We start from the raw sequence: 57,313 nt of genomic DNA on the forward strand, positions 1-57,313 counted from the left end.
CCGCGCACGAGGCCACGATCATCGGCGACACGGTCGGCGACCCGTTCAAGGACACCGCCGGACCGGCGATCAACCCGCTGCTCAAGGTGATGAACCTGGTGTCGCTGCTGATCGCGCCGGCCGTGGTCAAGCTGAGCATCGGCGCGGACGAGAACGGCGCGCTGCGGGCCCTCGCGGCGGCCTTCTCGGTCGTGGTGATCGTGGGCGCGGTCTGGTACAGCAAGCGCAAGTCGGTGGTCGTCGGCGAGGACGAGGACGACCACGAGGAGCGGACGACCAAGGCGGCCGCCTGATCCGATCCGAGGTGAGCACGGGCGCGGAACCGGGGGAATCCGGTACCGCGCCCGTGCCGCGTCCGAGGTGCGCGTTTGGCCGAACACCTTTGCGCTGTGCGAGTCTGCGTCCGGCTCCGAGCAAAGGTGGAAAGCGTGTCGAGGAAGTTCCTGGTGGTCTCCGCGCTGGTCCTGGCATCGGCCTTGACCGCGTGTGGTGGCGGCGACGACGACAAGAACGACGAGAAAAAGAAGAAGCAGGCCGAACTGCGGGCGTGGGCCGCGAAGGTCTGCGCGGTGGAGGTGACGGCGCGCATCGACGAGGCGCGGGTGGCGCTGGCCGACGTGGGCAAGGTGATCCCCAACGAGCAGCCCGCGACCCTGCGCACCCGGCTGGCCGCCGACATCTCCCGACTCGCCGACGCGGACAACGCGCTGGCCGACGCGATCGACCGGGCGGGCATACCCGCCGTCGCGGACGGCGCCACGCTGCGCACGTCGGTGGTCGCGGAACTGCGCAACGCGGCCAAGGGCTGGGCCGGGATCCAGGCCAAGATGGAGAGCCTGGCCACCGACAAGCAGAACGTGTTCGCCGACGGACTGCGCTCGCTGAATCCGGAGATCGAGGGGCTGCGCGCGTCCGCGCACACGGCGCTGGACAAGCTGCACCGCGGCGAGCCGGGCAAGGCGCTCGCGGCGGTGCCCGGATGCGCGGCGGGCAAGCCGGACGCGCTCCCCACCGCGCCGGTCACCTCGGCGCCGACGAGCGCCGCGCCGGGCGGTACTCCGAGTGCCGGTGCCTCGGGCGCCGCGCCGAGCGCGTCCGGGTCGCCGAGCGCCTCCGCGAGCGCGTCCACCACGTCGAGCGGCCCGCCGCCGAGCGGCGGCACGTCGTCCTCCTCGGCGCCGCCGACCGGCACGGCGCCCACCGGCTGACCCGCCAGGGGGCGCGCACGAGGCAGGATGGTGCGCGTGACCATGAACGACACCTCCCAGGTGGCCCGACTTCGCGAGGCCCTGATCGCGGCCGGCTACACCGTCGACGGCTGCCTCGACGCCCTCGGTCCGCAGGCGTACGCGGCGCTGTCGCGCGGTGAGACCGTGCCGGCGCTGCGTGCCCTGCGGGCGGACGCGGCGAGCCCGCTGGCCGTGCTGATCCGGCTGTTCCTGCTGCAGACCTCGGCGCCCGAGGCGCACGTGCGACGGGCCCTGCCGCTGGCCGAGGCGCTGGCCGGCGGGCTGCTGGAGCAGGACGGCGAGGACGTGCGCCCGCTCGTGGACATCCGGCCCTACGGCGAGGCGGACACCGACTGGTGGGTGGTGTCCGACCTGGGCGCGGGCATCGGCGGCGTCAACGGCCCGGTCCGGGCGGACCACGTGCTCGGCATCGGCGGGGCGTCCACCACGCTCGCCGGGATCACCGTGCGTGAGCGGGTGGGCCGCGCGCTGGACCTGGGCACCGGATGCGGCGTGCAGGCGCTGCACGCGTCGCGACACGCCGACTCGGTGCTGGCGACCGACGTCAACAAGCGGGCGCTGGACCTGACCCGGCTGACCATGGCGCTGTCCGGGGTGGGCAACGTCGGCTTGGCCGAGGGCAGCCTGTTCGAGCCGGTCGAGGGCGAGCGGTTCGACCTGATCGTGTCCAACCCGCCGTTCGTGATCACTCCGGTGGGTGAACGGTTCACCTACCGCGACGCGGGCCTGCCCGGCGACGAGGTGTGCCGACTCCTGGTGGCGCAGGCGCCGCGCTTCCTGAACGACGGCGGCTACTGCCAGCTACTGGCCAATTGGCAGCACCTGCGCGGGCAGGACTGGCAGGACCGGCTGGCCGCCTGGCTCGCGCCCACCGGCTGCGACGCGTGGGTGGTCCAGCGCGACGTGCAGGACCCGGCGCAGTACGCCGAGCTGTGGTTGCGCGATTCGGGTGACCATCGCGGGGCCGCCTACGCCGAACGCTACGACGCGTGGCTGGCCGCGTTCGAGCGGGACGGCGTGGAGGGGATCGGGTTCGGCTGGATCACGCTGCGCGCGTCGGGCGCCGACACGCCGAACGTGCACATCGAGGACTGGCCGCACGCGATCGAACAACCGCTCGGTTCGGAGGTGCACGCGTGGTTCGGCCGGCAGGACCGGCTGGCCGGGACGGACGACGACGGCCTGCTCGACGTCCCCTTCCGGCTCGCCGACCACGTGGTCCAGGAACAGACCGGCGCTCCGGGCGCGGAGGATCCCGAGGCGGTCGTCCTGCGGCAGCGGCGCGGCATGTGCCGCGCGGATCGGGTGGACACCGTCGGCGCGGCCCTGGCCGGGGCCAGCGACGGTCGGCTTCCGGCCGGCGTCATCGTGGACGCGATCGCCGAGCTGCTCGAGGAGGAGCCGGCCCGGTTGCGCGACGCCGTACCCGGCGAACTGCGCGGTTTGGTCGCCGACGGATTCCTGCTGTTCCCCGAGGTCGGGGAGGCTCTCCCGGCGGAGTCCGACACCACCGACTGAGCGCGGCTTGGGCCGGTGCACCGTGATCCGGGGCGACACGCCTGTACAGTCGCAGGTGTTGTCCCCACCGGATACTCCTTGCCGTTGCCAAGAAAATGTGTTGTATGGAGGCGGCGGCTTCCCGTTCGGCCACGAACCAACGGGGTCGGGAGGCGGGAACCGCGATGCGCGCGTTACCGTTCGAGGGGCATGGGCCCGGCCGTCGGAGCATTCGCCGGATCCGGGGGACGGTCCGGCCGGACAGCGGCGCCGGGACGACTCCGTGACGCAAGCCGAGCAGAACCGGTTTGACACACGGGGCCGACCCCCGGTCACGCTCCGCCACCCGGCAACCGCAATGTGAATACGAACCCCCGAGTACGGCCTTGCCCAACTGGGCACGGCCGCTGCCGACGACGATGGAGAGAGAAGCGAAGGTGTCCCCGAGCAGCGAGACCGCGCGCGACGGCCTGAGACTCGTCATTGTCGAGTCCCCGGCCAAGGCGAAAACGATCAAGGGCTATCTCGGCCCCGGTTACGTGGTCGAGGCGAGCGTGGGACACATCCGCGACCTGCCCAACGGCGCCGCCGAGGTCCCGGCCGAGTACGCCGGCAAGCCGTGGGCCCGTCTCGGGGTCGACGTCGACGCCGACTTCGAGCCGATCTACGTGGTCAACGCGGACAAGAAATCCCAGGTCGCCAAGCTCAAGAAGCTCCTCAAGGACGCCGACGAACTCTTCCTCGCGACCGACGAGGACCGCGAGGGCGAGGCCATCGCGTGGCACCTGCTCGAAGTGCTCAAGCCCAAGGTGCCGGTGCACCGGATGGTGTTCCACGAGATCACCAAGGACGCGATCCGCACCGCGGTGAACAACCCGCGTGAGCTCAACCAGCGACTGGTCGACGCGCAGGAGACCCGCCGCATCCTCGACCGCCTCTACGGCTACGAGGTCTCGCCGGTCCTGTGGAAGAAGGTCGGTCCGCGCCTGTCGGCCGGCCGTGTGCAGTCGGTGGCCACCCGCCTGGTGGTCGAGCGCGAGCGGGAGCGCCGCGCGTTCACCTCGGCCTCCTATTGGGACCTGCTCGGCGTCTTCGGCACCGGGCGGGCGGGCGACCCCACCGACCCGAGCACGATGAACGCGCGCCTGGTCTCGTTGGACGGCAAGCGGGTCGCCTCCGGTCGCGACTTCGGCCAGGACGGCAAGCTCAAGAACGCCGGTGTGCTCCAGTTGGAGGAGGCCGGTGCGCGCGCGCTGAGCGCCGCGCTGGAGTCCGCGTCGTTCACGGTGCGCGCCGTCGAGCGCAAGCCCTACCGTCGCTCCCCGTACGCCCCGTTCCGCACCACCACCCTCCAGCAGGAGGCCTCGCGCAAGCTCGGCTACGGCGCCAAGCGCACGATGCAGATCGCGCAGAAGCTGTACGAGAACGGCTTCATCACCTATATGCGTACGGACTCCACCACGCTGTCCGAGACGGCCGTCACGGCCGCCCGGGCGCAGGTGCGCGAGCTGTACGGCGCCGAGTACGTGCCGGACGCGCCGCGGGTGTACGCGGGCAAGGTGAAGAACGCGCAGGAGGCGCACGAGGCGATCCGGCCCTCGGGCGAGAGCTTCCGCACGCCGGCCGAGACCGGATTGGCCGGCGACGAGTTCCGGCTGTACGAGCTGATCTGGATGCGTACCGTCGCGTCGCAGATGAAGGACGCGGTCGGCCAGTCGGTGACCGTGCGCATCGGCGGCGTCGCCCAGGGCGCGGACCTGCCCGGGCGCGACGCCGAGTTCACCGCGAGCGGCAAGATCATCACCTTCCACGGCTTCCTCAAGGCCTACGTGGAGGGCTCGGACGACCCCGACGCGGAGCTGGACGACCGCGAGCGACGGCTGCCGATGGTCACCGAGGGCGACGCGCTCAGCGCCGACGAGCTCACCCCGGAGGGCCACGCGACCAAGCCGCCGGCCCGCTACACCGAGGCGTCGCTGATCAAGGAGCTGGAGGACCGGGAGATCGGTCGGCCCTCGACGTTCGCGTCGATCGTCGGCACCATCCTGGACCGCGGCTACACGTTCAAGAAGGGCACCGCGCTGGTGCCGTCCTTCCTCGCGTTCGCCGTGGTCGGGCTGCTCGAGGGCCACTTCGCCACGCTGGTCGACTACGACTTCACCGCGAAGATGGAGGACGACCTCGACCGGATCGCGCGCGGCGAGACCGCGGCCGTGCCGTGGCTGCGCAAGTTCTACTTCGGCGACGAGAGCCGGCCCGACGAGGACCACCTCGGCGGCCTCAAGGCCCTGGTCACCGACCTCAGCTCGATCGACGCCCGTGAGGTCAACTCGTTCCCGGTCGGCGAGGGCATCGTGCTGCGCGTGGGCCGGTACGGTCCCTACGTCGAGCGCGGGGAGCGACGCGCGGACGTGCCGGACGACCTGCCGCCGGACGAGCTGACCGTGGCCAAGGCCGAGGAACTGCTCGACAAGCCCAGCGGCGACCACGAGCTGGGCATCGACCCGGTCAGCGGGCACATGATCGTGGCCAAGGACGGCCGCTACGGCCCGTACGTGACCGAGGTGCTGCCGGAGCCCGAGGCGCCCGCCGCCCCGGCCGCGGACGGCGCCAAGCCGGCCAAGAAGACCGCGAAGAAGGCCGCCGCGAAGAACGGCCCCAAGCCGCGCACCGCGTCGCTGTTCAAGTCGATGGCGCTGGACACGGTGACTCTGGAGGACGCGCTCAAGCTGTTCACGCTGCCGCGCGTGGTGGGCAAGCACCCGGAGACGGGTACCGAGATCACCGCGCAGAACGGCCGCTACGGCCCGTACCTCAAGATGGACACCGACTCGCGCTCGCTGGAGACCGAGGACCAGTTGTTCACGGTGACCCTCGACGAGGCGCTGGCGATCTACGCCCAGCCCAAGGCGCGCGGCCGGGCCGCGGCCAAGCCGCCGCTGAAGGAGCTGGGCACCGACCCGGTCAGCGGCAAGGCGGTCACGGTCAAGGACGGCCGGTTCGGGCCGTACGTGACCGACGGCGAGACCAACGCGACGCTGCGCGCGGACGACTCGGTGGAGACGATCACCCCCGAGCGCGGCTACGAGTTGCTCGCGGACAAGCGGGCCAAGGGCCCGGCGAAGAAGACGACCAAGAAGGCGGCGGCCAAGAAGGCCCCGGCGAAGAAGACGACGGCCACGAAGACCGCCGCGAAGAAGACGGCGGCGAAGAAGCCCGCGGCCGACGGCAAGACCACCAAGTCGGCGGCGGCGAAGGCGACGGCGAACGCCGGCGCGAAGAACGCGGCCGACGAGGCGTGAGGCGACAGGACCGAGGTAGGGATATCTCGGTGTCGAGGTAGGGATATCTCGGTACGTTTCGATCAGGCGGCGCCGGCGGGATCCGGCGCCGCCTCGGTCGGTTCCGGCGACGACATCGGGCCCTGTGCTACGGTCCGCCGCCGGAGCACGGGGGATCGGTCGAGGTTGCCGTTTCCCGTCAGGTGACGACGTTAGGGTTCTCCGTATGACGCACGCGGAGCAGCAAGCGCCGGATTCGGCGATACCGCCCCGTCAGGTCGAACCGGCAGAGGGCATCGGGGGCGTGCTGAGCATCCGCCCCTTCCGCCGCTTCTGGTTCGCGGTCGCGGCCTCCGCGCTGGGCGATTGGCTCGCGCTGCTCGCCTTGACCTCCGCCGCGCTGTGGACGGTCGAGGGCGACTACCGCGAGCATGCCACGGCGGTCGCGGTGGTGTTCGCGTTGCGGATGCTGCCGGCCGCCCTGGTCGCCTCGGTGGCGGGCGCGATCGTGGACCACCTCGACCGGCGCTGGACGCTGGTGACGTGCGACGTGATCCGGGCCCTGGTGCTCGTGTCCGTGCCGTTCGTGGACGAGATGTGGTGGGTCTGGGGCGCGACCGCGGCGGTCGGCGTGGTCGGCGCGCTCGCCGGGCCCGCCCGGGACGCCACCGTGCCGAACCTGGTGCCGCGGCAACGGCTGGGCACCGCCAACCAGTTCAACCTCGTGACCTCCTACGGCGCGGCCCCGGCGGCGGCGCTGTTGTTCATCCTCGGCGCGCTGATCGGCACCGCCTTCTCGCGCGATGTGTCGATGTTCGTCGAGCACCCCTCGAACCTGGCCTGCTACACCGCGGGCGCGGTGTTCCTGGGCGCCTCGGTGTTCGCCTTCCTGATCCGGATGCCCACGCGAGGACGTTCGGTCAGCACCCGGCGGCCCAACCCGTTCAAGGTGCTCGCCGACGGGCGCAAGGTGTTCGGCCACGGCCGGACCGCGCGCGGCCTGATCGTCGGGATGATCGCGCTGTTCCTGGCGGGCGGCGCGCTGGTGGCCACCGCGCCGCTGCTGGTGGTCGGTCTGCACGCGGGCAACGCGGCGTACGGCACGGTGTTCCTGATGCTCATCGCCGGCGTCAGCGCGGGCATGTTGTGGGGTCCGCGGGTGGTGCCGGCGTTCAGCCGGCGGCGGCTGTACGGCGTTGCGGTGATGTTCGCCGGACTGACCCTGCTGATCCTGGCCGCGGTCGCCAACGTGGTGGTGGCCGCCGTACTCGCCGCCGTGCTCGGCGTGTTCGCGGGCGTCGCGTGGGTCACCGGATACACGATGTACGGCCTCGACTTCGGTGAGGACCTGCGGGCCCGGGCCTTCGCGTTCGCCCAACTGACAGTGCGGATCGTGCTGTTCGTGGCGCTGGTCGCCGCACCGATCGGCGCGGGCTACGTGGGTGTGCGCTCGTGGGTGATCGCGGACCGGTTCACCTTCGACTACAGCGGTGCCGCGCTGGTCCTGGCCGGCACCGGCGCGTTCGTGGTGATCCTGGGCTGGATCGCGCTGCTGAGCGTGGACGACCGGCGCGGCGTGCCGATCCTGCGCGACCTGGCCGCCGCGACCCGCAACGAGGACCACATCACCGGCCGACCGGCCGGGGCCACCGGCTTCTTCATCGCCCTGGAGGGCGGCGAGGGAGCGGGCAAGTCGACCCAGGCCAACGCGATCGCGGCCTGGATCCGGGCCAAGGGCCACGAGGTCGTGGTCACCCGCGAGCCCGGCGCGACCGAGGTCGGCAAGCGGCTGCGCGCGATGCTGCTCGACCTGGACGGCGCTCCGGTCGACCCGCGCACCGAGGCGCTGCTGTACGCGGCGGACCGGGCCGAGCACGTGCAGACCGTGATCCTGCCCGCGCTGCGGCGCGGCGCGATCGTGATCAGCGACCGCTACATCGACTCCTCGATCGCCTACCAGGGTGCCGGGCGCGGCCTGGGCGCGCGCGAGATCGGCCGGGTCTCGCGCTGGGCCAGTGACGGGCTGCTGCCCGACCTGACCATCCTGCTCGACCTGGACCCCGCGGTGGGTCACGGCCGCTTCACCGAGGCGCCGGACCGCCTGGAGTCCGAGCCGCGCGAGTTCCACCTGCGAGTGCGGCACGCGTTCCTGGACCTGGCCGCGCACGACCCCGACCGCTACCTGGTCGTGGACGCCGACCAGGAGCCGGACGCGGTCACCACGCCGATCCGGCACCGGCTCGACCGCGAACTGCCGCTGTCCGAGCAGGAGAAGCGCCAAGCGCTGGAGTTGGCCAAGCGCATGCGCGAGGAGGACGCCCGGCGCAAGGCCGAGCAGGCCGCGCGGGACGCCGAGAAGGCTGCGCTGATCGCCCGGCTGCGGGCGGAGAGCGAGGAGCGCCAGCGTCAGGCCGAACAGGCCCGGCTCGAGGAGGAGTCGGCCCGGCTGGCCGAGGAGGAGCAGCGCTACGCCGAGGAGGAGGCCCGTCGGATCGCCGCCGAGGCGGACGAGCGGGCCCGCACCGCGGCCGACGCGGCGGAGGAGGCCCGGCTGCACGCCGAGGCCGAGCGCCGCCGGCTCGCCGCCGAGGCCGAGCGCCGGGCCGAGGAGCAGCAGCGGGTCGCCGAGGAGGCCAAGGCCAGGGCCGAGGAGGCCCGGGTGCGCGCCGAGGAGGAGGCCGAGCGCCGCGACGAGCAGCGCCGCCGGCTCGAGGAGGCGTCCGCGCTCCAGGCCGAGCAGGCCCGGGCCAGTGCCGAGGAGGAGCGCGAGGCGGCTCTGGAGCGGCAGCGGTCGGCCGAGGAAGAGCGCGACCGGTTGCAGGCCGAGGCGGCCCGCGACGTCGAGCGCATGCGCGCCGAGGAGGCGATCCGGGTCGCCGACGAGCGCCGGGCCGCCGAGGAGCGCCGCCGGGCGGAGGACGCGCTGCGCCGGGCCGAGGCCGATCGTCGCCGGGCCGAGCGGGAGGCCTCGCGCGCGGCGGAGGCCGCGGCGTCCGCGCGGGCACGCGCCGCGCAGGAGGCCGCCGCACTCGCCGCGGAGGCGGGGCCCTCGACCGACACCGACATGCTCGAGACCCCGGTGCACGGGATCCGGCGGCCGGACCCGTCGCTGGGGGAGACACCCGTACACGGCATTCCCAAGGTGTCCGCGGACGACGCCGACACCACCGAGTTGCGGCAGATAAAGCTGCGCGAGGCGGCCGAGGACACCCGGGAGATCCCGACGCTGAACCTGGACGAGACGCACGCGCTGCCGGTGCTGCCGCCGCCGGCCGCGCCGGGCGACCAGTCGCTGGCCGACGACCTGCTCGGGCCGTGGACGGGTGATCCGGCCGCGGACGAGGCGGGGGCGGACGCGGACGCGGACGACGAGCCGGCCGAGCCGGAGCGCAAGCGGCGGTGGCGGCGCAACAAGTCCTGACGCCGGGCCGCACCGGGCATACCCGGCCGCGGGGTGACGTGGCCTCGATTGTCACGTCACCCCGGTACGGTCGTACTCGGGGCACACCGGAACGAGGAGACAAGAGCGCGTGACCGTCTGGGACGACCTCGTCGGGCAGGATCGCGTCGCCGAGCAGTTGCGCACCGCGGCCGGCGCCGCCCGTGCGGTCCTCGCGGGCGAGGGCGTCGGCGGGATGACCCACGCGTGGCTGTTCACCGGCCCGCCCGGTGTCGGCACCGCGACCGCCGCGCGGGCGTTCGCGGCGGCGCTGCAGTGCGTCAGCCCGGATCTGGCGCTGGGCGCCGAGCCCGGCTGCGGACACTGCGACGGTTGCCACACCGCGCTCACCGGGACGCACGCCGACGTCGACGTGGTCGCCACCGAGCTGCTCTCGATCGGCGTCAAGGAGACCCGTGACCTGGTCCGGCGCGCGGCCATGACGCCGGCGGGCGGGCGCTGGCAGGTGATCGTCCTGGAGGACGCGGGCCGGCTCACCGAGGGCGCGGGCAACGTACTGCTCAAGGCGATCGAGGAACCCGCGGACCGCACCGTGTGGCTGCTGTGCGCGCCCTCCCTGGAGGACGCGCTGCCCACGATCCGCTCGCGTTGTCGCAACGTGGCGCTGCGCACGCCGCCCGCCGGGGCGGTCGCCGATCTGTTGATGCGCCGGGACGGGATCGAACCGGCGATGGCCGCCTTCGCCGCGGCCGCCTCCGGCGGCGACATCAACAGCGCGCGCCGGCTGGCTCTGGACGAGCAGGCGCGCGGGCGCCGCTCGGACGTGTTGCGGATCCCGATGGTGGTCGGCGACATCGGCCTGGCGATGGCTGCCGCACAGCGCCTGGTGGACGCGGCGGCCGAGGACGCGAAGCAGGTCGCGGCGGATCTGGACGGCCGCGAGACCGAGGATCTGCGGGCCGCGCTGGGCGCGGTCGGCGGCGGTCGCATGCCCAGCGGCACGGCCGGCGTGATGAAGGAGCTGGAGAACAAGCAGAAGAAGCGGGCCACCCGCACCCAGCGGGACTGTCTGGACCGCGCACTGGTGGATCTGACCGCGTTCTATCGGGACGTGCTGGCGCTGCAACTGCGCGCCGCCGTGCCGTTGGCCAACGACGTGTTGCGCGCGGACCTGGACACGGTGGCCCGTACCTCCACGCCGGAGGCGACGCTGCGCCGGATCGAGGCGATCCTGGCCTGTCGGCGGGCGATCGACGCGAACGTCGCGCCGCTGCTCGCGGTCGAGGCGATGGTGCTGACGCTGCGGACCGGCTGAGCGTCGGGCACGGCGGGGATCGCGGCCGGCGGGCCCGTTCGCGGGGCGGTTCCGCCGAGGTTCGCGCGCGGGTGTGTGGCCGTCGCGGCGTTTGCGCGGGTGCCGGGGCGAGTTTTCGATGCCTGGTCGGAGCCCGACGGGGGATCGAAGGCCCGCCCTGGGTCGACTCCTTCACTCCTTGGGGCGGAGGTGCCCGTCGAGCGGAACCCGGAGCCCCCACCCGGACGTCATCGTGGGAGAGTTCGCGGGAACATTGTGGCTGGTGAGGTTCGGAAGGACGGTGCGGGGTTGCGTTCCGTGACCAGGACGCTCAAAGGTCTGCTGATCGCGGTGACCCTCGGGGCGGTTGTCGTTCTTGTGCTGAGGGCGCGCACATCGCGCGCGGCCGATGCGGCCGAGGCCGGCTCGTCGGCCGACCCGGAGGCCGAACCCGGATCGGAGGCCGAACCCGGGCCCGGTGCGGCCGAGTTGCCGGCGGCGGTGTCGGTGCAGGCCCGGGAGCAGGCGCGGACGCCGGCGCGGGCCGGTGGGCCGGGGCACACCGAGCCGGCCGAGCGGATCGGCGCGGCGGGTTCGAAGAGTGCGACGGGTTCGACGGGCGGGTCGACGTCGACCGGACCTGCGCGATCGTCCGGCACGTCGCGGTCGGCGCCCGCGCGAGCCGAGGCGCCGATGCCGTTCGCGCCGGTCGAGGCCGCCTCCGCGGTGCCCGCCGGGCCGGCCGGGCCCGAGCCGGTGCGCGTCGTCGAGCCCGTGGTGATCGGGGCCGATCCGGCGCCCGTTCGCCGCAGGCGCGGTGTGCGCTCGCCGCTGGGCGTCGGCCTGCTCGCGCTGGCCGTGGTCGCGGCCGGCGTCGGCGGCACCTTCGCCTACAAGGGGATGGCCGACGACGACAAGCAGAACGTCGCCTCCGCCACCGAGGTCGAACCGTCCGCCGAGCCGGTCGCGACGTCGGGCCAACCCAAGCCCGCACCACAGAAGTTCACCAAGGTCGGCACCAAGTCCGGTGGCACGCTGACCAAGACGACCGTCGCGGGCCGCCGCTCCGGGGTCACCGCCGACGTGTGGGTGTGGCTGCCGCCGGGCTACGACACCGCCGCCAACCAGGCCCGCAACTACCCCGTCCTGGTCGCCCAGTCGGCGTTGCCGGGCGTCGAGTCGAACAGCTTCGTGGACGACTCGGTGGCGTTCCTGCCCAAGCTCGCGGCGGCCATCGAGGCCGGCACCGTCCCGCCGTACATCGTGGTCGCGCCCGAACTGCTGCCGTACTCGAAGCAGGAGGCGGACGCCGGTCAGACGGCGGCCAAGGACACCGAGTGCAGCGACGTCCCGAACCGGCCGAAGATGGCCACCTTCCACAACGACGACGTGCGCGAGGCGGTGCTGTCCACCTACCGCGCCACCGCCGACCGCGCCTCGTGGGCGCTGATCGGGGACGGCTCGGGCGGCCTGTGCGCGGTCAAGTACGCGTTGCAGTACCCGCAGTACTACGCCGCCGCGGTCAGCCTGTCCGGCCGCACCACGCTCAAGTCCCCGCTGTGGGACGCCGATGCGGCGACGAAGGCGGCGAGGACGGCGAACGACCCGGTCAAGCTGCTCGACGCGAAGCCCGACGTACAGATTCTGCTGTCCGGCCACACCGGCAGCACGGGCGGTGAATTCGCCGCGAAGGCGAAGGCGCCGACCACGGTCAAGGCGATCGCGGGCGCGGGCGGGGCCTCGGGTGACATCGCGCGTCAGGTGCCCGAGGCGCTCGCCTTCCTGGGCAGGAACACCAGGAACCCGGCGGCGTGACCCGGCGCGGCCCGGCGGTGCGCGGAGGGGGCGTATCGGTCCGACCGCAGCGCGTACCGCCCGTGCGCCGGGATGCGTTCGGATGGTAGGCAGTACGCGTGAAACGAATATCCAGGGTGGGACTCCTCGGCCGTGCGATCCCGGTCGTGCTCGCCGTCGCGGCAGTCGCGGGCTGTACGGTCGCGTCCGATCTCGGCGACGCGGCGGGCGGCGGGCGAACGGCCGCGGCCCCGCCCACGTCGGCCGGTGCCGGGGCGCCGGGCCCGCCCGGGGACCCCAATCCCGCGCTGGCGCGCTTCTACACCCAGCGGCCGACCTGGAAGGACTGCGAGACCGAGGACGCCGACCAGCGCAGCCAGGCCAAGGCGTTCCGCTGCGCGAGCTTCACCGTGCCGCTCGACTACTCCCAACCGACCGGGAAGACCATCGACATCGCGGTGACCCGCAAGAGCGCGGGCAAGCCCGGACAGCGGCTCGGCTCGCTGCTGCTCAACCCCGGCGGCCCGGGCGGCTCCGGGGTCGAGGCGGCGTGGTGGATGGCCGAGGACAACATCGGCAAGCCGCTCCAGGACGCCTACGACCTGGTCGGCTTCGACCCGCGCGGGGTCGATCGCAGCGCGCCGGTGCGATGCATGACCGACGCCGAGCGGGACGCGTACGTGGCCGAGGACCTGCCCGACGACCCGGTACAGGCGGAGGCCCGGTCCAAGGAGCGGGACAGGACGTACGCGGCGGAGTGCCAGAGCCGATCCGGCGAACTGCTGCCCTTCGTCGGCACCGACAACGCCGCGCGCGACATGGACATCCTGCGCGCGGCCCTGGGCGACGCGAAGCTCAACTACATCGGCTTCTCGTACGGCACCTACCTGGGCGCCACCTACGCGGAACGTTTCCCGGCCCGTACCGGTCGGCTCGTCCTGGACGGCGCGGTGGACCCGGCCGCGGACAACCTGAGCGCGTCGGTCGAGCAGCAGGTGGGCTTCGAGCGGTCGCTGCGCCGGTTCGCCGAGGACTGCGCGGGCCGCGCCGGCTGCCCGCTGGGCAACGACCCGAAGACCGCGGCGACCAGGGCCGCCGACTTCCTGGACGGGCTCCAGGACCAGCCGCTCGTCGGCCGGAGCGGGCGCAAGCTCACCTCCAGCCTGGGTTGGATCGGCGTGATCAGCCTGCTGTACGGCGACAAGGACACCGCCTGGAAGTACCTGCGCGACGCGCTCACCGACGCGATGGTGCGGCGGTCGCCGGAGGGGCTGCTGTTCTATGCCGACAACTACAACGGGCGGGACGAGCAGGGGCGGTACGACAACAGCTCGGACGCGTTCGTCGCGATCGGCTGCGCGGACGGGAGCGGCGACGCGCCGACGCCGCAGCAGGTGCAGACGGCGCTGGCCCGGCTCAGGGCCGAGGCCCCGCTGTTGTCGCGCGACGTCACAACCGAGGACCTGACCGGGCAGAGCTGTGAGGACTGGCCGTTCAAGTCGCCGACCAAGCCGCACGCGATCCGGGCGCCGGGGAGCGCGCCGATCCTGGTGGTCGGTACGACGGGCGACCCGGCGACGCCGTACGCCTCGGCCGAGAAGCTGGCGAGCCAGTTGGCCGACGCGACGTTGTTGACCTTCGAGGGTGAGGGGCACACCGCGTACGGCGGCAACAGCACGTGCGTGGACGGGGCGGTGGAGGGCTACCTGCTGCGCGGGACGATGCCGGCGAAGGGGAAGCGGTGCAGTTGATCGGCGGCCGGTGACCCGTGGTCGGCGGTCCCCGGCCGGTGGTCGGGGACCGCGCGGTTGCGTGGCCTCGCGGCCGCGTCGTTGGGGAGTATCGCTCGGCTGCGTGGTTACCCTCCCCAGGAGGCGCACGGTCGTACCGGGCCGACGGTTGTACCGGTCTAGCGGAGGAGCGGGTCGCATGCTGCGGGGTTCGTGCGCGAGGATCGCCGCGGCGGCGGTCGGCCTGTTGTTGGTGGCCGGATGCGATTCGGGCTCGTCGTCGAAGTCGCCGGACAAGATCGTGGACACGAGCCGGGCTCCGGTGACCGGTGACTCGGACGGCAGGGTCGGCGAGAAGGCGCCGCCGACCGCGGCGGCCGAGCCGATCGGGTGGACGGCGTGTGCCGGCGGCTTCCAGTGCGGCACGCTCCAGGTGCCGCTGGACCATGCCAAGCCCGACGGCCCGAAGATCAAGCTCGCGGTGATGCGGAAGCCCGCCACCGGCCCGAATCGGATCGGTTCGCTGGTCCTGAACCCGGGCGGCCCGGGCGGCTCGGGCCTGGACTTCGCGCAGTACGCGGCCATGCGGTATCCGGCCGACCTGCGCAAGCGCTTCGACATCGTCGGCTTCGATCCGCGCGGGGTGGGCCGCAGCACCGCGATCGGATGCCTGACCGACAACGCGATGGACGCGTTCACCCAGCTCGACGCGACACCGGACACTCCCGCCGAGGAACAGGCGTGGGTGGACGGCACCCGTTCCTACGCGCAGGCCTGCGCCGACAAGTCGGCCGATCTGCTCGGCCACGTGAGCACCGTCGACGCGGCGCGCGACCTGGACCTGCTCCGCGCGTCGCTGGGCGACGCCAAGCTCCACTACCTGGGCGCGTCCTACGGGACGTTCCTCGGCGCGACCTACGCCGAGCTGTACCCGAACCGGGTCGGCCGGCTGGTCCTGGACGGCGCGATGGACCCCAGCCAGTCGCCGACGGCCGCCAACAAGGTGCAGGGCGGCGGCTTCGAGACCGCGCTGGCGGCGTTCCTGGACAACTGCGTCGACGGCGGTTCGTGCTCGCTGGGCGCGACCCGCGAGGCCGGGCTGACCAGGATCCGGGGCCTGCTGCAACAGCTCGACGCACGCCCGCTGCCGGGCGACGCGACCCGCAAGGTCACCGAGTCGATCGCGACCACCGGCATCCTGTCGCCGCTGTACTCCAAGGAACAGTGGCCGGCCCTGCGCCAGGCGCTGGACGCGGCACAGCGCGGCGACGGGGAGCCGCTGCTCGAACTCAACGACCAGTACTACGAGCGCGGCCAGGACGGAAAGTACAGCAACCTGATGTCCGCCAACGCGGCGGTGAACTGCCTGGACGCCCCACCCGCGGCCACGTCCCGCGAGGACGTCGAACGCGACCTGCCCGGCTACCTCGCCGACTCCCCGACCTTCGGCCGCAACCTCGCCTGGGCGGGCCTGACCTGCGCCTCCTGGCCGGTCCCGCCGACCGGCAAGCCACATCCGATCAAGGCCGAGGGCGCCGCCCCGATCCTGGTGGTGGGCACTACCCGCGACCCGGCCACCCCGTACGTGTGGTCCCAGTCCCTGGCCGCCCAACTGGCCTCCGGCAACCTGCTGACCTACGACGGCGACGGCCACACCGCCTTCGGCCGAGGCAGCGACTGCGTCGACCGCACGGTCGTCGACTACCTCACCCAGGGCACCGTCCCCACCAAGCCCAAGACCTGCCGCTGACCCCCGACAAACGCGCGTGTGGACCACCCCGACGGGTGTGTACACTCATTCCCTGTCGCCACCTTCAAGGTGGGCGGACAAGCCGCCTTAGCTCAGTCGGCTAGAGCGACGCACTCGTAATGCGTAGGTCAAGGGTTCGACTCCCTTAGGCGGCTCCATCACAAAGGCCCGGGTCACTTCATGGTGACCTGGGCCTTTGTCATGTTCGGAGGTGGCTCGCGGTGGCGGGGTCGTCGCGTCGATGGGGCTGCCCGGGTGGTGGTGGGAGCCGGCTTCCGAACGCGCCCTCGCTCCGTCAGGCCTGGGCCGCCGTGACCGGGTTCGTGCGCAGGGCGTTCCAGGTGGGCAGGAGGGTGGCCGCGAAGGTGAGTGTGGCCGCTGTGGCGACCACGGTCGCGTAGATGGTGATCGGGCCGGTCGGCAGCCACGAGTCGGTGAGGGACAGGCTGAACGGGATCACCGCCGCGGCCGCCGCGGCCGTGCCCAGGATCACGCCGATCAGCGTGGTGAGCGTGGCCTCGACCGCGGCCATGTGCATGATCTGGCCGCGGGTCGCGCCGTTCAGGCGTTGCAGGCCGAACTCGCGGCGCCGGTTGTGCGTGGCCAGGATCAGCGAGTTGATCAGGGCCAGTGTGGTGTAGAGGGTCAGCATGCCGATGATCAGGTAGTTGGCCCAGGCCTGGGTCTTGGACTCCTCGGCGTGCGTCTCCAGCAGCGCGTCCCGGGAGGCGGCCCGAACGCCCTGATGCTCCTTGGCCCATGCCCCGAGCGAGGCGACCAGCCGGTCGGGGTCGGTGCCCTCGGCCGCGCGCACCAGGATCTGCGCGGGCAGCCCGTTCGTGGTGTGCGGCGCGAGCAGGGACACCGGCAGCAGCAGCGAGTCGTAGCCCGGCCGGCTCTCGAACAGCGCGACCACGCGCACGTCCACCGAAGCGCCGTCGCCCAGCCGCACGCGGACCGTGTCACCGGGCCCGCGATGGATCGACCGGGCCAGACCCCGAGGGATCGCCACGGTATTGCCGCGCAACTCGGACAACGACCCGGAGGTGGCCGTCACAGCCGTGGCGGAAAGGCCGAACTCAGCATCCACACCCTGGAGTTGCAGGCCGTGCCGACCGTCCGGCGCGGTCCGCGGCTGCTCGATGAAGCCTTCGCTCGCGGCGTACGCGCTCGCGCTCGCGACGCCCGGAATGCTCCGTACCCGCTCGGCCAGAGCCGGGTCGAGACCGCCGCCCGCACCGGTCAGCACGGCGTCGGCGCGCAGGCTTTCCGTGTACACCCGCTCGGCGTGCGTGGTCGTGGTGGTCTGCAGGTACAACTGGCCGGTGCTGATCGCCACCGCGAGCATGATCGGCGTCACCACGGCGGCCGTCCGCACCGAGGTGATCCGTGAGCCGAGCATCGCGATCCGGCCGGACTCGCCGGTCAGCGCGCCGAGCGGAAGGGACAACACCCAGGTGAGCAGCTTGGTCAGGCCGGGGGCGAGCAGGGCCAGGCCGATCGCGGCGCAGATCACCGCCGGGCCCGCCGTACTCCCGGCGATCGGGCCCTCCAGGACGAGCACGGTGACCAGGCCCAGTGCGGTGGCGCCGGCCAGCGCGATCAGCGCGAGCACGAATCGGAACCAGTTGAACCAGCGCTGCTGGAGCGCGGATTCGGCGAGCGCTTCGGTCGGCTTCGCGGTCACCGTGCGCCGCGCGCCGATGAAGCCGCCGACCAGTGCGGTCAGCAGCACCGCGCCCGCCGCCGCGACCGCCGGGATCCAGCCCTGCTCGAACCGCACCGTCTCGGCGACCATGCCGGACGCCACCAGTCGGTCGAAGAGCACCCGACCGGCGGCGGGTCCGGTGAACCACGCGACGCCCGCCGCGAGCACGGTCACCAGGAACGTCTCGCCGAGCAACATCCTGCGCAGCTGACGCGGTGTCGCGCCGATCGCGCGCATCAACGCGAACTCGCGGCGGCGCTGCTGTACGGACAGCCCGATCGTGCCGGCCACCACGAACACCGCGACCGCGACGGCCAGCCCGCCGAAGACGCCCGCCAGCGAGATCAGGTCGGACTTGTCCGCCAAAATCTCGGGGTACTCGACCGCGCCGCGATCGTCGCCGGCGAGGATTCTGGCCCGGTCCTCGTTCAACGCGCCGGCGACCCGCTTGCGCAGCGCGCCGAGATCGGCGCCCGGGTCGGCCACGATCGCGATGTCGGCGATGGTGCCGGCGGGTGCCGCGAGCCGCTCGGCCTCGGCCGCCGCGAAGAACATGGTGGCCCGCGGGACGGTACGCGCCGGCTGCGCGATGCCGGTGACCCGGTACGCGGCCGAGCCGCCGTGTGCGGCGATCTCGACCCGATCGCCCACGGCGACGCCCGCGCGGCGCGCGAGCGCGGCATCCAGGACCACCTCGTCCGGCCCGATCGGCGCGGCCCCTCGGGTGAGCGCGTACGGCGTCAGCGCCGCCGACTCCCAGGCGTGCCCCTGTGCCTTGCGACTGCCGCCGGCGCCGGTCAGCGCGGTCTCGAAGGTGCGTTCGCCGACCGCCGCGCGCACACCCTCCAGGCCCCGCACCCGATCCACGAGCCGCGCGTCCAACGGCACCCGCTCGGCCAGGGCGAAGTCCCGCTCCCGGTCCCCGGATCCGTCGCGTGGGCCGGTGAAGGTGGGATCACCGATCACCAACAGCGAGGCTTGGGCCAGGCGTTGCGGTGGCGCGTTGTTGCGTACGCCGGTCTCGAGCAGCCCGCCGCAGGCCATCACCACGGTCGCGCCGAGGCACAGCGCGACGAAGGTGGCGACGAAGCCACCGGCCCGGAAGCGCAACGTGCGCAGCGCGAGCCCCCACATCAGCGGATCCCGCCGAACGTCGGCCGCCCACCCGGGAGCGGGGCTTTCGCGAACGCGCCCAGGTGGGTCATGCGTTCGGCGATCGCGTCCACGATCGGCGCGTCCAGCCGGTCGGCGATCCGGCCGTCGGCGAGGAAGACCACGTGGTCGGCGAAGGACGCGGCGATCGGATCGTGCGTGACCATCACGATGGTCTGGCCGTCGGTTCGCACGGACTCCCGAAGCAGACCCAGCACCTCGGCCGCCGTCCGGGTGTCCAACGCCCCCGTCGGCTCGTCCGCGAACAGCACGGCGGGGCGTACGGCCAGCGCGCGGGCGATCGCCACTCGTTGTTGTTGGCCGCCGGACAACTCGTGCGGCCGGTGCCGGGCGCGGTCGGTCAGGCCGACGCGCGCGATCACCTCGGCGATCCGCCGACGGTCGGCGCGCTTGCCCGCGAACCGCAGCGGCAGCGTGATGTTCTGCTCCACCGTGAGGGTGGGCAGCAGGTTGAACGCCTGGAAGACGAAACCGATCCGCTCCCGACGGAGCCTGGTCAGCGCGTTCTCGTTCAGCTCGGCGAGGTCTCGGCCGGCCACCGCGACCGTGCCCGACGTGGGTCGGTCCAGGCCGGCCGCACAGTGCAGGAAGGTGCTCTTGCCGGAGCCGGACGGACCCATCACGGCGGTGAACGACCCGTGTTCGAAGGCGAGGGTGACCCCGTCGAGGGCGGCGACCTGGGCCGAGCCCTTGCCGTACACCTTGCGCACCGCGTCGAGCCGGACGGCCGGTGCCTCGGCACCCTCCCGCTCGTCCCCGATCGTGTGTCGTGGCCGTGTCGGTCGCCCGCTCACGTTCGTCCCTCCGCCGTTCCGGCCGCTCCCCGTTCACGGCACCGGATCCACGCTAGGAGCGTGAATCGGGCGTGCCCATGGGGCTGGCCGCCCTCCGGGGGTGGGGCCCGCCCCCATTCCCGGAGGCCCCGACGAACCCACCGGCCGCGGCGAACCCGGACAGGGCCTAGGCCGAAGTGTGTACGCCGGTTCGTTCCCGCGGAGGGCGTGCCGGGCCGGGGCCCGGACCTAGCCTCATAGCCGTACCCGCAGGTCGAGTGGAGGAGGAAGACCGTGGCGAAGGCACGCGGCTCGTTGACGGCCGGCCTGTTGAGCGCGGTGGTGGGCGGAGCCCTGAAGCTGTTCGCGGACGACGTGGACACACCGGTGGTCGCGCTCGGGAAGATCGGTGTCGTGTTGCTGATCGTCGGCATCGCCGAGCTGCTGTACGGGCTCTACCAGCTCACCCAGGAGGCCCGGAAGGGCTGACCGGGGCGACACCGGCCGGACCGAGGAGGCCCGGAGGGGCCGATCGGGGTGACGAGCCTGGGAAGGGCCATCAGACCGAAGAACCCCGGAGCAGCCGATCGGGGGAAGAGCCCCGGAAGGGCGATCAGACCGAAGAACCCCGGAACAGCCGCCGATCCGGGCACGGAACCCCGAACGGTTGATCGAAGCGACCCGGGTCCGCTCAGCCGGGCCGCCGCCGGCCCGGCCGCCGGTGGGCGACGAAGGCCAGGACACCCGCCCCGAGCAGGGCCGAGCCGAGGAAGGCCACGAGCAGCGACCCGCCGCCCGGATCGATCCCGGCGCGCGGACGCGCCGCCGACGCGGCGGAGGGCGCGCGGAGTTCGTCGACGCCGCGATGGACGCCGAGCTTGCCCGCCCGGGTCTCGACCGGCCGGCCGGACGCACCGGGGCCGGCCGCCACGTCGATCCGCACGCTCGCGGTGGCCTCGCGGCCGAGCCGGTCGACGATCGTGTAGCGAAAGTTGTCGCGTCCGGTGAAGCCCGGCCCCGGCGTGTACCGCAGCACCGAATTCGCGTCGCCCCGCTCGTCCGGCTGGAGCACCAGGCCGTGTTCGGGATTGGTGTACGACAGCACGACCAGCCCTTCGCCGGAGTCGCCGGCCAGGACCGGGACGTCCACCGACTGCCCGGCGCGAGTGCCCACCCGATCGGCGACGGCACGCGGGACGGGTGGCAGGTTCGGCTCGGGCTGGTCCCTGGACCGCACCCGGTCGCCGGACCCGACGGGGCGCCCGGCGCCGGCGCTCAACAGCGATGCGGATGGGGTGGGGCCTGCCGTCCCCGCGCCGAGGGGTCCGGCGGGCGGGGCGGTATGTCCCGACCCGGCGTCGAAGTCCGCAGCGGAAGGAGTCGGTCGCGCCGAGCCGGCATCGAAGAGCGGTACGGAGGAGGCGAGATGCATCCCCTCGGGGCCGAACCACCCCGCACAGGCGGCTGGATGCCCCGACCCGGCTCCGAACAGCGACACACAACACGCCAGGAGCACGCCCGCTCGACGTACCCGACATGCCCGACCCACCCGACGCGTCGGACCGGCTGGTTCAGGTGTTCCGGACACCGTGGACACGCATACCTCCGGCACTGATTTCCCGGCACGGCCGGATCGCGGATCGACTCACCGGCACCCTCCGGCGCCCGTCGGCACCCTTCGGCGCCGATACCGCCGGGCCGACGCCGGCCGAGGGAGCCGCTCTCGGAATCCGATCCTGGGCTTTACCCGCGCCGGTCCGGGGCTCGGCGCGCGGACCGGCGGCAAGCTTCACCCGCACGCGTGGTCCGGATCCGACGGTGGACCGGGCCCGTCGCGCGTGTCATGGTGGGAGGCGCAAGGCGACGGCGGTACGAGGAAGCCGGTGTGAATCCGGCGCGGTCCCGCCACTGTGATCGGGGAGCGACTCCCGAACCGGCCACGGCCCCGAGACGGGTCGGAAGGCCGGGAGGAGCGATGATCCGAGAGCCAGGAGACTCACGTCGTCGCCACCTCACCAACCGGGGCGGATTTCCCCGAGAGAGGCCGGTGCCGACCATGTCCTTGGTTTTGAGCCGGATCTACACCCGTACCGGCGATGCCGGCACGACCGCGCTGGGCGACAACTCCCGTACGCGCAAGACCGATCCGAGGTTGGCGGCGTACGCCGACACGGACGAGACCAACGCGGCGATCGGGGTCGTGCTCGCGCTCGGCGACCCGCAACCGCAGACGCGCGCGGTACTGGCGCAACTGCAGCACGACCTGTTCGACGTCGGCGCCGACCTGTGCGCGCCGATCGCCGAGGGGGACACCCGGCTGCGGATCACCGAGGCGGACGTGGCCCGGCTGGAGGAGCACTGCGACGCGTTCAACGCGGAACTGGCCGCGCTGCGTTCCTTCGTACTGCCCGGCGGCAGCCCGGCCGCGGCCCTGCTGCACGTGGCCCGCACCTCGGCCCGACGTGCCGAGCGCTCGACCTGGGCGTTGATCGAGGCGGACGAGCGGGCGACGGCAGGCGGTGCCGCGACCGTCAACCCGCTCACCGCGCGCTACCTCAACCGGTTGTCCGACCTGCTGTTCGTCCTCGCCCGGCGGGCCAACGCCGACGGTGCGGGTGATGTGTTGTGGCGTCCGGGCGACAGCCGCTGACCGGCGGGCGGTCGCGGTCCCACGGCGGCGGGCCGCTGCGCCGGCTCGCCGACGTGGGGCCCTACTTCGAGCTGCGGACCGGACCGATCACCGACGGCGCGGGCTTTCGGCCGTTGGCCGAGCTGTACGACCCGGCCGCGCCCGCCGCGTGGGCGGCCCGGGTGGAGCACGTACGGGCCCGGCTGCGGACCGAGGAACCGCGTGTCGCCGCGTCGATCCTGTATCTGGGCGTGGCCTCGCGGCTGTGGTCGGTGGCACTGGGTGCGGCGGTGCTCGGCCGGGTGGTGCCCGACCTGGATCCGGCCCGGACGTACTGGCGCTTCCCGGACGCCGGGCCGGTCGAGTTGTGGGCGCCCGATCCGGCGCCGGCGCCGGTGCCGGACGATCGCTCGGGGATCGAGCAGCTGCACGACGCGGTGCTGGTCGGGCATCTGGTGCCGCTCGCCGGGGCGACCCGAGCGGTGGTGCCGGTCGCCGAGCGGCTGCTGTGGGGCAACGCCGCGTCGGCCCTGGTCGGCGCGGCCCGCGTGTTGCACCGGCACCTGGCTCCGACCGAGCCGGAACTCGTGGCGACCACACGCGTGTTCGCCGACGGCCTGTTGGCCGCAGGCCGGTTGCGTGGAACCGGCCTGCACGGTGCGCTCGGCGCGTTCCGCCGCACCACGTGCTGCCTGTACTACCGGATCCCCGGGGGCGGTACGTGCGGCGACTGTGTCTTCCACGACAAGCCGCCGCGGCCGGCCCGGACCCGGATCGGGTCGTCGGCATCGGGTTTTCGGGGGAACGCGGGCTGAGCACCGTCGGCCTGCCCGTTCGGTTCGCTCGGGGCACCGGGAACCGTGTGTCGGGTCCCGCGCGGAGCGGCCGATCGGGTGAATCGGTCGGACACGCCGAGCCGCGCATCCGGGTGACATTCCCGGATCCTCGGCCCGGTTGTTTCTAGCCTCGGCCACGAGACACCGAATCCGGCATCGACGAATGCGAACGCCGGGGCCGTGTCCTCGGTCCTGCCGGGTCTGCGCCCCCGGCAGGATCGGGGAGACGGCCCCGGCCGTCGAAGGCCCGCCGAGGACGAATGACCGGGCGCCCCCGGGGCAGGCGCCAGGCGCGGTCCTCGGCGGTGACGCGAGGACATCGAGACCGTGAAGAGGAGTACGCACCGATGAGTACCCCAGGCCGAGACTCCGGCGGCAGGTCCGCGTCGCGCGATCCCGACGAGGTCGCCGCGTTCCCGACCGTCCTTCCCCCCGCCGTCGAATCACCCACGCAGAGCGCACTCCCGCAGCAGGAGCCGACGCTGAGCCGCAAACGTGAGCAATTGGATCACGCGGTGGAGGAGTTGACCCAGGCCGAGCCGCCCGAGACGGTGCACCGCAAGGTGGGTGAGGCCGCGGAGCAGGTCGGCCGAGGAAGCGACCGTGCCGCGGGGCGGGCCCGACGCCGGGCCGAACGGCTCGAAGCGGCGGCCGGCGAAGCCGTCGAACAGGCCGCGGGCACCGTCCGCGACCGGGCCGGGGAGGCCAAGGACGCCGCCCGTGACCGGGCCGGGCAAGCGAAGGACGCCGCGCGGGAGGGGGCCGGGCAGGCCAGGAAGGCCGCCCGCGACCGGGCCGAGCAGGCCAAGGATGCCGTCCAGGACCGAACCGAGCACGCCAAGGACGCCGCGCGGCAGCGGGTCGAGCAGGCCAAGGAGACGGCCCGACACAAGACCGCGAAGGCCAAGGAGGCGGTCGGCCACCGCGCCGAAGAGCTCATCGAAGCGGCCGGACACCGCGCCGAGCAGGCCAAGGAAGCCGTCGAGCACCGGGCCGGAGAGCTCAAGGAAGCGGCCGGACACCGCGCCGAGGAACTCAAGCAATCGGCCGGACACCGCGCCGAGGAGCTCAAGGACGCGGCCGTGCACAAGGCCGGTCAGGCCCGCGAGCTGGCCGGTGACCGGGTCGGACACGCCAAGGACCGCACCGTCGAGGTCGGACACACCGCCGGCAACCAAATCTTCGACCACACCCCGGACCCGCTCCGGCACGCGACCCTCACCGGCTCGGCGGAGATCCGCCGGCGCCCGGTGCCGGCCGCCGCCGCCGCAGTTGCGACCGTGCTCGTCCTGATCTGGGCGATCCGCAGGTCGCGCCGCTGAATCGACCGCACCGACCGCCCGGCCGCACCCGCCGCCCCGGCCGCCCCGACCCTCGGGCCGGTGCGCCGGGCGCGGCAGGGAACCCGGATCAACGGCCCACCGCGTCCTCGGTCCACTTCCGCAACATCCGCCGGGTCGCCGCGTCCGCACCGGGTCCGTACTTCGCGGGCGCCGTCGCCGCGATCGCGATCCGCACGTCCGCCTCGGCCCGTTCCGCGCCCCGCGCGTACTCGGCCGGCAGCGTGGCGTCCAGGGTCGCGGCCAGCTCGGGATCGGCCGCGTGCGCCAGGATCAACCCGGTCAGGTCCTCACCCGGCAGCCCATAGCCCGCGTGCGACCAGTCGAGCAGTACGACGTCCTCGTCGCGCGCGATCAGGTCCACCGGCCGCAGGTTCAGATGGCAAGGCACGTACGGCAGTTCGAGGGTCCGGGCGGCCAGTGGTCCGACCGGCGGCGGGCGCTCGAACAGCCAGGAGGGCCCGGCCGGTCGGGGGACGGCCTGCGCGGCGCCGAGTCGCCGGGCGAAATCGGCCCACCGGGTGACGTTCCACGTGGTTCCGGACCGCCCGCGCACGAAGTCCAGCCACAGCGCGACCGACCCGTCCTCGCGCGGATCCGCGCGCAGTCGCCGAGGCGCGGTCAGCCCGAAGTCGGCGTAGACGCTGTGCGCGAAGCCGCTCTCGTACGCCTCGACCTCCCGGGCCCAGTAGCGCGGATTGGCCGCCGCGGTGCCGTCCGGTGTCGCGAGCTTGAGGACCGCGTCCGTACGGCTGCCCAACACGTGCCACACGTCGGCGTGTGTGGACAGCGGTGTGGCGCCCAGCGGGGAGCCCAGTTCGGGCGGTACGGACTCGATGCGCACCGGCGGCGGCACGGCGGACTCACTCAGGGTCGGCTCCGGGACGGGGGACCGGCGGTCAGCGGAAGACCGGGGCTCGGGGCGGGCGCCGGCGGCCGATGTGATGCCGGTAGGCGAGCAGCGAGGTCGAGCGACGGGCGTGCCGCGGTCGACCCGATCGCACGGTGTGCCCGGCCGGCCGGGGCACGGTGGGCAGCGGGGTCGGGATGGCGGCCGCGGCCACCGCGGCGGGTTCGACCGCCGGTCGCGCGGTGGACGGCACGGGCACGGGCAACGGGGTCGGCGGCGGCGGGGTCAGCGAGCCCAACATGCGGTCCTCGAGCCAGGAGAGCCCGGGTATCAGCAAGAACATCACGATCGGTGCAAGCAGAGCGAGGACCAAGTACATGATTGCCGCCTGGGGGTGAGCGCGTCCGGGCCGTAGTGAGCACCTAGCCGGTGACGATCAGCGCAAACGTGACAGTTAGGCAACGAGGGCCGTTGACCCAGGTCCGAAGATGATCGATTTCGATCAATAGCTGAGCCATGTGGGTGATCGATCAACCCGACGTGATCATGAGCCGGGAAGACCTCGACGCTCCGCCGCCGTTCCTGACAGCCTGTTCGGATGGCGAACGACGGCACCACGCTCGACTGTGACGCGATCCTGTTCGATCTCGACGGAGTGTTGGTGGACTCCCACCCGCTGATCGAACGCATCCTGCGGGCGTGGGCGGCCGATCGCGGCGTGGACCCGGACGCGGCGGTCGCGGCGTCGTACGGCCGCCGCGACATCGACCTGGTGCGCGTGGTCGCCCCCACGCTGGACGCCGAGGTCGAGGCCGGGTGGATCGTCGAGCGCGAGGAGCGCGAATTCACCGGCATCATTCCGATCCCCGGTGCGGCCGGGCTGCTCGCCGCACTGCCCGCGGCGCGTTGGGCCATCGTCACGTCGGGCACCCGCAAGGTGGCGAGCGGGCGACTGCGCGCGGCGGAACTGCCCGAACCGGTGTACATGGTCACCGCGGAGGACGTTCGCGAGGGCAAGCCGGCCCCGGAGGGCTACCTGCGTGCGGCCGGTCTGCTCGGCGTACGACCGGACCGCTGCCTGGTGGTGGAGGACGCGGAGAGCGGTGTGCGGGCGGCGGAGGCGGCCGGGATGCGTTGCCTGGGCATCGGTGCGGCCCTGGCCGGGGGCGAGATCGGCGCCGCGTTGGACGCGTGGGCCGCGGACCTGCGTCCGGTCGATCCCGAAGTGGTCACGGCAGGACATGTCCGGCTGAACATTCACCCGAATGGGTCAAACTAGGGACGCAACCTCTGGGGCCCCATCCGCGTCTACAAGGGAGCACGACTCGGGGAACACTCCACATTTGGGTTTGGGTCGGGAGAGGCACCACTCGATGAAGAAGACTCGTATATCCCTCGCGGTCACCGTGACGGCGATCCTGGCCTTGTCGGCCTGCAACTCCGGCTCGTCGAGCGATTCGACCGCGAAGGCCGGTGCGCAGTCGCCGCTGCCCGTGACCTCCTCCTCCGCACCGGTGACGCCGGCGCCCGAGAGCACCGCCCCGACCTCGGCCCCGCCCACGAGCAGCGCGCCGAGCAGCGCCACGCCGTCGGCGAGCCAGAGCACGGCCAAGCCCGCCACCAGCAGCAAGCCGCCGACCACCAAGCCGCCGACGAGCAAGCCGCCGACCACCAAGCCCGCCCCGCCCAAGCCGCAGGCCGGACTGGACGATCGGTGCCTGACCGGCCGGGCGATCTGCATCGACAAGCGCACCGACCGCCTCACCTGGGTGATCGACGGCAAGGCCCAGTACTCGACCGACGTACGCTTCGGCTCGGCCGAGACGCCGACCCGCGAGGGCGCGTTCAGCATCAACTTCAAGAGCCGCGACCACGTTTCGACGCTGTACCACACGCCGATGCCGTTCGCGATGTTCTTCTCCGGCGGCCAGGCCGTGCACTACTCGGCCGACTTCGCCGCCCGCGGCTACAACGGGGCCTCGCACGGCTGCGTGAACGTGCGGGACAAGGGTCTCGTGCAGCGGTTGTTCAACGAGACGCGCGTCGGCGACAAGGTGATCGTCTACCGCTCGGCCAAGTAGGCCGCACACCGCCGTACCACCGGCCGGAGCCCGATGCCCGGTCGGTGCCCGGCCGGTCCGGCTACCGCTCGGCCACGACGACCGAGCGGTAGCGACCCACCGGGTGAGGGATCAGCGCTCGCGCGGCGAGCGCACCGTCTTGAACTCCGCCGGACCCGCGCCCATTTCGAAGGTGCCGTCCGCGTAGAGCATCGGGCGACGCTCCTGCATCAGCTTGGAGTACTTCTCCACGTGCTGGATCGACACGCCGTCGGGGTCGGTGAAGTCGACCAGCGCGATGGCCACCCAGAACACCGCGCGCTTGTTGTTGAACAGCGGCACGTTCACCGTCGAACCCTGGCCGTCGGTGACCTCGGCGTGCGCGCCGTAGGACTTGAAGCTGCCGAAGCCGTTCTCGACCGCGCTGTACGCGCAGATGAGCACGTAGCCCTGCTCGTCCGGCCGGGTGATCCGGACCGTCTCGCGGCCGGGGACGCGCGAGTCGCCGTCCAGTTGGATGTACGGCGCCGAGGTCAGGCTGCCGAGCTCGCGGTAGTAGATCACCCCGTCGCCGCCCTTCTTGGCGCCCACCTTCGACCTGGGCACGAACAGCGCGTACAGGTCCAGGTCGGCGCCCGTCTTGCGGCGCGCGTCGTTGCCGCCGTCCCAGACCAGGGACGCGGTGACGGTGACCGAGCGGTCGCCCTTGTCCATGCTGATCGTCGCGCGGCCGCCCTTGGCCAGGTCGACCCGGCCGAGCGGCTCCTTGGCCATCGAGATCGGCGCGGGCGCGGCCGGCGCGGGAGCCGCGGCGGGCTCCTTGACCATCACGTGGGCCGGCGCGGCGGGCGCGGGGGCCGGCTCGGGCTCCGGCTCGTCCTCGACCGAGATGCCGAAGTCGGTCGCCAGCCCGGCGAGTCCGCTCGCGTAGCCCTGACCCACCGCGCGCACCTTCCACGCGTCGCCGCGGCGGTACAACTCGACCAGGACCGCGACCGTCTCGCCACCGGCGAAGGCGTCCGGCGTGTAGGCGATCCGCGCGTCCCCGGACACGGTGGTCGCGCCCAGGCCCGGCACCTGGCCCAGGGTCGCCCCGGGGCGGTCCGCGTCCGAGCTGACCACGACCACCACCCGGGCGATCTCTGCGGGCAGCTTGGCCAATTCGACGCTGACGTGGGTGGTGCCCGAGGGCCCGGGCGCGGTGCGCACCGCCCCGTCGCCGCCGACCGGATTGTTGAAGAAGACCAGGTCCTCGTCGGTGCGCACCTTGTGCGCGTCGGTCAGGAGCACGGCGGACACGTCCACGACGTCGGCCGAGCCCCACCCGATCGAGACCTCGGCGCGGTCGCCGGTCAGGGGCGCGTTGGCCCCGGTGGGCAGCGTGACGTCGGACATGGAGGGCCCTCCCGCGTTGGACAAAGGCGCCGTATCGCGCCCTGACCAGGGCAACGACCCTCCCGCCGACGACGTTCCGCAAACCTCGAACTTTCCCCAAGCCGGGGTAAAGCCCCCAGGTGGCCGGCCGCGTCCGCGGGCGGCTCAGCGCCCGGACACCACCTTGTCGAACAGCTCCCTGGCCTCGGCGAAGAACGCGGGCGCGCCCTCGGGCCCGGTACAGAACACCTGGATGGGCAGGTGCACGGCGGTCGCGCCGGCGGCGATCACCTCGGCCGCACCGGCCATCGTGCGGGCCAGGTCGAACCGTCCCGCGTCGTCCTTGACCATCGGCAGCGGGCCCTGCACACCCAGCGCCCGCGGGTCGCGACCGGCCGCGGCGAGCGCCTCGCGGATACGGACCACGTCCCGGGCCATGTCGGCGGTGGACAGGCCCATGATCGGAATCCAGCCGTCGCCGCTGCGCACGATGCGATCCAGGTTTCGCTTGTTCAGCGTGCCGCCGATCCACAGCGGCACACCGCCGGGCTGCGCCGGCTGCGGCGCGCAATAGGCGTCGGTGAAGTTCACCGTCGGGGACGCGAAGGACGCGGGCAGGTTCGTCCACAACGCCTTGCACGCCGCGAGCGTGTCGGTGAGCAGTTGTCCGCGCGCGTCCCAGTCGATCCCGGCCGCGTCGTACTCCTCGCGCTGCCACCCCGTGGCCACGCCCAGTTCCAGCCGCCCGCCGGAGATCTGGTCCAGTGTCGCCGCCGTCTTGGCGAGCAGCGTCGCGCCGCGCAGCGGGGCGACCAGGATGCCGGTGGCCAGGCGCACGTTCGAGGTGACCGCGGCGATCGCGGCGAGCAGCGTGAGCGGTTCGGGCCAGGCCGCCTCGGGCGGCGTGGGGAAGCGACCCCACGTGTAGTTGTGCGTGTTGGGGCCCATCACCACGTGGTCGACCAGGACGATCCGGTCGATGCCCGCGTCGTCGGCGGCCCGGCCGACGTCCACGAAGCCGCGCCAGTCGTCGGCGGGCCAGGTGCCGAAGTTCGGCAGGCCGATGGAGAGTTGCACGTCGGTGGTCATCCGGATGCTCCGTCGCGTTCGAAGTGGGGTGGGGGTAGGGCAGGGGTTTCGGGGATGGTTCAGGGTGAAGCGGCGTACGGGTCGCGTCCCGCGATCGCCGCGTCGATCACCGCGTCGCCGAGCGCGGCCCGGGCGTACTTCTCGAAGGACGGCGCCCGGCGCAGTTCGTTGCCGCCGTCCACGGCCAGGCTCTGGCCGGTGGTCCAGGACGATTCCGGGCCGGCCAGGTGGCGGACGGTCTCCGCGATGTCCTCGGGCAGGCCGGTGCGGCCCAGCGGCTTGTTCGCCAGGAAGCGCGCGAGCATCTCCTCGTCGCGGAAGATCCGGGCGTCCTCCTGCGAGCGCACCAGGCCGGGGCGGACCGCGTTGACCCGGACGCCGGCCGCGCCCAGTTCGTCCGCGGCGGCTCGGACCAGGGCCTCCAGGCCCGCCTTCCCGGCCGCGTAGCCGCTCAGGAACGGCATGGTCAGCTTGGCCGCGGTCGAGGACACGCACACGATGGCGCCGCCGCCGCGTGCGGCGATCACGGGCGCGGCGTACTTGATCGCCAGGAACGCGCTGTGCGTGTTGCGGTGCAGGTCGGCCAGGAACGCGTCGTCGTCCATGGCCAGGATCGGCGCGGTGCTCCCGCCGCCCACCGTGGCCACGCAGACGGCGAGTTCGGGGCCCGCCGCGCGGACCGCCGTACGGATCCCGTCGGTGCCGCACACGTCCGCCGCGACCACGCGCACCTCGGTGCCGGCCGGGGCCTGCGCGCGCAGCCGTTCGGCGGTCTCGGTGAGCGCGTCGGCCCGGCGGGCGGTGAGCGTGACCGAGCAGCCGTCACGCAGCAGCCGCGCCGCGCACGCGGAGCCGATGCCGCCGCTGCCACCGGTGACCAGGGCCATCCGGCCGGCCAGGATTGCGGACATGGACGGGTGCCTCCCGGGACGACCAAGAGAACTGACGGCGTGTCAGTTCCATGCCGACGTTACACCTCGAATCATTCGAGCTGTAACGAAGTTCGGCTAGAGTGTGGCCATGACCACGGGGGAAGGCGAGCTGCCGGGACTGACCGCGCTGCTCTACGCGGCCACCGCACGGCTGGACGCGCACTTCGCCGCGTGTGCCGGCGCGGTCGGCCTGACCGCGTCCCAGGCGAACGCGGTGCACGAACTCGCCGAACCGCTGGGCATGCGCGAACTGGGTCGGCGGATGTGCTGCGAGCCGCCCAACGTGACCTTCGTGGTGGACCGGCTGGCGGAGCGCGGCCTGGTCGAGCGCCGACCGCATCCCGGCGACCGTCGCGCGAAGCTGATCGCGCTCACCCCGGCCGGCGCCGACCTGCGCGAGCGCCTGTTCGCCGGCCTCGCCCAGGACCCGCCGCTGACCGGCCTGCCGGACGCCGACCGGCGCGCGCTGCGGGTCCTGCTGGACCGGGCGCTGCGCGGGGACTGACCGGCCGCATCGGCCGATCGCCGCCGGCGCTCGTTCGCGCCGCCCCTGGTTCTCCTCGACCCGCGCGACTAACCTGACGCCCCATCAGAGAGTGCGGCGCCGATCACCTCGGCGGTGGCGCCGGGGACAGGAGTACGGCATGGCTGTGTTCGCGCTGCGTTTCGACTTCCGCAATCCGGCTTTCGCCGGGACGAGCATGGGGGAGCGCTACGCGGCGGCACTCGACATGGTCGAGTGGGCCGACCGGCACGGGTTCTTCATGGTGACGCTGTCCGAGCACCACGGCTTCGCCGACGGATACCTGCCCGCCCCGCTCCAGTTCGCCGCCGCGATCACCGCGCGGAGCCGGAACATGGGCGTGACCATCGCGGCGATACCCGCGCCGCTGCACGACCCGCTGCACCTGGCCGAGGAACTCGCGGTGCTCGACCTGCTCAGCCAGGGCCGGGTCAACGTGGTGCTCACCAACGGCTACGTCGACGCCGAGTTCGCGATGTACGACGTGCCGATGCGCGAGCGGGTCAAGCGCACCGTGGAGACCGTCGAGACACTGCGCAAGGCGTGGACGGGCGAGGAGTTCGAGTTCCGCGGCCGGACCGTGCGGGTGACCCCGGAGCCGTTTCAGAAGGGCGGACCGCCGATCATCCTCGGCGGCAGCGTCGAGGCCGCCGCGCGCCGCGCCGCGCGGATCGCCGACGGGTTCATGCCCTCGAATCCGGCGATCTGGGAGTTCTACCGGGACGAGAAGGTCAAGCTCGGCGAGGAGGACCCGGGCCCGTACTTCGGCGGCGACACCAGCTTCTTCCACCTCTCGAACGATCCCGACCGGGACTGGGACAGGATCGCGCCGCACGCGCTGCACGAGGTCAACGCCTATGGCGAGACGATGGCGAAGGCGGGCACGTCGGGTGTGGGCGGCTACGCGAGCGTCACCGACGCCGACGAACTGCGCGCGGGCGGTCAGTACCGGGTGATCACACCCCAGACCCTGGTGGCCGAGCTCAAGGCCCAGGGCGACGCGGCGTTCGCGATCCTGCACCCGATGATGGGCGGCATCCCGCCCGAGCTGGCGTGGGAGAGCCTGCGCCTGTTCGAGAACGAGGTGCTGCCCAACCTGTAGACCGGCGACGCGTCGGGGCGGCCCGCCTGGCCGCCCCGCACGTCCTACCGGTGCGGCGCGCCCGCCACGAAGTCCTTGGTGTGGTCCCACCACGTGCGCCGGTCGGGCGGGAAGCGGCGCAACGAGCGGGCCAGCTTGCTGTCCGCGTGCGGCGAGGTGCGCCCCGGGCCCTCCTTGTACCGCCAACGTGCCCACGGCGACTCGGGCTTGGCGATGCGCATCGCCGACACCATCGCGACGAACGGCACGAACACCCCGATCAGACCGGTGGCCACCTTCCCCTTGGCCAGCGCGCACAGCGCGAAGGTCAGGTTGAACACGACCACCGTCGCGGCCACCGGCTTGCTGTCGCCGTCGCCGAGGCCGAGCGGGTTGGCGCCGACGAACAGCAGCAGCCCCATCGCGGCGGTGATCAGCACCGCGTCCACCGACTTGCGGCCGTCCGCCGCCCAGTACACGTCGTCCAGGTGCACGAGCAGCGCGAACTCGTCCAGCGTGAGTGCGGCGCCCATCCCGAAGAACCCGGCGAGCACCTGCCGCAGCGCGCCGCCCGGCTCGTAGGCGAACTCCAGCGCGCCCGCGATCAACATCAGGAAGATCCCGTACACCTGGTGGTGCACGTGCACCTTGCCCACCATCATGTTCCGGAACGGGCCCTTGCCCGCCCGGATCAGCCGGGTGATCAGTCGCGTCACGGCGAAGGTGAAGATGAACGCGACGAGCATCCAGCCGACGCCGTGTGGCCCGGCCTCGGCGTCGCCCGCCAGCCCCGTCGTGGTCGAGATCCAGCCTTGGTCGTGCACAGACCCGTCCCTGCTCGCGATTCCCGTGTGAGGAGGATTGTCCATGATCGAATGGACCGAACGGCGCCACCGCCGCACCGGTGCGACGGCGACCGGATCGAATCGAGGTTAGGACGCGCATGGCCCTCCCCACGACTTCCACCGAGGTGACCTTTCCGGCGGGCGCCGGCACCGGCACCGCACCGATCCTGGCCGCGCCCGTGCTGCCGGACGGGCGGACCGCGCTGGTGGTCGCGCGCACCCCGTTCCACCCGCTGGACCACACCTGGCCGGACCAGCCCGCCGACACCGGGGTGATCCGGGTGGCGGGCGCGGAGTTGGCCGTGGTGGACTGCGTGACCGGCGCGGTCGGCCCGGACGGGGAGTTCGCGGTGGGCGAGGCGATCCCGGTCCGGCGCGGCGACGAGGACTGGTCCTGGCTGGTGCTGCACGTGCTCGCGCAGGCTCCCGGCGATCCGGACGACCTGGTCGGGGCGAGCGCCGAACTGATCGTGGACGCCGAGCGTCGGGCCGCGCTGAGCGCCGCGCACACCTCCTGCCACCTGCTGGCCTTCGCGCTCAACGCGGTACTCGCGCCGCGCTGGCGCAAGGAGGTGCGTACCGACAGCCTCGGCCGCCCCGACTTCGACAACCTGGCGATCACCTCGTCCCGGATGGACGTGGGCGGCAGCCGCGACGACTACCGGATCGGCAAGTCGCTGCGGAAGAAGGGCTTCACCGCGGACGGCCTGGCCCAGGACCTGCCCGGCGTGCGTGACGAGGTCGAGGCGCTGCTCGGACAATGGCTGAAAACCGACGCCGAGGTGCGGATCGAGGTGCCCGGCCCGGCGCTCACCGCCCGCCGGGTGTGGCACTGCGGACTGCCGGACGGCGACGCGCACATCCCGTGCGGCGGCTCGCACCTGGGCCGGCTCGGCGAACTGCGCGCCCTGGCGATCGAACTGACCCTGGACGAGGACGGCGCGCTGGTCGCGCTGACCCGGCCCGAGCGCGTCTGACCCGACCCGGCGAATTCCTCCACCGCACCCCCGGGAACCGGTCCCACGCTGCGGACGTTACCTTCGGAAGGAATTCTCTTTGCCTAATCATGACCTGGTCGGGGGACTTCCGACGTCCGCCATCACCCGTTCCAGGAGGCTCACGCCGTGAACACCATCGCCCTGGGTCCATCGTTCCTGGACCCCGACAAGCTGATCTCCACGTTCGGTCTGATCGGCATCCTGGTGATCGTCTTCGCCGAGTCGGGCCTGCTGATCGGCTTCTTCCTGCCGGGCGACTCGCTGCTGTTCACCACCGGTCTGCTGGTCTCGGACGGCAAGTTCTCGCAGCCGCTGTGGCTGGTGTGCCTGCTCCTGTGGGTCGCGGCGGTGGTGGGCGACCAGGTCGGCTTCCTGTTCGGCCGCAAAGTTGGGCCGTCCCTGTTCAACCGGCCCGATTCGCGCTTCTTCAAGCGGGAGAACGTGGAGAAGGCGCACGAGTTCTTCGAGAAGTACGGCCCGCGCTCGATCGTGCTGGCCCGGTTCGTGCCGATTGTGCGCACCTTCACGCCGATCGTCGCGGGCGTGGCCCGGATGAAGTACCGCACGTTCGTGGTCTACAACGTGATCGGCGGGTTCCTGTGGGCGGTGGGCGTCACGCTGCTCGGTTACTCGCTGGGGCAGGTGCGATTCGTCCGGGACAACATCGAGTTCATCCTGGTCGGCATCGTGCTGATCTCGGTGCTCCCGGTCGCGATCGAACTCCTGCGCGCCCGCTCGGCGTCGCGCAGGCGGGCCGAGACGGACCCGGAGCCGTCGTCCGTCCCGGGGCGGGGCCGGCACCGCGCGGGCGACGACCGGCCGGACGCGGAGACCGATCGTCGGCGCTGAGCCGTACGGGTCGGTGCCGGGCGCCAATAGAGTTCACGCCATGCGCGCTCAACTTCTGGCCCGGGCGACCCTGCCGTCCCTGTGGAGTCTCGACCGCATCCCCGGCGCGGCGGCCTGGCTCGCGCACGGTGTGGACGGCTCGCTCGTCGTGCTCGACGACTCGCTGACCACCGTGCGCGAGGTACGACTGCCCGAGGACTGGCGGGGCGGCCACTCGGTCACCCCGGACCTCGGGCACTTCGTCGCCTCGGCACCGGATCGGGTCGTGGTGCTGGATCCGGACGGACGCGAGGTGTGGGCCCACCCGCACGTGCCGTGGGAGGCCGAGGAGGCCGGCTCGAGCGCGGTCACCTCGGCCGGGGTCTGGGCGGTGGTGCGGACCGCGGAGGGGGACCGGTGTGTGCTGCTCGACGGCGCGGACGGCTCCGCGCTGGCGACCTGGCCGCTGGACCCGACCACCGTCGGCTCCGAACTGCTCCCGCACCCCGACGGCGTGCACGTGGGCCTGGCCGCGTCGCACGCCGACGACGCGTACCGGATCTTCGTGCTCCGCGCGGACGCCCCGGGCGCGGTCGCCCAGGTGCCGCCGGGGGACAGCCGGGTGCTCAACGACATCCACGGCTCCGGCCGGATGATGCTGACCACGCCGATCGAGGCCGGTCCGCTGGGGCTGGTGCGCTTTCCGGACGGCGCGGTGATAGCGGCCCGACCGGGCGAGCAGGTCTTCCCGGACCAGGACGAGGTGTTCGACATCTACGCCGGCTTCGTCCGCCGCGACCTGGTGCTCGCCGCCTCCTCGGGCGAGCGGCACGTGCTGTTCTCGGTGCCGGACCTGCGGGCGATCGCCGAGGTCGAGTACCCCGAGGACGCGCCGCGCGAATGGCTCGTGGTGCGCTCCGACGGCGTGTGGCTCACCGCCGACTCGGAGTCGGGAACGGTGTGCACGTGGTCCCTGGAGCAGTCGATGGCGACCGGCTGAACCGAGCGCCGGCCCGACGAGGTCCGGGCACGGGTGTGTGGCCGGCGGGACCCGCGTGCGTACCGGTGTTCGGGTCGACCATTGAGGGATAAGCCCATTAGCGGGAAATGTGTGGCTTGTGGTGCGGTTGTGACTACGGCTCGTTAGCGTGAGATGACCTGCCCGGAATCGGAACCCCCGGTTCCCCTCGGTGCCCGCCGCTTGGAGGGAGACCGCATGCCTCGATCGTTCATCCATGCCGCAGTCCCTGCCGGACTCGCCGCCGTCCTCGTCCTCACGATCACCCCATGGGCCTTCGCCGACGATCCGGCCGGCTCCGGCTACCCCGGGGCCGACCAACTCGACCAGGCACAGGACGCGGTCACCGGCAAGGTCTCGGACGTCGGCCTGATCGAGGCCGAACTCGATCGTGCGGCGAGCGACCTCGAGCGGCTCGACATCCGCGCCGGCGTCGCCGTCGAGGCGTACAACGGGGCCGTGGTGCTGCGGGAGCAGACCCGGGACCGGGCCGTCGTCGCCGACGGACACCTGCGTACGGCCGACGCGCAACTGGGCCTGGCCCGGGCCGAACTCGGCCGGCTCGCCGCGCAGACCTACCGGATGGGCGGCGGTGCCCGGCTCGGCGGCTTCCAGGCGGTCCTGGGCGCCGACTCGCCCGCCGACATGGTCGCCCGGATGGAGAGCCTGCGGCGGATCTCGCAGAACGGCGACGACACCGTGCGGCGCGGCACCACCGCCGTCCGCGAGGCGGCGACAGCCAAGGCCGACGCCGTGCACACGGCGGAGGCGGCCGCCCGCGCGACCGAGGCGGTGCGCGCGGCCAAGGACCGGGTCGAGGCCGAACTCGCGGCGCAGCAGCGCCGCGTCGGCGAGATCGCGGCCCGGCGCACCGCGCTGCTGAGCGAACTGGCCGAACTGAAGCAGACCTCGGTCGCCCTGGAGACGCAGCGTCGGGACGACCTGGCGGCCGAGGCTCGGCGTCGCGCCGAGGAGCAGGCCCGCGCTCGGGCCGAGGCCGAGGCCGAGGAGGCCCGACAGGAGGCCGACCGGCAGGCCCGCGAACAGGCGGCGAGCAAGGCCGCCGAGACGAGCGGGCCCGCCAAGCCGGCCAAGGGCACCGACCCGGCCACCGCGACCCGCGCCGACACCTCGGGCAAGGCCACGACCGCCGCCGGCGTGTCCGCCGCGATCGCCTACGCCAAGGCCCAACTCGGCAAGCCCTACGTGTGGGGCGGCGAGGGCCCGCGCGGCTACGACTGCTCGGGCCTGGTGATGCAGGCGTGGCGCAAGGCGGGCGTGAACATGCCGCACTTCGCCGCCACGCAGTACTTCGAGAGCAAGCCCGTGTCCTACCGGAACCTGCGTCCGGGCGACCTGATCTTCTGGAGCGAGACCAAGAGCGCGTCCGACATCCACCACGTCGCGATGTACCTGGGCGGCGGCCGGATGATCCACGCGCCGCGCACCGGCGACGTGATCAAGATCAGCAACATGTTCTACATGGGCACCCCGGACTACTACGCCCGCCCGTCCTGACCGCGTCCCGAGCCCTGCGGACCGATTCCCGAGTGCCCGGGACGACGAACGCCGGTCGGCGACGGCCGCCCCGGTTGTGGGGTGACCGTCGCCGACCGGCGTTCGCGTGTCGTGCTACCGGGTCAGTGGTGACCCTGCTCGGTGAGCCGCTTGCGCGAGGCCTCGACCTCGGCCTCGGCCTCGTCGCGGCCGACCCAGTTGGCGCCCTCGACCGACTTGCCCGGCTCCAGGTCCTTGTAGACCTCGAAGAAGTGCTGGATCTCGAGCCGGTCGAACTCCGAGACGTGGTGGATGTCACGCAGGTGCTCCACGCGCGGGTCCGTGGCCGGCACGCACAGGACCTTGTCGTCGCCGCCGGCCTCGTCCGTCATCCGGAACATGCCGATCGCCCGGCACTTGACCTGCACGCCCGGGAAGGTCGGCTCGTCCAGCAGCACCAGCGCGTCCAGCGGGTCACCGTCCTCACCGAGGGTGTCCTCGATGAAGCCGTAGTCCGCCGGGTAGCGCGTCGACGTGAACAACATCCGGTCGAGCCGGATGCGGCCCGTCTCGTGGTCCACCTCGTACTTGTTGCGCGATCCCCGGGGGATCTCGATGGTGACGTCGAACTCCAAGGCTCCTCCATAGTGCTGCGCCGGGACCGTTGCCGGGACCGTTAGGGTCGTTCTGTCCGCGAGGCCGAACCCGGCACAGGTCCCGGACAGAACCTGATCTCGTCTCAGTGTCTCGCATGGCCGGTGGTCCGGCGGAAGGGGATGGTCTCGCGTGGCCGGCACCAGGAGCAAAGCGATCGCCGCGGTGGTGGCGGCCATCGTGCTGGCCGTGCTCGTGACGCTCGTGCACGGGTCGTGGAAGGGCGAACGCCTGGCCCGGGCCGACGAGGACACCAAGCGGGTGGCGAGCGCCGCCGCGCCGCCGGTGCTCGCGCCGGTGTCCGGCGACGCGGCCGGGGCCACCCCGACCGAGGCCGGCATCCGGGCCGCGCTGGAACCGTTGGCCAAGGCGACCGCGCTCGGCGCACCGCCCGCGGTCGCCGTGGTCGACGCGCTGACCGGGCGCCCGCTGTACGGCGCCAACCAGGAGCGCGCGGCGACGCCGGCGTCCACGACCAAGATCACCACGGCGGTGGCCGCGCTCACCGCGCCGGGCCCGAACCACCGGATCGCGACCCGGGTGGTGCCCGGCGCGACGCCCGGCACCATCGTGCTGGTCGGCGGTGGGGACCCGACGCTGACCGCGCTCGACGGCGGGCAGTTCGGCGCCGGCTACCGGCCCGCCCGACTGTCCGACCTGGCGACGGCGACGGCGGCCGCGCTCAAGGCGAGCGGCACCACGCAGGTCAAACTCCAGTACGACACCACGCTCTACACCGGGCCGGCGCTGCACGCGATCGGCGTCAACGAGAACATCGCGCCGGTCGTGTCGCTGATGGTCGACGAGGGCCGGGTGGACCCGACCGTGGTCGGCAAGGAGAGCAACCGGGTGGCCTCCCCGGGCATCGACGCCGCGAAGAAGTTCGCCGCCCAGCTCAAGACCGCGGGCATCACCGTCGACGGCACGCCCGCCCCGGGCACCGCGCCCGCCGCCGGCGCGCCCGAACTCGCCTCCGTGCAGTCCCCGCCGCTGTCCGCGATGGTCGAGCAGATGTTGACGTTCAGCGACAACGACCTGGCCGAGGCGCTGCTGCGGCAGGTCGCGATCGCCAAGGGGCAGCCCACGAGCTTCCAGGGCGGCACGGTCGCGGCGCGCCAGGTCCTGGAGGGACTGGGCGTCCCCTACGGCGCGTCCAACCTCAAGGACGGCAGCGGGTTGGACAAGGAGGACAAGCTCACCCCGCAGACCCTCGTGCAGACCCTCGCGGTGGCCGCGTCCCCGGCGCACCCCGAACTGCGCTGGGCGCTCACCGGCCTGCCCATCGCGGGCTTCACCGGCACCTTGACCGACCGGTACGGGGCCACGAGCGGCTCCGCCGACGCGGCCGGCGTGGTCCGTGCCAAGACCGGCTCGCTGACCGGGGTCAGCACGCTGTCCGGCCTGGTTCGGGACAAGGACGGCCGACTGCTCGCGTTCGCGATCCTGGCCGACAGGTTCACCGGCGACCCCGACCCGGCTCGTGCGGCGATCGACCGGATGGCGGCCGCGCTGGCCGACTGCGGCTGCGCCGGCTGAGGCGCGCCGGTCCCGGCGTTCGACCCGGTCCGCGCCGCCTCGCGGATCCACCGAATCCGCGATCCGCACAAGTCGCGGGCCCCGGTTCCTCTTTCGAGGCCGCGCCGAGCACGTACCGTGGCGGTATGACGAGCGGCAACGGTGCGGACATGATCGATTGGGACCTGGCCGTGGCGACGGCGAACCGGCTCGTGCGGCCGGGACCCGACGTCGGACGGGACGAGGCGCGGGCGGTCGTGGCGGAGCTGCGCGCGCACGCCAAGACGTCCGAGGGGCACGTACGGGCGTTCACGGGACTCGATTCGGGCGACAACGACACCCCGGTTCTGGTGGTGGACCGACCGGGCTGGGCGCGCGCCAACGTGCAGGGCTTCCGGCACGTGCTGCGCCCGCTCCTGGACAAGGTGGAACAACGCCGCGAGAACATGCCGGGCGGTGCCGCGCTGGGCACCGTGGGCGGCAAGGTCACCGGCCTGGAGCTGGGCACGCTGCTCGCGTTCCTGTCCTCGCGCGTGCTCGGCCAGTACGAGACCTTCGCACCGCAGACCCCGGGTGCGAGCGGGCACGGCCCCGGGCGGCTGCTCCTGGTCGCGCCCAACATCGTCCAGGTCGAGCGCGAGCTCGGGGTGGACCCGCACGACTTCCGGCTGTGGGTGTGCCTGCACGAGGAGACCCACCGGACCCAGTTCACCGCCGTGCCGTGGCTGCGCGACCACCTCGAACAGGAGATCCACGGCTTCCTGGGGCAGACCGAGGTCGACCCGTCGGCGGTGCTCGGCCGGCTGCGCGAGGCGGTCTCCACGTTCGCCGGCGCGCGTCGGGGCGGCGGTGAGGGCGACGGTGACGGCGGCTCGCTGGTCGAACTCGTGCAGACGCCGGAACAGCGCGAGATCCTGGGCCGGATCACCGCGGTGATGTCGCTCCTGGAGGGGCACGCCGACTTCGTGATGGTCGGGGTCGGGCCGCGGGTGATCCCCACCGTGGCGGAGATCCGGGAGAAGTTCGCAGAGCGTCGGGCCCAGGGCACCGGGCGGCTCGACCAGGCACTGCGCAAGCTGCTGGGCATGGACGCCAAGCTGCGCCAGTACCGCGACGGCGAGCGGTTCGTACGCGAGGTCGTCGGTCGGGTCGGCATGGAGGGCTTCAACCGGGTGTGGACCTCCCCGAACACGCTGCCCACCAAGGCCGAGGTGGCCGAGCCGGGCACGTGGGTGGACCGGGTGCACGGCAAGGCCGGCGCCGGGCCAGCCGGGACCGAGGGCCCCGCCGACCCCGCGTGAGCCGACGCGCGAGACCCGACGCGGCGCCGACGCGGCGCCGTCTCGGGCCGCGGCGGGCCGGCGGCGGCCCGCCCGCGTCCTCATCCGGGCGACATCCGGTGGTGTCTGCGGCCCGGTGCGCTTCGGGTGACGTAGCGTGGGCAAACCAATTCTCTTCGGCATTTCTCGCGGAGGCCGCGACCTCCGCGAACCGGCCGAACCGGACGTGCAAGGAGGTGTCGTCGAGCCGTGGGACCCCATCCCGCCGTGGCCGCCACCAGGCTGGCCGTCCGCAAAACCCTGCGCGAGCTGCAACCGGGTGATCTCGTCCTGGTGGCCTGCAGTGGTGGCGCGGACTCGTTGGCGCTCGCAGCGGCCACCGCGTTCGAGGCCCCCCGCGCGGGTCTGCGCGCCGGAGCCATCACCGTCGACCACGGTCTCCAGACCGGCTCCACCCGCCGGGCCGTGGACCTGGTCGCCCGGCTGCGCGACCTGGGCCTGGGCCCGGTCGACGCGCTCGGCGTCACGGTCGGCACCCGAGGCGGCCCCGAGGGCGCCGCGCGGCTGGCCCGCTACACCGCCCTGGACACCGCCGCCAAGACGCACGGCGCCGCGCTGGTGCTGCTCGGACACACCCTGGAGGACCAGGCCGAGACCGTCCTGCTCGGGCTCGCCCGAGGCTCCGGCGCCCGCTCGCTCGCCGGCATGCCGCCGCTGACCGGCCACTACCAGCGCCCGTTCCTGGAGCTGGGCCGCGACATCACCCGCCAGGCGTGCGTCGCGCAGGACCTGCTGCCGTGGGAGGACCCGCACAACGCCGACCCGGCGTACACCAGGGCGCGGGTGCGGCACGAGGTGCTCCCGGTGCTGGAGAAGGCCCTGGGTCCCGGGGTGTCCGAGGCCCTGGCCCGCACCGCGCGACTGTTCCGCGACGACGCCGAGGCACTCGACCAGTGGGCCGACCGGGCCCAGGCGGACGTCACGCACGACGACGGGGAGCTGGAGGTCGCCGGGCTGGCCGAGCTGCCCGCGGCGGTGCGCCGCCGGGTACTGCGCCGGACCGCCGTCGGCGCGGGCAGTCCCTCCGGCGCGTTGTTCGCCCGGCACGTGGAGGCGGTGGAGAAGCTGGTCATCTCGTGGCACGGCCAGGGGCCCATCCACCTGCCCGGGGGCGTCGAGATACGCAGGCGGTGTGGCAGGCTTCTCTTTCACCGGCGGGCTCAATCCTGACCGGTGACCGCGGGGCTCTGTCGAAAACTTCGTAGTAAGGCATGTGGTGGACGAGAAGGACATGGGCGCCGACCTCGAAAGGGTCCTCGTCACGCAGGAGGAGATCGAGGCGAAGCTCGTCGAGCTCGCCGAGCGGATCGACGAGGACTACCAGGGTCAGGACCTGCTGCTCGTCGGCGTGCTCAAGGGCGCCGTCATGGTCATGGCCGACCTCGCCCGGGCGGTGCACTCGCCGGTCAAGATGGACTGGATGGCGGTGTCGTCGTACGGCTCCGGCACCAAGTCCTCGGGCGTCGTGCGCATCCTCAAGGACCTCGACGCGGACATCGCCGGTCGGCACGTCCTGGTCGTCGAGGACATCATCGACTCGGGCCTGACCCTGTCGTGGATGCTCGCCAACCTCACCTCGCGGGGCCCCGCCTCGCTCGAGGTGTGCGCGTTCTTCCGCAAGCCGGAGGCCGCCAAGGTCGACATCCCGGTCAAGTACGTGGGCTTCGACATCCCCAACGAGTTCGTGGTGGGCTACGGCCTCGACTACGCCGAGCGCTACCGCAACCTGCCGTTCGTGGGCACACTGGCCGAGCACGTGTACGGCGGTTCGAAGCCGACCTGACCCGCTCGGGCGCATGGATCACGGCTTCGGGTTTGCGCGATCGACATCCTGTAACAGCATCCGGGAACAAGGGGAACGTTTCCCCTCGTTGGAGGATGCGTCGGGGGTCGATCCACGAAGGCGCGCAACGTGAGTGAACGCGCGGCGCGTTGACGTGCGGACGCCCGGTGTACCGTCTAACGCAGTGACATCCGATCAGCACGGGCGACCGTGCCGGGCGATACCGGACAGGCAACGTACCCGGGGGCCATAAGGCGTCCGGGTCAAAAGTCGGCAGGAGGGACGGGGCGTCTGCTGCCCCGCATCGATGGACGTCAAGCGCTATTTCCGCGGGCCGGTCATGTGGATCGCGCTGGCCGTCATTGCTGTGATCCTCCTGATGCAGCTCGTCTCCTCTTCGAGCGGCTTCAAGGGTGTCGACACCGGCAAGGCGATCCAGGCGATCCAAAACGACCAGGTCAAGTCAGCCAAGCTCATCGGCGGTAACGACCAGTCACTCGAGCTCACCCTGATCCCCGGGGTGAAGATCGACAAGCACAACAAGATCAAGACCTCGTACATCGACGAGCAGGGCGTGGAGATCCAGCGCCTGCTCCAGTCCAAGTACGAGCAGGGCAAGATCCAGGACTCCTACACGGTCAAGCTCAGCAAGCAGAGCACGATCGTCAGCATCCTGTTCTCCCTGCTGCCGTTCGTGCTCATCGTCGTGGTCTTCCTGTTCCTGATGAATCAGATGCAGGGCGGCGGCTCCCGGGTCATGAACTTCGGGAAGTCCAAGGCCAAGCTGATCTCCAAGGACACCCCGAAGACGACCTTCTCCGACGTGGCCGGTGCGGACGAGGCGGTCGAGGAACTCCACGAGATCAAGGAGTTCCTCCAGGAGCCGGCCAAGTTCCAGGCGGTCGGCGCGAAGATCCCCAAGGGCGTGCTGCTCTACGGCCCGCCCGGAACCGGCAAGACCCTGCTCGCCCGCGCGGTCGCGGGTGAGGCCGGCGTGCCGTTCTACTCGATCTCCGGTTCGGACTTCGTCGAGATGTTCGTCGGTGTCGGTGCCTCCCGGGTGCGCGACCTGTTCGAGCAGGCCAAGGCCAACGCGCCGGCGATCGTCTTCGTCGACGAGATCGACGCGGTCGGCCGGCACCGCGGCGCGGGCATGGGCGGCGGTCACGACGAACGCGAGCAGACGCTCAACCAGCTCCTGGTCGAGATGGACGGCTTCGACGTCAAGGGCGGCGTGATCCTGATCGCGGCGACCAACCGGCCGGACATCCTGGACCCGGCGCTGCTGCGCCCGGGCCGCTTCGACCGGCAGATCGCGGTCGACCGTCCCGACATGCAGGGCCGCTGGGACATCCTCAAGGTGCACGCCAAGGGCAAGCCGGTCACCGAGGACATCGACCTCAAGGCGGTCGCCCGGCGCACCCCCGGGTTCACCGGTGCCGACCTCGCGAACGTGCTCAACGAGGCCGCGCTGCTGACCGCCCGCTCGGACGCCAAGCTGATCGACGCGAAGTCGATGGACGAGGCGATCGACCGGGTCGTGGCCGGGCCGCAGAAGCGCACCCGGATCATGAGCGACAAGGAAAAGAAGATTACCGCGTACCACGAGGGCGGCCACGCCCTGGTGGCGCACGCGCTGCCGAACACCGACCCGGTGCACAAGATCACGATCCTGTCCCGGGGCCGGGCGCTCGGCTACACGATGGTGCTGCCCGAAGAGGACAAGTACTCCACCACGCGCAACGAGATGCTCGACCAGCTCGCCTACATGATGGGCGGGCGCGCGGCGGAGGAACTGGTCTTCCACGACCCGACCACGGGCGCCTCGAACGACATCGAGAAGGCCACCGGTCTGGCCCGCTCGATGGTCACGCAGTACGGCATGACCGAGCGCCTGGGTGCGATCAAGTTCGGCAACGACGGTGCCGAGCCGTTCCTGGGTCGTGAAATGGGTCACCAGCGCGACTACTCCGAAGAGGTCGCGGCTATCGTCGACGAAGAGGTCAAGAGGTTCATCGAGACCGCCCACAACGAAGCGTGGGAGATTCTCGTCGAGAACCGTGACGTGCTGGACAACCTGGTGCTGGAGCTGCTGGAGAAGGAGACCCTGGACAAGGCCCAGGTCGCCGAGATCTTCGCACCGGTCACCAAGCGCCCGGCCCGTCCCGCGTGGACGGGTTCCAGTCGGCGTCAGCCGTCCAGCCGTCCTCCCGTGATGACGCCCCGCGAGCTCACGCTCTCCGGCGGCGGCAGCGACAATGGGATTCTCAACGGTGGCTCGACCTCTGCGACGGGCACCACGACGGGGTCCGGTGGGGCGGTAGTGCACCCCGAGCCGCCGTCCGATTCTCCGGAGAACTGAACGTGACGATCGACCCGATCACCTTCGACGGTCGTGCCGTGGGTGAGTTCGACCAGGATCGCGCCGAGCGCGCGGTTCGGGAGCTGTTGCTCGCGGTCGGGGAGAACCCCGACCGCGAGGGTCTCAAGGACACCCCGGCCCGTGTGGCCAGGTCGTATCAGGAGATCTTCGCGGGGCTGCGGCAGGATCCCGAGGACGTGCTCACCACGACCTTCGACCTCGGCCACGACGAGATGGTCCTGGTCAAGGACATCGAGGTCTACAGCACGTGCGAGCACCACCTCGTGACTTTTCACGGGGTGGCGCACGTGGGGTACATCCCGTCGGAGGACGGTCAGATCACCGGCCTCTCCAAGCTCGCGCGCCTGGTGGACGTCTACGCCAAGCGTCCGCAGGTGCAGGAGCGGCTGACCACGCAGATCGCCGACGCGCTGGTGAACATCCTGCGCCCGCGCGGGGTGATCGTGGTGGTCGAGTGCGAGCACCTGTGCATGACGATGCGCGGCATACGCAAGCCGGGTGCGCGCACCCTCACCTCCGCCGTGCGCGGCCAGTTGCTGAACGCCGCCACGCGGGCCGAGGCGATGAGTCTGATCCTGAGCCGGTAGCGGCTCCACGGCGCACGGTCGCGGGGCGGCGAGGCGCCGATAACAAGTCACGACGCAGTACTTGGGGGTTGACCGGGCAGCGCCCGGTCAACCCCTACTCTGTTCCCCATGACAGCGACGACCGGCCCGCGACATCGGGCTCCCGACCGCCCACCAGGGGTGCGCGGCCTGCCCGAGTTCGGCCGGTGCGCGGTCATGGGCGTGGTCAATGTGACTCCCGATTCGTTCTCCGACGGCGGCCTGTGGTTCGACTCGAAGGCCGCGATCACCCGCGGACTCGCGTTGCTCGACCAGGGGGCCGACCTGATCGACGTGGGCGGCGAGTCGACCCGGCCCGGGGCCGGTCGGGTGGATGTGGACGAGGAATTGCGCCGGGTCGTGCCGGTCGTGCGCGAGTTGGCCGCGGCCGGCGCGGTGGTCAGCGTGGACACCACCCGGGTCGAGGTCGCGAGCGCCGCCGTCGAGGCGGGCGCGCGGCTGGTCAACGACGTCAGCGGCGGACTCGCGGATCCGGCGATGGCCGCGTACGTGGCCGACAGCGGGGTACCCGTGGTGGTCATGCACTGGCGCGGGCACTCGCGCGGGATGCAGCAGCGCGCGGTCTACGCCGACGTGGTCGCCGAGGTGCGCACCGAGTTGGCCGAGCGGATGGAGAAGGTGATCGCCGCCGGCGTCCACCCGGACGCGATCGTGCTCGACCCGGGCCTGGGCTTCGCCAAGACGGCCGAGCACAACTGGCCGTTGCTCGCCCACCTGGACGCGCTGCACGAACTCGGCCGTCCGCTGCTGGTGGCCGCGTCCCGCAAGACCTTCCTGGGGCGGCTGCTCGTCGCCGAGGACGGCACACTGCGCCCGCCCCGCGGGCGCGACGACGCGACGGCCGCGGTCTCCGCGCTGGCCGCCGCCGCGGGCGCGTGGGCCGTCCGTGTGCACGAGGTGCCCGCTTCGCTCGACGCGGTCAAGGTGGCGGCTGCCTGGCAGGAGGCCCGATGAACCCGATTGACGACCAGACGTCGCCCGAGGCGGACGCGGTACGCGAGGTCAACCTCGCGCTGTGGACGGCCGTCGAGGAGGGCGACATCGACGCCCTCGGCGCGATCTGGGCCGACGGCGCCGACGCGCCGAGCGTGACCTGCGTACACCCGGGCTGGCCCGCGCTGCACGGACGCGCGGAGATCCTGCGCTCGTACGCGCTGATCATGGCCAACACCGCGTACGTGCAGTTCTTCCTGACCGACGTCGAGGTCAAGCTGGCCGGCGAGGTCGCGGTGTTGTCCTGCACCGCGAACATGCTCACCGGGATGGCCGAGGAGGACGGCGGCGACGAGACCGGATTCGCGGGCGGCCGCGCGGTGGTCACCAACGTCTTCCGGCGTACCCCCGCGGGTTGGCGGTTGTGGCTGCACCACGCCTCCCCGGTGATGGCGGAGGTCGACGCCGAAGAGGAGATCTGACCGGTCTTCGGCGCGTTCGCGCGTCGTTCGTGCCCGCTTGGGGCACCCGGACGACGAAACCTGTCGGGACCGCTGGGTACATTCGTACCGCACAGAGGTGGTCCGGCCGTCGGCGCGACCGCCCCTCGACAGGTCCGACCGACCGTTCGGGGTGCGCAGGGATGGGATACGCGCCGAGGAGGCGACTGATGCTGGACCGCGTCTCGCTGCGGGGGTTGAAGGCCCGCGGCAACCATGGAGTGTTCGCGAAGGAACGCGACGAGGGCCAGACCTTCGTGGTCGACGTCGTGCTCGGGGTGGACACCCGTCCGGCCGCGCGGTCCGACGACCTCACCCTCACGGTCCACTACGGCGAGGTCGCCGAGGACGTGGTCGGCGTCGTGCAGGGCGACCCGGTCGACCTGATCGAGACGCTCGCGCAGCGGATCGCCGACGTGTGCCTGGCCCGCCCACTGGTGCAGGAGGTGGAAGTGATCGTGCACAAGCCCGACGCCCCGATCACCGTCCCGTTCGACGATGTGACCGTGACCATCGTGCGGGGGCGGGATCGATGACCGACACCGCCCGCGAGCCGGTCCACGAGCCGGTCCCGGAAGCACCCGCCGAGACCACCGCGCAGCGTGCGCAGCTCACCTGGAGCCGGGTCGTGCTCGCCCTCGGCAGCAACCTGGGCAACCGCCTGGAGACCCTCCAGGGCGCCATCGACGAGATCGCCGACACGCCGGGCGTGACACTGCTGCGGGTGTCCCCGGTCTACGAGACCGATCCGGTGGGCGGCCCCGAGCAGGGCACCTACTTCAACGCCGTCGTCGAGGTGCGCACGCTGCTCACCCCGGACCTGATCCTGGAGCGGGTCAACTCGATCGAGGAGGCCTTCCAGCGGGTCCGGGTCGAGCGCTGGGGGCCGCGCACGCTGGACGTGGACGTGATCCGGTTCGAGGGCGTGGTGCAGGACGACCCGCGGCTGACCCTGCCGCATCCGCGCGCGTACGAGCGTTCGTTCGTGCTCGCGCCGTGGTACGACATCGACCCCGAGGCGGACCTGCCGGGCCACGGCCCGATCGCCGAGCTGCTCGCGCGGATGGGCCTCGACGGGGTGCATCGCCGTGACGACCTGGAGCTGACCGCAGACCGATGAAGCCCACGCGCCCGCTCCTCCTGCTCGCCCTCGCGTTGGGGGCGGGCGGCATCGCGTATGCCGGAATCGACCTGTGGGACTCGCGCGGCACGCCGCCCGTGGTCCCGATCCTGGCCCCGATCGTGCTGCTGTGCCTGGCCGCGATCGCGTTGGCGACCGCGCTGTCGTTGCGCTCGCGACTCAAGGCGCAGCGCGAGCGGCGGCCGTCCGCGCGCCCGGTGGATCCGCTGGTCGCCGCCCGGGCGGTGGTCTTCGCCAAGGCCGGTTCGCTGGTCGGCGCGCTGGTGGTGGGTCTGTACGGCGGCTACGCGCTCTACCTGACCGGCTTCCTGGAGGTCACCGAGCGCTCGGCCCAGGCTCAGCGCTGTGCCTTCGCGGTGGGCGCGGGGGTGCTGCTGGTCGGCGGGTGCCTGTTCCTGGAGCGCATACTGCGCGTCCCCGAGGACCCCGAGGACAAGTGAATCCGCGCCCGCTCGGCGGGCGCGGGCAAGACGTCGGCCGAAGGCCCGCTCAGCCCTCGATGGTGTCCAGCACGACGTCGGCCAACGGGATGTCCCGCTCCTCGGCACCGATCGAGCGCCGCAACGCCTCGTGCAGCCGCGCCGGCGTGAGCACGCCCACGAAGCGGTCGCCGTCCACCACCGCGATCCACCCGGCGTCGTGCTGGAGCATCTCGCCGAACGCCTGCTTGAGCGACGCGCGCACCGGCACCCAGGCCTCCATCCGGCGGGCCCGGTCGCGCACCGTGCCGCCGACCGCGCGATCGTCGACCCAGCCGTGCAGGTTGCCCTCGTCGTCGAGCACCACGGCCCAGCGCGAGTCGGCCGCGCGCAGCTTCGCGAGTGCCTCCGACATCGGCTCGTCCAGGCGCACGACCGGTGGCAGTTCGAGGTCCTCGGGGGTGATCTCGGTCACCGACAGGCGCTTGAGGCCCCGATCGGCGCCGACGAAGTCGGCGACGTAGTCGTTGGCCGGCGCGCCCAGCACGCTGGAGGGGGTGTCGAACTGCTCGATGTGGCCGCCCATCGAGAAGACCGCCATCCGGTCGCCGAGCCGAACCGCCTCCTCGATGTCGTGCGTGACGAACAACACCGTCTTCTTCAACTCGCCCTGGAGCCGGAGGAACTCGCTCTGCAGGCGCTCGCGGACCACCGGGTCCACCGCGCCGAACGGCTCGTCCATCAGCAGTACGGGCGGATCGGCCGCGAGCGCGCGGGCCACCCCGACCCGCTGGCGCTGGCCACCGGAGAGCTGGTGCGGGTAGCGGTCGCCGAGTCTGGTCGGGTCCAGGCCGACCAGTTCGAGCAGTTCGACGCCGCGTGCCCGCGCCTTCTTGCGATCCCAGCCCAGCAGGCTCGGCACGGTGACCGTGTTCTCCAGCACGGTGCGGTGCGGGAACAGGCCGCCTGACTGGATCACGTAGCCCATCCGCCGACGCAGCTTGACCGGGTCGGCATGGGTGATGTCCTCGTCGTCCAGGAAGATCTGGCCGGATGTGGGCTCGATCAGCCGGTTGACCATCTTCATCGTGGTGGTCTTGCCGCAGCCGGACGGGCCGACCAGGGTGACCAGCTCGCCCGTGGCGACCTCCAGGGACAGTTCCGCGACCGCCTCGGTGCCGTCGGGGTACCGCTTGGTGACGCGGTCGAGCCGGATCATGGGGACCCTCCGGGGGCATGGCTGGCGATCGTGGCAGGTGTCCGGAGACCCGGATGTTTCCCGGCCCCCAGGGGTGGCAACGTACCCGGGTGCCTCCCCTCACACACCGGGTGTGTCCGCCGTCACGGGAATGCCCGTCGGACCACTGGGGTAGGGTCCGCCCGTGATTGTGGCCTCCGGTGACTGCCTGAAGCGCAACTCGTGGGTCTGCGGGAAGTACCTCGACGAGTACTCCGGGGAGATCACCACCGCGTTGCGCGAACACGTCTATCTGACCGTCGTCTCGGTGACGATCGGTCTGCTCGTCGCGTTCCCGATGGCGCTGGCGGCCCGTCGGTGGCGACTGACCGGCAGCGTGCTGCTCGGCTCGACCACGATCTTGTACACGATCCCCTCGCTCGCGATGTTCGCGATCCTCCAGCCGTTCACCGGCCTGACCGAGACGACGGTCATCATCGGCCTGGTGTTGTACTCGCTGACCATCCTGGTGCGGAACATGCTGGCCGGCCTGCGGTCGGTGCCGCCGGATGTGGTGGAGTCGGCGAAGGGCATGGGGTATGGACCCGGGCGGCTGCTGTTCCAGGTCGAACTGCCGCTCGCGCTGCCCGCGATCATGGCCGGCGTACGGGTCGCCACGGTGTCCACCGTCGCGCTCACCACGGTCGGCGCGATCGTGGGCTCCGGCGGGTTGGGCAACCTGATCTATTCGGGCATCGACACGCTCTTCAAGGCACAGGTGTTGACCGCGTCGGTGTTGTGTGTCGCGCTGGCGATCGCGGCCGACCTGCTGTTGCTGGGCGTACAGCGGCTGTTGACCCCGTGGGAGCGAACGGGTGGGCGCAAACGGCGGCTGCCGCTGGTGTCCGCGCCGACCGCCGAGGTCGACGTGCGGGCGGAGGCGGCGGCGTGAACGTACTCGGGGACGCCTGGGACTGGTTGGCCGACGGCGCGAACTGGAGCGGCGAGAGCGGGGTGTGGAATCGGCTCACCGAGCACATCGTGCTCACCGTGGTGTGTGTGCTGATCGCGGTCGCGATCGCGTTGCCGTTCGCGCTGTGGCTGGGTCATCTGGGCAAGGGCGGCGCGCTGGCGATCAACATCTCCAACATCGGGCGCGCCATCCCGACGTTCGCGGTGCTGGTGCTGCTCGGGCTGAGCCCGATCGGCATGGGCGACACCGCGACGATCATCGCGCTCGTGCTGTTCGCGATCCCGCCGGTGCTCACCAACGCGTACGTCGGTATGCGCCAGGTGGACCGGGACGTGGTCGAGGCCTCGCGCGGCATGGGCATGACGGGCGGCCAGATGTTGTTCCGGGTCGAGCTGCCCCTGGCACTTCCGTTGATCATGACGGGAATTCGAACGTGTGCCGTTCAGGTTGTTGCCACGGCAACACTCGCGGCACTGGTCGCGGGGGGCGGTCTCGGGCGCATCGTCACGGCCGGTTTCGACCTGCAGGACAACGGCCAGGTGGTGGCGGGGGCGATCCTCGTGGCCGCGCTGGCTCTGGTGGTGGAGGGCCTGTTCGCGCTCGTGCAGCGGTTCACGGCCCGGACGCCGCGTGGCGGTGTGACCTCGTGAGAACGGAAAGGGCGGTGCATCGCATGCTTATGCGGCGCGGCAAGACGGGCATGACGGTCGGCGTGGCGGCGGGGCTTTCCCTGGTCTTCCTGGTGGGCGCGACCGGGTGTTCCTCCTCGGACGACGACAAGACGGTGGTCGGTTCGGCCGGATTCACCGAGTCCGAGATCCTGGCGCAGATGTACAAACAGTTGCTCGACAAGGGCGGGGTGAAGGCGAGCATCAAGACGGTCAAGAACCGTGAGCTCTACGAACCCGAGCTGGAGAAGGGCAAGATCGCGGTCGTGCCGGAGTACGCGGCGACGATGGCGGAGTTCTTGAACCGAAAGAAGAACGGCCCGGACGCCGCGCCGGTGGCCTCCCCGGATGTCGCGGCGACGGTGGCCGCGCTGAACACGCTGGCCGGCCCGGCCGGGCTCAAGTCCGGTACCGCGTCGCAGGCGGTGGACCAGAACGCGTTCGCGGTGACCAAGGACTTCGCCGCCAAGTACAACCTGAAGACCCTCTCCGATCTGGGCAAGGCGGGTATCGAGGTGAAGATCGCGGCGGGCGAGGAGTGCAAGACGCGCCCGTTCTGCGCCCCGGGCCTGGAGAAGACGTACGGCATCAAGGTGGGCAACGTGGACCCGCTCGGCGTCGGCACCACCGCCGCCAAGCAGGCGGTCAAGGACGGCAAGGACCAACTGGTCCTGACCACTTCGACGGACGCCACGCTCGACCAGTTCGGTCTGGTCGTCCTCACGGACGACAAGAAGCTGCAAAACGCCGACAACGTCATTCCGGTGGTCAATTCCGGCAAGGCCGACAAGATTCTGCCGCTGGTCGACAAGCTCGCCCCCGTTCTCACCACCGAGGACCTGACCGCACTCAACAAACAGGTCGACGAGGACCGCAAGAAGCCGGCGGATGTGGCCAAGGCCTACTTGAAGTCCAAGAACCTGATCTGATCCGCGCGGCGAATTCCGCGATATCGGCGCAACACTCCACGCCGGCCGGGCAGTTCAATAGCCCGGCCGGCGTTTGGGGTCGATTCGGCCGAAGGCCGGCGCGCATTCGGCCCGACCGGTGTTCGAGGCCGACCCGGCCAAGTTCCCACCACGGAAGGCAAAAAACCCGCACCAACGGCAACCCCCGCACCAAGATGAACGCCGTATGCGCGCTAACGTCTGCTGCATGCCACGTGGACGCCATCGCTCGGTCTCGACCGCCACACGCATATCCCTGCTTGCCGCCATATGCGCGCCGGCGCTCGTCGCCGTCGTCCTGGCGGTCGTCGCGGGAGGTGCGACCACACTTCGAATCGCCGTGCTGCTCGGTGTGTCCTCCGCCGCCGGCGCCCTGGCGTGGATGGTCCGCGGAAGCACCGCACACCACCGGCGGTCGGCCGAGGAGGCCATCGCGCGGCGTCGGGAGCGGGAACGCATGGCCGACGAGCTACGCGCGGCGATCGAGCGGGCCGGCGAGCACGAACTCGCCCTGGAACGGGCCGGCGCATCGGCCGCCGCCCACCTGGTGTCGCGTCCGCAGCCGTTGACCCCGGACCTGTTCGCGCGCGGTGCGGCGGTCCTGGACCTGCTGGACCGCCGAGCCGGCGAGGCGCGTCCGACGGCTCCGTCCATCGTTCCGGCGGTGCGCCGGCCACCGGTGTCCTCGCCGGACCTGGTTCCGGCCTACGCGGCCTCGGTGTTCGGCCCGTCCGCGCGACCGCGGCCCGCCGAGCCGACGCACGCGCCGCGGGCACCGCAAGCGCCGCAGGCGCCGGTACGCGAGCCGGTACGCGCCGAGGAGCGCCGCACGGCCGATGTGCGGCCGAGCCCGGCGCGCGCCGCCGAGACGCCGCGCGAGGCCGCGCCGACGGTGCGCGAGCCGGTGCCGACCGGGCGCCCCGTCGCGCCGATCGAGACGGCCCCGGGCGCCGCGGCCCCGGAGCCCATCGCGGTACGCCCCTCTACTCCCCTCGCACCCGAGACCGCGCCGGCCGCCGTCACGCGACCCGCCTCGCCGATCGCGCCGCAAACCGAGCTCACCCGGACCGCCGAGCGCACGCCGGAGGCGCCGGCCGAGTCCGAGGTCGCCGCCGAGGCGACCGCGACGGAGGATGCCCCCACCCGCTCCGCGAGCGCACCCGTCGCCGCCGCGCCCCCACCGGCCGAGGCGCCCGCGCCCGCCGAGGCGAGTGGACCCGCCGTCGAGGTGACCGAGGCCGCACCCGTCGCCGCTTCGGCCGCGCCGGCCGAGGTGGCGGAGTCGGCCGACTCCGAGACCGCCGAGGTCACCCGGATGGTGCGGGACAAGGTGCTGGAGGTGACCCGCCGCGTGGCCGACTCCGGCGCGTCCGGCCGGTTCGACTTCTTCGCGCCGCGTGCCGCCCTGGCCGAGCCCGAGGCGACCGGCTTCCTGACCGACGAGCTGTTCGGCTCCGACGCGCGCTACGACGCGCTCGTCGCCGGCCGCCCGCACGAGGACGAGGTCGAGCCGGCCGAGGCGACCTTTGCCCCGGGCCCGGCCGAGGACGACATCGAGGCGGATCGGCTCGCCGACCCGGTGCGCGCCGAGGAGGCTCCCGCCGCACAGCCGGCTCCGGTGCACCGCGGTCACGGCGTACGGTTCGCGCCCGACGAGTCCGATCCGAGCCGTCCGGGTGTGCCGCGGCCCAAGCCGCTGCCGGTGGACCTCACCGCGCACGACGACACCGAGGAGATCCCCCGGATCGACGTCCGAAAGCACGCCTGACCCGGCCGGCGCCCGTGGGGCCTGCCCCAGGAGCGCCGACCGGTGTCCCGGCCGTCACTTGTCGACGTCGCCCACGACGAAGAAGAGCGACCCCAGGATCGCCACCATGTCCGCGATCAGGCAGCCCGGCAGCAGCTCGGTCAGCACCTGCACGTTGTTGTAGGACGCCGAGCGCAGCTTGAGCCGCCACGGGGTCTTCTCGCCGCGCGAGACCAGGTAGTAGCCGTTGAGGCCGAGCGGGTTCTCGGTCCACGCGTAGGTGTGGCCCTCTGGCGCCTTGAGCACCTTGGGCAACCGCAGGTTCACCGGACCCTGCGGGAGCCGGTCGAGCCGGTCGCAGCACGCGTCGGCCAGGTCCAGGCTCACGTGTACCTGCTCCAGCAGGCACTCGAACCGGGCCAGACAGTCGCCCTCCCGGCGGGTGACCACGCGCAGCACGTCGGCCAGCTCGCGGTAGGCCAGGTACGGCTCGTCCCGGCGCAGGTCGAAGTCGACCCCGGAGGCCCGCGCGATCGGCCCGCTGACCCCGTAGGCGGCCACCAGGGCAGGCGACAACACGCCCACGCCCCGGGTGCGGGCGCGGAAGATCTCGTTGCCGGAGACCAGGGCGTCCAGGCCCGCCAGCCGGGTGCGCACGGTCGCCACGGCGTGCCGTACCCGCCCCGTCCAGCCCGCCGGCAGATCCTCCTTGAGCCCGCCGACCCGGTTGAACATGAAGTGCATCCGGCCGCCGGAGATCTCCTCCATCACCGCCTGGATCTCCTCACGCTCGCGGAACGCGTGGAAGATCGGGGTGATCGCGCCCAGCTCCAGCGGATACGAACCGAGGAACATCAGATGGTTGAGCACCCGGTTCAGCTCGGCGAGCAGGGTTCGCGCCCACACCGCGCGCTGCGGCACCTCCATGCCCAGCATGCGCTCCACGGCGAGCACCACGCCCAGCTCGTTCGCGAACGCGCTCAACCAGTCGTGCCGGTTGGCCAGCATCACGATCTGCCGGTAGTCGCGCACCTCGAAGAGCTTCTCCGCGCCGCGATGCATGTAGCCCACGATCGGCTCGGCGGAGACGATCCGCTCGCCGTCGAGTACGAGTCGCAGCCTCAGCACGCCGTGCGTGGAGGGGTGCTGGGGCCCGATGTTGAGCACCATGTCGGTCGTGTCGAGCTGGTCGGCGCCGATACCCACGCCCACGGTCCTGGCGGTCATGGACCCTGAGTCTGCCAGTAGTGGTGTGCTCCTTCGCACCCTTGTATGCCCACCTGGGAAGGTTGCCCGTATGAAACCGGCCGATGACGCCCTGGCTCCGCCCGATCTCGACTGGCGTGCCGTCTCGGAACAGCTCTACCGCATGCGCCGCGCCCTGCTGGTCGGCGCCTGCGCGCTGCTCGCCCTGGTCGGCGGCGGCCTGCTCGCGTGGCTCGTCGCGTGGTGGGTCGGCGCGGTGCTCGCGCTCGCCGGCGTCGGGGTCGCCGCCTGGGGTCTCCCGGCGATCCGGCGCAACCAGCGCTCGTGGCGCTACGCGGAGCGGGCCGACGACCTGCTGATCGCGCACGGCGTGCAGTTTCGCCGCCTGGTCGTGGTGCCGTACGGGCGGATGCAGTTCGTGGACGTCGAGGCGGGTCCGCTGGAGCGCCGGTTCGGCATCGCCACGGTGACTTTGCACACCGCCTCGGCCTCCTCGGACGCGGTCGTGCGCGGCCTGCCGCCGGCCGAGGCCGCGCGGCTGCGCGACCGGCTCGCGGCGCTCGGCGAGGCCCGATCGGCGGGGCTGTGAGCACCGGGGTCGAGCGGCCGGTCGAGCACCCCGGCGAACCGCGCCGCCTGCACCCGCTGACCCCGCCCGCGCGCGGTTGGGTGGTGATCGCGGCCTGCCTGGGTGTGGTGGTCCACAACGTCAACTCCGGGTGGGCGACCCCGAGCCGCCTGGTGATCGGGCTGGGCGTGGTGGTGCCGCTCGCGTTCGGGTACGGATACGTCTCGTGGTGGTTCACCACGTTCCGGATCGAGGGCGACGACCTGCGGCTGGACTCCGGCGTGTTGTTCCGGCGCACCCGGCACGTGCGGTTGTCCCGGCTGCAGGCGGTCGACATCGTCCGGCCGCTGGCCGCCCGGCTGTTCGGTCTCGCCGAGCTCCAACTCCAGGTGGCCGGCGGGGAACGGGCCGAGGCGAGCCTGTCCTACCTGGGCGAGGCGGACGCGCAGCGGCTGCGCGCCGAACTGCTCGCGCGCGCCGCGGGGGTGCGCCCGGACGTGGGGGAGGCGCCCGAACAGACGCTGGTGTCGGTGCCGCTGTCGGCGGTGGTCGGCTCGGTGCTGCTGTCGGTGGGCACCTGGGCCGCGCTCGCGCCCAGCGTGGCGGTGGTGGTGCTGGCCTTCGCGCTGCACGCGCCCGCGTTCGTGTTCGGCTCGGTGCCGCTGTTCCTGGCCGCCTGGCAGTTCACCGCGGGACGGGTGATCCGGAACTTCGACTTCACCGTGGCCGGTTCGCCGGACGGCCTGCGACTGCGGCACGGCCTGCTCGAACAGCGGCACCAGACGGTTCCGCCGGGCCGGGTCCAGGCGGTGCGGATCGTGCAGCCGTGGTTGTGGCGGCTGCGCGGGTGGGTGCGGGTCGAGATCAACGTGGCCGGCTACGGCGGCAAGGACGCCGACGCCAAGGAGACGATCCTGCTGCCGGTCGCGCCGCGCGCGGTCGCGCACGGCCTGCTCGGGCAGGTCCTGCCGGGTGTGCACGTCGACGCGATCGAGCTGATCCCGGCCCCGCGCCGGGCCCGCTGGCACGACCCGGTCGGCTGGTCGGTGTACGCCTACGGCGCGGACGCCGAGGTGTTCGTGGCCCGCAGCGGTCGGTTCCACCGGATCCTGGACGTGATCCCGCACGCGAAGGTGCAGAGCGTACGGCGGACCCAGGGGCCGTGGGAGCGCCGGCTCGGCCT

Annotated in this window: 50 protein-coding genes, 1 tRNA gene and 1 riboswitch (2 of these 52 running past the window's edge); of the genes, 39 read left to right on the forward strand and 12 right to left on the reverse strand. The window is 72.3% G+C overall.

Translation table 11 applies throughout. From position 1 onward, the window contains the following. The 10 genes from ACIBSV_RS25270 to ACIBSV_RS25315 form a co-directional block, all read left to right on the forward strand. A protein-coding gene (locus ACIBSV_RS25270; RefSeq protein WP_395866707.1) for a sodium-translocating pyrophosphatase crosses the window boundary here: on the forward strand, positions 1-293 show its 3' end. It extends 2,062 nt beyond the left edge of the window; 293 of the gene's 2,355 nt are visible here — the last part of the coding sequence; the start codon falls outside the window, past its left edge; the stop codon is at positions 291-293. A gap of 135 nt (positions 294-428) precedes the next feature. Beyond that, positions 429-1,208 carry a hypothetical protein gene (locus ACIBSV_RS25275; protein ID WP_395866709.1) on the forward strand — a complete coding sequence of 260 codons (780 nt, stop codon included), beginning with the start codon at positions 429-431 and terminating at the stop codon, positions 1,206-1,208. 27 nt (positions 1,209-1,235) lie between these two features. Further along, positions 1,236-2,768, forward strand: a complete 1,533-nt coding sequence (locus ACIBSV_RS25280) for a methyltransferase (RefSeq protein WP_395866711.1) — start codon at positions 1,236-1,238, stop codon at positions 2,766-2,768. Between the two features lie 416 nt (positions 2,769-3,184). After that, positions 3,185-6,049 carry a type I DNA topoisomerase gene (topA, locus tag ACIBSV_RS25285; protein WP_395866713.1) on the forward strand — a complete coding sequence of 955 codons (2,865 nt, stop codon included), beginning with the start codon at positions 3,185-3,187 and terminating at the stop codon, positions 6,047-6,049. A gap of 205 nt (positions 6,050-6,254) precedes the next feature. Next, on the forward strand, positions 6,255-9,449 hold the full coding sequence (gene tmk / locus ACIBSV_RS25290; protein ID WP_395866715.1) for a dTMP kinase: 3,195 nt from the start codon (positions 6,255-6,257) through the stop codon (positions 9,447-9,449). A gap of 109 nt (positions 9,450-9,558) precedes the next feature. Then, on the forward strand, positions 9,559-10,743 hold the full coding sequence (locus ACIBSV_RS25295) for a DNA polymerase III subunit delta' (protein ID WP_395866717.1): 1,185 nt from the start codon (positions 9,559-9,561) through the stop codon (positions 10,741-10,743). A 297-nt stretch (positions 10,744-11,040) separates the two neighbouring features. Next, positions 11,041-12,537, forward strand: coding sequence for an alpha/beta hydrolase-fold protein (locus tag ACIBSV_RS25300; RefSeq protein ID WP_395866719.1), 1,497 nt, complete (start codon positions 11,041-11,043; stop codon positions 12,535-12,537). Positions 12,538-12,635: 98 nt separating this feature from the next. Then, on the forward strand, positions 12,636-14,267 hold the full coding sequence (locus ACIBSV_RS25305; RefSeq protein ID WP_395866721.1) for an alpha/beta hydrolase: 1,632 nt from the start codon (positions 12,636-12,638) through the stop codon (positions 14,265-14,267). A 178-nt stretch (positions 14,268-14,445) separates the two neighbouring features. Continuing rightward, entirely contained in the window at positions 14,446-15,996 is a 1,551-nt protein-coding gene (locus ACIBSV_RS25310; protein WP_395866723.1) for an alpha/beta hydrolase, read from the forward strand. An 81-nt stretch (positions 15,997-16,077) separates the two neighbouring features. Then, positions 16,078-16,154: transfer RNA gene (locus tag ACIBSV_RS25315), tRNA-Thr, on the forward strand. A gap of 137 nt (positions 16,155-16,291) precedes the next feature. Here the strand turns inward: ACIBSV_RS25315 and ACIBSV_RS25320 are convergent. Next, entirely contained in the window at positions 16,292-18,838 is a 2,547-nt protein-coding gene (locus tag ACIBSV_RS25320) for an ABC transporter permease (RefSeq protein WP_395866725.1), read from the reverse strand. Beyond that, on the reverse strand, positions 18,838-19,671 hold the full coding sequence (locus ACIBSV_RS25325; RefSeq protein WP_395866727.1) for an ABC transporter ATP-binding protein: 834 nt from the start codon (positions 19,669-19,671) through the stop codon (positions 18,838-18,840). Before ACIBSV_RS25325 ends, ACIBSV_RS25320 begins: the two co-directional genes overlap by 1 nt. A 273-nt stretch (positions 19,672-19,944) precedes the next feature. Here ACIBSV_RS25325 and ACIBSV_RS25330 point away from each other — a divergent pair, with 273 nt between their 5' ends. After that, a complete protein-coding gene (locus ACIBSV_RS25330; RefSeq protein WP_395866729.1) occupies positions 19,945-20,139 on the forward strand; it encodes a DUF5708 family protein in 195 nt (64 codons plus the stop codon). Positions 20,140-20,341: 202 nt separating this feature from the next. Here the strand turns inward: ACIBSV_RS25330 and ACIBSV_RS25335 are convergent, their stop codons facing one another. Continuing rightward, a complete protein-coding gene (locus ACIBSV_RS25335; protein ID WP_395866731.1) occupies positions 20,342-20,887 on the reverse strand; it encodes an Ig-like domain-containing protein in 546 nt (181 codons plus the stop codon). A 634-nt stretch (positions 20,888-21,521) separates the two neighbouring features. Continuing rightward, a riboswitch (cobalamin riboswitch) is annotated at positions 21,522-21,648 on the forward strand. Positions 21,649-21,706: 58 nt separating this feature from the next. On the opposite strand from ACIBSV_RS25335, the gene ACIBSV_RS25340 reads away from it, so the two are divergent. The 3 genes from ACIBSV_RS25340 (at position 21,707) to ACIBSV_RS25350 (ending at position 24,437) form a co-directional block, all read left to right on the forward strand. Beyond that, positions 21,707-22,300, forward strand: a complete 594-nt coding sequence (locus ACIBSV_RS25340; RefSeq protein ID WP_395866733.1) for a cob(I)yrinic acid a,c-diamide adenosyltransferase — start codon at positions 21,707-21,709, stop codon at positions 22,298-22,300. Continuing rightward, positions 22,276-23,094: a (2Fe-2S)-binding protein gene (locus ACIBSV_RS25345; protein ID WP_395866735.1), complete on the forward strand. Its 819-nt coding sequence runs from the start codon at positions 22,276-22,278 to the stop codon at positions 23,092-23,094. Before ACIBSV_RS25340 ends, ACIBSV_RS25345 begins: the two co-directional genes overlap by 25 nt. A 368-nt stretch (positions 23,095-23,462) precedes the next feature. Continuing rightward, complete coding sequence (locus tag ACIBSV_RS25350) at positions 23,463-24,437, forward strand: hypothetical protein (RefSeq protein ID WP_395866737.1); 975 nt, start codon at positions 23,463-23,465, stop codon at positions 24,435-24,437. Between the two features lie 88 nt (positions 24,438-24,525). Here the strand turns inward: ACIBSV_RS25350 and ACIBSV_RS25355 are convergent, their stop codons facing one another. Continuing rightward, on the reverse strand, positions 24,526-25,311 hold the full coding sequence (locus ACIBSV_RS25355) for a phosphotransferase (RefSeq protein WP_395866739.1): 786 nt from the start codon (positions 25,309-25,311) through the stop codon (positions 24,526-24,528). 43 nt (positions 25,312-25,354) lie between these two features. Next, the gene (locus ACIBSV_RS25360) at positions 25,355-25,684 is read right to left on the reverse strand and encodes a hypothetical protein (protein ID WP_395866741.1); all 330 of its coding nucleotides are present in this window, start codon (positions 25,682-25,684) and stop codon (positions 25,355-25,357) included. A 219-nt stretch (positions 25,685-25,903) separates the two neighbouring features. Here ACIBSV_RS25360 and ACIBSV_RS25365 point away from each other — a divergent pair, with 219 nt between their 5' ends. Both ACIBSV_RS25365 and ACIBSV_RS25370 read left to right on the forward strand, forming a co-directional pair. After that, on the forward strand, positions 25,904-26,584 hold the full coding sequence (locus tag ACIBSV_RS25365) for an HAD-IA family hydrolase (RefSeq protein WP_395866743.1): 681 nt from the start codon (positions 25,904-25,906) through the stop codon (positions 26,582-26,584). A gap of 94 nt (positions 26,585-26,678) precedes the next feature. Then, entirely contained in the window at positions 26,679-27,386 is a 708-nt protein-coding gene (locus ACIBSV_RS25370) for a L,D-transpeptidase (RefSeq protein ID WP_395866745.1), read from the forward strand. Between the two features lie 111 nt (positions 27,387-27,497). Here the strand turns inward: ACIBSV_RS25370 and ACIBSV_RS25375 are convergent, their stop codons facing one another. The 3 genes from ACIBSV_RS25375 to ACIBSV_RS25385 form a co-directional block, all read right to left on the reverse strand. Further along, positions 27,498-28,760 (reverse strand): TerD family protein, encoded by a 1,263-nt coding sequence (locus ACIBSV_RS25375; protein ID WP_395866747.1) that lies wholly within the window; start codon positions 28,758-28,760, stop codon positions 27,498-27,500. A 144-nt stretch (positions 28,761-28,904) separates the two neighbouring features. Beyond that, entirely contained in the window at positions 28,905-29,828 is a 924-nt protein-coding gene (locus ACIBSV_RS25380) for a TIGR03619 family F420-dependent LLM class oxidoreductase (protein WP_395866749.1), read from the reverse strand. Between the two features lie 59 nt (positions 29,829-29,887). Next, positions 29,888-30,739, reverse strand: coding sequence for an SDR family NAD(P)-dependent oxidoreductase (locus ACIBSV_RS25385; protein WP_395866751.1), 852 nt, complete (start codon positions 30,737-30,739; stop codon positions 29,888-29,890). Positions 30,740-30,848: 109 nt separating this feature from the next. Between ACIBSV_RS25385 and ACIBSV_RS25390 the strand changes: the two genes are divergently transcribed. Together ACIBSV_RS25390 and ACIBSV_RS25395 are read left to right on the forward strand one after the other, a co-directional pair. Continuing rightward, entirely contained in the window at positions 30,849-31,265 is a 417-nt protein-coding gene (locus ACIBSV_RS25390; protein WP_395866753.1) for a MarR family winged helix-turn-helix transcriptional regulator, read from the forward strand. Positions 31,266-31,404: 139 nt separating this feature from the next. Continuing rightward, on the forward strand, positions 31,405-32,385 hold the full coding sequence (locus ACIBSV_RS25395) for an LLM class flavin-dependent oxidoreductase (RefSeq protein ID WP_395866755.1): 981 nt from the start codon (positions 31,405-31,407) through the stop codon (positions 32,383-32,385). 44 nt (positions 32,386-32,429) lie between these two features. On the opposite strand, the gene ACIBSV_RS25400 is transcribed toward ACIBSV_RS25395, so the two are convergent. Continuing rightward, on the reverse strand, positions 32,430-33,188 hold the full coding sequence (locus ACIBSV_RS25400; RefSeq protein WP_395866757.1) for a hypothetical protein: 759 nt from the start codon (positions 33,186-33,188) through the stop codon (positions 32,430-32,432). 119 nt (positions 33,189-33,307) lie between these two features. Here ACIBSV_RS25400 and ACIBSV_RS25405 point away from each other — a divergent pair, with 119 nt between their 5' ends. The 4 genes from ACIBSV_RS25405 to ACIBSV_RS25420 all read left to right on the forward strand — a co-directional run bounded on the left by ACIBSV_RS25405 (position 33,308) and on the right by ACIBSV_RS25420 (position 37,571). Continuing rightward, complete coding sequence (locus ACIBSV_RS25405; RefSeq protein ID WP_395866759.1) at positions 33,308-34,186, forward strand: metal-dependent hydrolase; 879 nt, start codon at positions 33,308-33,310, stop codon at positions 34,184-34,186. 147 nt (positions 34,187-34,333) lie between these two features. Then, a complete protein-coding gene (locus ACIBSV_RS25410; protein WP_395866761.1) occupies positions 34,334-35,056 on the forward strand; it encodes a DedA family protein in 723 nt (240 codons plus the stop codon). Positions 35,057-35,096: 40 nt separating this feature from the next. Next, the gene (locus ACIBSV_RS25415) at positions 35,097-36,035 is read left to right on the forward strand and encodes a hypothetical protein (RefSeq protein ID WP_395866763.1); all 939 of its coding nucleotides are present in this window, start codon (positions 35,097-35,099) and stop codon (positions 36,033-36,035) included. Positions 36,036-36,251: 216 nt separating this feature from the next. Then, positions 36,252-37,571 (forward strand): NlpC/P60 family protein, encoded by a 1,320-nt coding sequence (locus tag ACIBSV_RS25420; RefSeq protein ID WP_395866765.1) that lies wholly within the window; start codon positions 36,252-36,254, stop codon positions 37,569-37,571. 122 nt (positions 37,572-37,693) lie between these two features. Here ACIBSV_RS25420 and ACIBSV_RS25425 read toward each other — a convergent pair whose 3' ends face one another. Continuing rightward, entirely contained in the window at positions 37,694-38,185 is a 492-nt protein-coding gene (locus tag ACIBSV_RS25425) for an inorganic diphosphatase (RefSeq protein ID WP_395866767.1), read from the reverse strand. Between the two features lie 151 nt (positions 38,186-38,336). Between ACIBSV_RS25425 and dacB the strand changes: the two genes are divergently transcribed. From dacB to ACIBSV_RS25480, 11 genes are all read left to right on the forward strand, one after another. Next, entirely contained in the window at positions 38,337-39,740 is a 1,404-nt protein-coding gene (dacB, locus tag ACIBSV_RS25430; protein WP_395866769.1) for a D-alanyl-D-alanine carboxypeptidase/D-alanyl-D-alanine-endopeptidase, read from the forward strand. 125 nt (positions 39,741-39,865) lie between these two features. Further along, positions 39,866-41,020: a zinc-dependent metalloprotease gene (locus tag ACIBSV_RS25435; RefSeq protein ID WP_395866771.1), complete on the forward strand. Its 1,155-nt coding sequence runs from the start codon at positions 39,866-39,868 to the stop codon at positions 41,018-41,020. A gap of 228 nt (positions 41,021-41,248) precedes the next feature. Next, positions 41,249-42,229 carry a tRNA lysidine(34) synthetase TilS gene (gene tilS / locus ACIBSV_RS25440; RefSeq protein ID WP_395866773.1) on the forward strand — a complete coding sequence of 327 codons (981 nt, stop codon included), beginning with the start codon at positions 41,249-41,251 and terminating at the stop codon, positions 42,227-42,229. Positions 42,230-42,275: 46 nt separating this feature from the next. Beyond that, positions 42,276-42,842 (forward strand): hypoxanthine phosphoribosyltransferase, encoded by a 567-nt coding sequence (hpt, locus tag ACIBSV_RS25445; RefSeq protein ID WP_395866775.1) that lies wholly within the window; start codon positions 42,276-42,278, stop codon positions 42,840-42,842. 307 nt (positions 42,843-43,149) lie between these two features. Then, positions 43,150-45,204 (forward strand): ATP-dependent zinc metalloprotease FtsH, encoded by a 2,055-nt coding sequence (ftsH, locus tag ACIBSV_RS25450; protein ID WP_395866777.1) that lies wholly within the window; start codon positions 43,150-43,152, stop codon positions 45,202-45,204. A 2-nt stretch (positions 45,205-45,206) separates the two neighbouring features. Then, entirely contained in the window at positions 45,207-45,812 is a 606-nt protein-coding gene (gene folE / locus ACIBSV_RS25455; RefSeq protein WP_395866779.1) for a GTP cyclohydrolase I FolE, read from the forward strand. Between the two features lie 108 nt (positions 45,813-45,920). Further along, positions 45,921-46,805: a dihydropteroate synthase gene (gene folP / locus ACIBSV_RS25460; protein ID WP_395866781.1), complete on the forward strand. Its 885-nt coding sequence runs from the start codon at positions 45,921-45,923 to the stop codon at positions 46,803-46,805. Further along, on the forward strand, positions 46,802-47,266 hold the full coding sequence (locus ACIBSV_RS25465) for a nuclear transport factor 2 family protein (RefSeq protein ID WP_078976561.1): 465 nt from the start codon (positions 46,802-46,804) through the stop codon (positions 47,264-47,266). The genes folP and ACIBSV_RS25465 overlap by 4 nt, the downstream gene beginning before the upstream one ends. A gap of 191 nt (positions 47,267-47,457) precedes the next feature. Then, positions 47,458-47,820: a dihydroneopterin aldolase gene (gene folB, locus ACIBSV_RS25470; protein WP_395867030.1), complete on the forward strand. Its 363-nt coding sequence runs from the start codon at positions 47,458-47,460 to the stop codon at positions 47,818-47,820. Beyond that, positions 47,817-48,404: a 2-amino-4-hydroxy-6-hydroxymethyldihydropteridine diphosphokinase gene (gene folK / locus ACIBSV_RS25475; RefSeq protein WP_395866783.1), complete on the forward strand. Its 588-nt coding sequence runs from the start codon at positions 47,817-47,819 to the stop codon at positions 48,402-48,404. Before folB ends, folK begins: the two co-directional genes overlap by 4 nt. Further along, positions 48,401-48,865: a DUF3180 domain-containing protein gene (locus ACIBSV_RS25480; RefSeq protein WP_395866784.1), complete on the forward strand. Its 465-nt coding sequence runs from the start codon at positions 48,401-48,403 to the stop codon at positions 48,863-48,865. The genes folK and ACIBSV_RS25480 overlap by 4 nt, the downstream gene beginning before the upstream one ends. A 49-nt stretch (positions 48,866-48,914) precedes the next feature. Here the strand turns inward: ACIBSV_RS25480 and ACIBSV_RS25485 are convergent, their stop codons facing one another. After that, a complete protein-coding gene (locus ACIBSV_RS25485) occupies positions 48,915-50,063 on the reverse strand; it encodes an ABC transporter ATP-binding protein (protein ID WP_395866786.1) in 1,149 nt (382 codons plus the stop codon). Between the two features lie 169 nt (positions 50,064-50,232). Here ACIBSV_RS25485 and ACIBSV_RS25490 point away from each other — a divergent pair, with 169 nt between their 5' ends. The 4 genes from ACIBSV_RS25490 to ACIBSV_RS25505 all read left to right on the forward strand — a co-directional run bounded on the left by ACIBSV_RS25490 (position 50,233) and on the right by ACIBSV_RS25505 (position 54,377). Then, positions 50,233-50,973: an ABC transporter permease gene (locus ACIBSV_RS25490; RefSeq protein WP_395867032.1), complete on the forward strand. Its 741-nt coding sequence runs from the start codon at positions 50,233-50,235 to the stop codon at positions 50,971-50,973. Next, complete coding sequence (locus ACIBSV_RS25495; RefSeq protein ID WP_395866788.1) at positions 50,970-51,644, forward strand: ABC transporter permease; 675 nt, start codon at positions 50,970-50,972, stop codon at positions 51,642-51,644. The genes ACIBSV_RS25490 and ACIBSV_RS25495 overlap by 4 nt, the downstream gene beginning before the upstream one ends. Before the next feature lie 23 nt (positions 51,645-51,667). Next, on the forward strand, positions 51,668-52,591 hold the full coding sequence (locus ACIBSV_RS25500) for an ABC transporter substrate-binding protein (RefSeq protein WP_395867034.1): 924 nt from the start codon (positions 51,668-51,670) through the stop codon (positions 52,589-52,591). Between the two features lie 226 nt (positions 52,592-52,817). Continuing rightward, positions 52,818-54,377: a hypothetical protein gene (locus tag ACIBSV_RS25505; protein WP_395866790.1), complete on the forward strand. Its 1,560-nt coding sequence runs from the start codon at positions 52,818-52,820 to the stop codon at positions 54,375-54,377. Between the two features lie 54 nt (positions 54,378-54,431). Here ACIBSV_RS25505 and ACIBSV_RS25510 read toward each other — a convergent pair whose 3' ends face one another. Further along, positions 54,432-55,583: an NADH-quinone oxidoreductase subunit D gene (locus ACIBSV_RS25510; protein WP_395866792.1), complete on the reverse strand. Its 1,152-nt coding sequence runs from the start codon at positions 55,581-55,583 to the stop codon at positions 54,432-54,434. Positions 55,584-55,653: 70 nt separating this feature from the next. Between ACIBSV_RS25510 and ACIBSV_RS25515 the strand changes: the two genes are divergently transcribed. Together ACIBSV_RS25515 and ACIBSV_RS25520 are read left to right on the forward strand one after the other, a co-directional pair. Next, positions 55,654-56,151: a PH domain-containing protein gene (locus ACIBSV_RS25515; RefSeq protein WP_395866794.1), complete on the forward strand. Its 498-nt coding sequence runs from the start codon at positions 55,654-55,656 to the stop codon at positions 56,149-56,151. Further along, positions 56,148-57,313, forward strand: partial view of a PH domain-containing protein gene (locus ACIBSV_RS25520; RefSeq protein WP_395866796.1) — the 5' portion only. 205 nt of this gene lie beyond the right edge of the window; only the first 1,166 of its 1,371 coding nucleotides appear in the window; the start codon lies at positions 56,148-56,150; its stop codon lies off the right edge, out of view. The genes ACIBSV_RS25515 and ACIBSV_RS25520 overlap by 4 nt, the downstream gene beginning before the upstream one ends.

Origin of the sequence: Embleya sp. NPDC050154 (assembly GCF_044460165.1) — a bacterium.
Taxonomy (GTDB): Bacteria; Actinomycetota; Actinomycetes; order Streptomycetales; family Streptomycetaceae; genus Embleya.

Bases quoted from the DNA above. Each gene is read 5' to 3' on its own strand.
- tmk (WP_395866715.1), top strand. From the start codon at position 6,255: ATGACGCACGCGGAGCAGCAAGCGCCGGATTCGGCGATACCGCCCCGT.
- ACIBSV_RS25310 (WP_395866723.1), top strand. From the start codon at position 14,446: ATGCTGCGGGGTTCGTGCGCGAGGATCGCCGCGGCGGCGGTCGGCCTG.
- ACIBSV_RS25505 (WP_395866790.1), top strand. From the start codon at position 52,818: ATGCCACGTGGACGCCATCGCTCGGTCTCGACCGCCACACGCATATCC.
- ACIBSV_RS25500 (WP_395867034.1), top strand. From the start codon at position 51,668: ATGCTTATGCGGCGCGGCAAGACGGGCATGACGGTCGGCGTGGCGGCG.
- ACIBSV_RS25480 (WP_395866784.1), top strand. From the start codon at position 48,401: ATGAAGCCCACGCGCCCGCTCCTCCTGCTCGCCCTCGCGTTGGGGGCG.
- ACIBSV_RS25395 (WP_395866755.1), top strand. From the start codon at position 31,405: ATGGCTGTGTTCGCGCTGCGTTTCGACTTCCGCAATCCGGCTTTCGCC.
- ACIBSV_RS25350 (WP_395866737.1), top strand. From the start codon at position 23,463: ATGAGTACCCCAGGCCGAGACTCCGGCGGCAGGTCCGCGTCGCGCGAT.
- ACIBSV_RS25420 (WP_395866765.1), top strand. From the start codon at position 36,252: ATGCCTCGATCGTTCATCCATGCCGCAGTCCCTGCCGGACTCGCCGCC.
- ACIBSV_RS25385 (WP_395866751.1), bottom strand. From the start codon at position 30,739: ATGTCCGCAATCCTGGCCGGCCGGATGGCCCTGGTCACCGGTGGCAGC.
- ACIBSV_RS25340 (WP_395866733.1), top strand. From the start codon at position 21,707: ATGTCCTTGGTTTTGAGCCGGATCTACACCCGTACCGGCGATGCCGGC.
- ACIBSV_RS25280 (WP_395866711.1), top strand. From the start codon at position 1,236: ATGGTGCGCGTGACCATGAACGACACCTCCCAGGTGGCCCGACTTCGC.
- folP (WP_395866781.1), top strand. From the start codon at position 45,921: ATGACAGCGACGACCGGCCCGCGACATCGGGCTCCCGACCGCCCACCA.
- ACIBSV_RS25360 (WP_395866741.1), bottom strand. From the start codon at position 25,684: ATGTACTTGGTCCTCGCTCTGCTTGCACCGATCGTGATGTTCTTGCTG.
- ACIBSV_RS25515 (WP_395866794.1), top strand. From the start codon at position 55,654: ATGAAACCGGCCGATGACGCCCTGGCTCCGCCCGATCTCGACTGGCGT.
- ACIBSV_RS25320 (WP_395866725.1), bottom strand. From the start codon at position 18,838: ATGTGGGGGCTCGCGCTGCGCACGTTGCGCTTCCGGGCCGGTGGCTTC.
- ACIBSV_RS25415 (WP_395866763.1), top strand. From the start codon at position 35,097: ATGCGCGCTCAACTTCTGGCCCGGGCGACCCTGCCGTCCCTGTGGAGT.
- ACIBSV_RS25375 (WP_395866747.1), bottom strand. From the start codon at position 28,760: ATGTCCGACGTCACGCTGCCCACCGGGGCCAACGCGCCCCTGACCGGC.
- folK (WP_395866783.1), top strand. From the start codon at position 47,817: ATGACCGACACCGCCCGCGAGCCGGTCCACGAGCCGGTCCCGGAAGCA.
- ACIBSV_RS25465 (WP_078976561.1), top strand. From the start codon at position 46,802: ATGAACCCGATTGACGACCAGACGTCGCCCGAGGCGGACGCGGTACGC.
- ACIBSV_RS25510 (WP_395866792.1), bottom strand. From the start codon at position 55,583: ATGACCGCCAGGACCGTGGGCGTGGGTATCGGCGCCGACCAGCTCGAC.
- ACIBSV_RS25390 (WP_395866753.1), top strand. From the start codon at position 30,849: ATGACCACGGGGGAAGGCGAGCTGCCGGGACTGACCGCGCTGCTCTAC.
- ftsH (WP_395866777.1), top strand. From the start codon at position 43,150: ATGGACGTCAAGCGCTATTTCCGCGGGCCGGTCATGTGGATCGCGCTG.
- ACIBSV_RS25435 (WP_395866771.1), top strand. From the start codon at position 39,866: ATGACGAGCGGCAACGGTGCGGACATGATCGATTGGGACCTGGCCGTG.
- ACIBSV_RS25485 (WP_395866786.1), bottom strand. From the start codon at position 50,063: ATGATCCGGCTCGACCGCGTCACCAAGCGGTACCCCGACGGCACCGAG.
- ACIBSV_RS25370 (WP_395866745.1), top strand. From the start codon at position 26,679: ATGAAGAAGACTCGTATATCCCTCGCGGTCACCGTGACGGCGATCCTG.
- ACIBSV_RS25405 (WP_395866759.1), top strand. From the start codon at position 33,308: ATGGCCCTCCCCACGACTTCCACCGAGGTGACCTTTCCGGCGGGCGCC.
- ACIBSV_RS25380 (WP_395866749.1), bottom strand. From the start codon at position 29,828: ATGACCACCGACGTGCAACTCTCCATCGGCCTGCCGAACTTCGGCACC.
- ACIBSV_RS25365 (WP_395866743.1), top strand. From the start codon at position 25,904: ATGGCGAACGACGGCACCACGCTCGACTGTGACGCGATCCTGTTCGAT.